61 protein-coding genes, 1 tRNA gene and 1 pseudogene are annotated in these 54,382 nt (G+C 68.1%); 20 read left to right on the forward strand and 43 right to left on the reverse strand.

The genetic code is table 11. The features are described from left to right. The 6 genes and pseudogenes from HUU99_RS07750 to HUU99_RS07775 form a co-directional block, all read right to left on the reverse strand. Positions 1-702 (reverse strand): annotated as a pseudogene (locus HUU99_RS07750) (heparinase); the annotation flags it as partial. Beyond that, the gene (gene rpe / locus HUU99_RS07755; RefSeq protein WP_174286008.1) at positions 699-1,358 is read right to left on the reverse strand and encodes a ribulose-phosphate 3-epimerase; all 660 of its coding nucleotides are present in this window, start codon (positions 1,356-1,358) and stop codon (positions 699-701) included. The pseudogene HUU99_RS07750 and the gene rpe, both read right to left, overlap by 4 nt. 280 nt (positions 1,359-1,638) lie before the next feature. Next, a complete protein-coding gene (gene holA, locus HUU99_RS07760; protein WP_174286009.1) occupies positions 1,639-2,658 on the reverse strand; it encodes a DNA polymerase III subunit delta in 1,020 nt (339 codons plus the stop codon). A gap of 10 nt (positions 2,659-2,668) precedes the next feature. Next, complete coding sequence (gene lptE, locus HUU99_RS07765) at positions 2,669-3,175, reverse strand: LPS assembly lipoprotein LptE (RefSeq protein WP_174286010.1); 507 nt, start codon at positions 3,173-3,175, stop codon at positions 2,669-2,671. After that, positions 3,172-5,667, reverse strand: coding sequence for a leucine--tRNA ligase (gene leuS / locus HUU99_RS07770; protein ID WP_174286011.1), 2,496 nt, complete (start codon positions 5,665-5,667; stop codon positions 3,172-3,174). The genes lptE and leuS overlap by 4 nt, the downstream gene beginning before the upstream one ends. A gap of 10 nt (positions 5,668-5,677) precedes the next feature. Further along, on the reverse strand, positions 5,678-6,136 hold the full coding sequence (locus HUU99_RS07775; RefSeq protein ID WP_174286012.1) for a DUF3576 domain-containing protein: 459 nt from the start codon (positions 6,134-6,136) through the stop codon (positions 5,678-5,680). Between the two features lie 213 nt (positions 6,137-6,349). Here HUU99_RS07775 and HUU99_RS07780 point away from each other — a divergent pair, with 213 nt between their 5' ends. Next, complete coding sequence (locus HUU99_RS07780; protein WP_254603028.1) at positions 6,350-7,072, forward strand: hypothetical protein; 723 nt, start codon at positions 6,350-6,352, stop codon at positions 7,070-7,072. Here HUU99_RS07780 and HUU99_RS07785 read toward each other — a convergent pair. Next, the gene (locus HUU99_RS07785) at positions 7,045-7,566 is read right to left on the reverse strand and encodes a thiamine phosphate synthase (protein WP_174286013.1); all 522 of its coding nucleotides are present in this window, start codon (positions 7,564-7,566) and stop codon (positions 7,045-7,047) included. The genes HUU99_RS07780 and HUU99_RS07785 overlap by 28 nt on opposite strands. A gap of 51 nt (positions 7,567-7,617) precedes the next feature. Here HUU99_RS07785 and HUU99_RS07790 point away from each other — a divergent pair, with 51 nt between their 5' ends. Genes HUU99_RS07790 through HUU99_RS07800 form a run of 3 tightly spaced genes read left to right on the forward strand, consistent with a single transcriptional unit; the run spans position 7,618 to position 9,433 of the window. Next, positions 7,618-8,277, forward strand: a complete 660-nt coding sequence (locus tag HUU99_RS07790; RefSeq protein ID WP_174286014.1) for a YggS family pyridoxal phosphate-dependent enzyme — start codon at positions 7,618-7,620, stop codon at positions 8,275-8,277. Further along, positions 8,277-8,996, forward strand: a complete 720-nt coding sequence (locus tag HUU99_RS07795; protein ID WP_174286015.1) for an HAD family hydrolase — start codon at positions 8,277-8,279, stop codon at positions 8,994-8,996. Before HUU99_RS07790 ends, HUU99_RS07795 begins: the two co-directional genes overlap by 1 nt. Further along, the gene (locus HUU99_RS07800; protein WP_174286016.1) at positions 8,993-9,433 is read left to right on the forward strand and encodes a hypothetical protein; all 441 of its coding nucleotides are present in this window, start codon (positions 8,993-8,995) and stop codon (positions 9,431-9,433) included. The genes HUU99_RS07795 and HUU99_RS07800 overlap by 4 nt, the downstream gene beginning before the upstream one ends. On the opposite strand, the gene ribA is transcribed toward HUU99_RS07800, so the two are convergent. From ribA to HUU99_RS07815, 3 genes are all read right to left on the reverse strand, one after another. Beyond that, positions 9,424-10,470 carry a GTP cyclohydrolase II gene (ribA, locus tag HUU99_RS07805; protein ID WP_254603030.1) on the reverse strand — a complete coding sequence of 349 codons (1,047 nt, stop codon included), beginning with the start codon at positions 10,468-10,470 and terminating at the stop codon, positions 9,424-9,426. The genes HUU99_RS07800 and ribA overlap by 10 nt on opposite strands. Beyond that, positions 10,467-11,249, reverse strand: coding sequence for an exodeoxyribonuclease III (locus tag HUU99_RS07810; protein WP_174286017.1), 783 nt, complete (start codon positions 11,247-11,249; stop codon positions 10,467-10,469). The genes ribA and HUU99_RS07810 overlap by 4 nt, the downstream gene beginning before the upstream one ends. A gap of 317 nt (positions 11,250-11,566) precedes the next feature. Next, positions 11,567-12,187: an outer membrane lipoprotein carrier protein LolA gene (locus tag HUU99_RS07815; protein ID WP_174286018.1), complete on the reverse strand. Its 621-nt coding sequence runs from the start codon at positions 12,185-12,187 to the stop codon at positions 11,567-11,569. 155 nt (positions 12,188-12,342) lie between these two features. Between HUU99_RS07815 and HUU99_RS07820 the strand changes: the two genes are divergently transcribed. Continuing rightward, positions 12,343-12,603: a hypothetical protein gene (locus HUU99_RS07820; protein WP_174286019.1), complete on the forward strand. Its 261-nt coding sequence runs from the start codon at positions 12,343-12,345 to the stop codon at positions 12,601-12,603. Next, complete coding sequence (locus HUU99_RS07825; protein WP_174286020.1) at positions 12,600-13,010, forward strand: aspartyl protease family protein; 411 nt, start codon at positions 12,600-12,602, stop codon at positions 13,008-13,010. The genes HUU99_RS07820 and HUU99_RS07825 overlap by 4 nt, the downstream gene beginning before the upstream one ends. Here HUU99_RS07825 and HUU99_RS07830 read toward each other — a convergent pair whose 3' ends face one another. After that, positions 13,011-15,305, reverse strand: a complete 2,295-nt coding sequence (locus tag HUU99_RS07830) for an FtsK/SpoIIIE family DNA translocase (RefSeq protein WP_174286021.1) — start codon at positions 15,303-15,305, stop codon at positions 13,011-13,013. 91 nt (positions 15,306-15,396) lie between these two features. Between HUU99_RS07830 and HUU99_RS07835 the strand changes: the two genes are divergently transcribed. Further along, the gene (locus HUU99_RS07835; protein ID WP_174286022.1) at positions 15,397-16,611 is read left to right on the forward strand and encodes a UbiH/UbiF/VisC/COQ6 family ubiquinone biosynthesis hydroxylase; all 1,215 of its coding nucleotides are present in this window, start codon (positions 15,397-15,399) and stop codon (positions 16,609-16,611) included. A 450-nt stretch (positions 16,612-17,061) separates the two neighbouring features. Here the strand turns inward: HUU99_RS07835 and HUU99_RS07840 are convergent, their stop codons facing one another. The 5 genes from HUU99_RS07840 to HUU99_RS07860 form a co-directional block, all read right to left on the reverse strand. Next, positions 17,062-17,259 (reverse strand): Trm112 family protein, encoded by a 198-nt coding sequence (locus tag HUU99_RS07840; protein WP_174286023.1) that lies wholly within the window; start codon positions 17,257-17,259, stop codon positions 17,062-17,064. A gap of 166 nt (positions 17,260-17,425) precedes the next feature. Next, positions 17,426-18,067: an LON peptidase substrate-binding domain-containing protein gene (locus HUU99_RS07845; RefSeq protein ID WP_174286024.1), complete on the reverse strand. Its 642-nt coding sequence runs from the start codon at positions 18,065-18,067 to the stop codon at positions 17,426-17,428. Continuing rightward, positions 18,067-18,960: a tetratricopeptide repeat protein gene (locus HUU99_RS07850; protein ID WP_174286093.1), complete on the reverse strand. Its 894-nt coding sequence runs from the start codon at positions 18,958-18,960 to the stop codon at positions 18,067-18,069. The genes HUU99_RS07845 and HUU99_RS07850 overlap by 1 nt, the downstream gene beginning before the upstream one ends. Positions 18,961-19,039: 79 nt before the next feature. Then, positions 19,040-19,711, reverse strand: a complete 672-nt coding sequence (locus HUU99_RS07855) for an RlmE family RNA methyltransferase (RefSeq protein ID WP_174286025.1) — start codon at positions 19,709-19,711, stop codon at positions 19,040-19,042. Beyond that, the gene (locus HUU99_RS07860) at positions 19,708-20,787 is read right to left on the reverse strand and encodes a Ppx/GppA phosphatase family protein (RefSeq protein ID WP_174286026.1); all 1,080 of its coding nucleotides are present in this window, start codon (positions 20,785-20,787) and stop codon (positions 19,708-19,710) included. Before HUU99_RS07860 ends, HUU99_RS07855 begins: the two co-directional genes overlap by 4 nt. Positions 20,788-20,945: 158 nt before the next feature. Here HUU99_RS07860 and HUU99_RS07865 point away from each other — a divergent pair. Beyond that, positions 20,946-21,019 (forward strand) — tRNA-Gln (locus tag HUU99_RS07865). 25 nt (positions 21,020-21,044) lie between these two features. Here the strand turns inward: HUU99_RS07865 and HUU99_RS07870 are convergent. After that, on the reverse strand, positions 21,045-21,608 hold the full coding sequence (locus HUU99_RS07870; protein WP_254603032.1) for a TlpA family protein disulfide reductase: 564 nt from the start codon (positions 21,606-21,608) through the stop codon (positions 21,045-21,047). Between the two features lie 76 nt (positions 21,609-21,684). Here HUU99_RS07870 and argH point away from each other — a divergent pair, with 76 nt between their 5' ends. From argH to HUU99_RS07895, 5 genes are all read left to right on the forward strand, one after another. After that, positions 21,685-23,046: an argininosuccinate lyase gene (gene argH, locus HUU99_RS07875; protein WP_174286095.1), complete on the forward strand. Its 1,362-nt coding sequence runs from the start codon at positions 21,685-21,687 to the stop codon at positions 23,044-23,046. Beyond that, positions 23,043-23,285 carry a hypothetical protein gene (locus tag HUU99_RS07880; RefSeq protein WP_174286027.1) on the forward strand — a complete coding sequence of 81 codons (243 nt, stop codon included), beginning with the start codon at positions 23,043-23,045 and terminating at the stop codon, positions 23,283-23,285. The genes argH and HUU99_RS07880 overlap by 4 nt, the downstream gene beginning before the upstream one ends. Positions 23,286-23,287: 2 nt before the next feature. Continuing rightward, positions 23,288-24,547, forward strand: coding sequence for a diaminopimelate decarboxylase (lysA, locus tag HUU99_RS07885; RefSeq protein ID WP_174286028.1), 1,260 nt, complete (start codon positions 23,288-23,290; stop codon positions 24,545-24,547). A gap of 97 nt (positions 24,548-24,644) precedes the next feature. After that, the gene (locus HUU99_RS07890; RefSeq protein ID WP_174286029.1) at positions 24,645-25,409 is read left to right on the forward strand and encodes a precorrin-2 dehydrogenase/sirohydrochlorin ferrochelatase family protein; all 765 of its coding nucleotides are present in this window, start codon (positions 24,645-24,647) and stop codon (positions 25,407-25,409) included. Further along, complete coding sequence (locus tag HUU99_RS07895; protein ID WP_174286030.1) at positions 25,406-26,356, forward strand: zinc transporter ZntB; 951 nt, start codon at positions 25,406-25,408, stop codon at positions 26,354-26,356. The genes HUU99_RS07890 and HUU99_RS07895 overlap by 4 nt, the downstream gene beginning before the upstream one ends. 152 nt (positions 26,357-26,508) lie before the next feature. On the opposite strand, the gene HUU99_RS07900 is transcribed toward HUU99_RS07895, so the two are convergent. The 11 genes from HUU99_RS07900 to HUU99_RS07950 form a co-directional block, all read right to left on the reverse strand. Beyond that, positions 26,509-26,907 (reverse strand): flagellar protein FliS, encoded by a 399-nt coding sequence (locus HUU99_RS07900; protein ID WP_174286031.1) that lies wholly within the window; start codon positions 26,905-26,907, stop codon positions 26,509-26,511. A 2-nt stretch (positions 26,908-26,909) separates the two neighbouring features. After that, positions 26,910-28,409: a flagellar filament capping protein FliD gene (gene fliD, locus HUU99_RS07905; protein ID WP_174286032.1), complete on the reverse strand. Its 1,500-nt coding sequence runs from the start codon at positions 28,407-28,409 to the stop codon at positions 26,910-26,912. Between the two features lie 50 nt (positions 28,410-28,459). Continuing rightward, entirely contained in the window at positions 28,460-29,587 is a 1,128-nt protein-coding gene (flhB, locus tag HUU99_RS07910) for a flagellar type III secretion system protein FlhB (RefSeq protein WP_174286033.1), read from the reverse strand. After that, complete coding sequence (fliR, locus tag HUU99_RS07915; RefSeq protein ID WP_174286034.1) at positions 29,587-30,360, reverse strand: flagellar biosynthetic protein FliR; 774 nt, start codon at positions 30,358-30,360, stop codon at positions 29,587-29,589. Before fliR ends, flhB begins: the two co-directional genes overlap by 1 nt. Before the next feature lie 4 nt (positions 30,361-30,364). Next, complete coding sequence (fliQ, locus tag HUU99_RS07920; protein ID WP_174286035.1) at positions 30,365-30,634, reverse strand: flagellar biosynthesis protein FliQ; 270 nt, start codon at positions 30,632-30,634, stop codon at positions 30,365-30,367. Between the two features lie 106 nt (positions 30,635-30,740). Beyond that, complete coding sequence (fliP, locus tag HUU99_RS07925) at positions 30,741-31,622, reverse strand: flagellar type III secretion system pore protein FliP (RefSeq protein ID WP_174286036.1); 882 nt, start codon at positions 31,620-31,622, stop codon at positions 30,741-30,743. Further along, positions 31,619-31,873 carry a flagellar biosynthetic protein FliO gene (locus tag HUU99_RS07930; RefSeq protein ID WP_174286037.1) on the reverse strand — a complete coding sequence of 85 codons (255 nt, stop codon included), beginning with the start codon at positions 31,871-31,873 and terminating at the stop codon, positions 31,619-31,621. The genes fliP and HUU99_RS07930 overlap by 4 nt, the downstream gene beginning before the upstream one ends. A 4-nt stretch (positions 31,874-31,877) precedes the next feature. Then, positions 31,878-32,168 (reverse strand): flagellar motor switch protein FliN, encoded by a 291-nt coding sequence (gene fliN, locus HUU99_RS07935; protein WP_174286038.1) that lies wholly within the window; start codon positions 32,166-32,168, stop codon positions 31,878-31,880. After that, positions 32,165-33,130 carry a flagellar motor switch protein FliM gene (locus HUU99_RS07940; RefSeq protein WP_174286039.1) on the reverse strand — a complete coding sequence of 322 codons (966 nt, stop codon included), beginning with the start codon at positions 33,128-33,130 and terminating at the stop codon, positions 32,165-32,167. Before HUU99_RS07940 ends, fliN begins: the two co-directional genes overlap by 4 nt. A 3-nt stretch (positions 33,131-33,133) precedes the next feature. Further along, positions 33,134-33,733: a flagellar basal body-associated FliL family protein gene (locus HUU99_RS07945; protein ID WP_174286040.1), complete on the reverse strand. Its 600-nt coding sequence runs from the start codon at positions 33,731-33,733 to the stop codon at positions 33,134-33,136. Between the two features lie 10 nt (positions 33,734-33,743). Further along, positions 33,744-34,625 (reverse strand): flagellar hook-length control protein FliK, encoded by an 882-nt coding sequence (locus tag HUU99_RS07950; protein WP_174286041.1) that lies wholly within the window; start codon positions 34,623-34,625, stop codon positions 33,744-33,746. Between HUU99_RS07950 and HUU99_RS07955 the strand changes: the two genes are divergently transcribed. Further along, positions 34,591-35,694 carry a hypothetical protein gene (locus HUU99_RS07955; protein ID WP_174286042.1) on the forward strand — a complete coding sequence of 368 codons (1,104 nt, stop codon included), beginning with the start codon at positions 34,591-34,593 and terminating at the stop codon, positions 35,692-35,694. The genes HUU99_RS07950 and HUU99_RS07955 overlap by 35 nt on opposite strands. Before the next feature lie 365 nt (positions 35,695-36,059). On the opposite strand, the gene HUU99_RS07960 is transcribed toward HUU99_RS07955, so the two are convergent. From HUU99_RS07960 to HUU99_RS07990, 7 genes are read right to left on the reverse strand one after another with little or no spacing between them, the layout of a single operon-like run. Beyond that, the gene (locus HUU99_RS07960) at positions 36,060-36,497 is read right to left on the reverse strand and encodes a hypothetical protein (RefSeq protein WP_174286043.1); all 438 of its coding nucleotides are present in this window, start codon (positions 36,495-36,497) and stop codon (positions 36,060-36,062) included. A gap of 1 nt (position 36,498) precedes the next feature. Continuing rightward, the gene (locus HUU99_RS07965; RefSeq protein ID WP_174286044.1) at positions 36,499-37,839 is read right to left on the reverse strand and encodes a FliI/YscN family ATPase; all 1,341 of its coding nucleotides are present in this window, start codon (positions 37,837-37,839) and stop codon (positions 36,499-36,501) included. After that, positions 37,833-38,552: a FliH/SctL family protein gene (locus HUU99_RS07970; RefSeq protein ID WP_174286045.1), complete on the reverse strand. Its 720-nt coding sequence runs from the start codon at positions 38,550-38,552 to the stop codon at positions 37,833-37,835. The genes HUU99_RS07965 and HUU99_RS07970 overlap by 7 nt, the downstream gene beginning before the upstream one ends. A gap of 8 nt (positions 38,553-38,560) precedes the next feature. Further along, positions 38,561-39,574, reverse strand: coding sequence for a flagellar motor switch protein FliG (fliG, locus tag HUU99_RS07975; RefSeq protein ID WP_174286046.1), 1,014 nt, complete (start codon positions 39,572-39,574; stop codon positions 38,561-38,563). Continuing rightward, complete coding sequence (gene fliF, locus HUU99_RS07980; RefSeq protein ID WP_174286047.1) at positions 39,571-41,232, reverse strand: flagellar basal-body MS-ring/collar protein FliF; 1,662 nt, start codon at positions 41,230-41,232, stop codon at positions 39,571-39,573. The genes fliG and fliF overlap by 4 nt, the downstream gene beginning before the upstream one ends. Before the next feature lie 6 nt (positions 41,233-41,238). Then, positions 41,239-41,628 (reverse strand): flagellar hook-basal body complex protein FliE, encoded by a 390-nt coding sequence (fliE, locus tag HUU99_RS07985; RefSeq protein WP_254603033.1) that lies wholly within the window; start codon positions 41,626-41,628, stop codon positions 41,239-41,241. After that, positions 41,625-42,890: a sigma-54 interaction domain-containing protein gene (locus HUU99_RS07990; protein ID WP_174286048.1), complete on the reverse strand. Its 1,266-nt coding sequence runs from the start codon at positions 42,888-42,890 to the stop codon at positions 41,625-41,627. The genes fliE and HUU99_RS07990 overlap by 4 nt, the downstream gene beginning before the upstream one ends. Positions 42,891-43,155: 265 nt before the next feature. Between HUU99_RS07990 and HUU99_RS07995 the strand changes: the two genes are divergently transcribed. Both HUU99_RS07995 and HUU99_RS08000 read left to right on the forward strand, forming a co-directional pair. Continuing rightward, positions 43,156-43,971 carry a flagellin gene (locus HUU99_RS07995; protein ID WP_174286049.1) on the forward strand — a complete coding sequence of 272 codons (816 nt, stop codon included), beginning with the start codon at positions 43,156-43,158 and terminating at the stop codon, positions 43,969-43,971. Positions 43,972-44,385: 414 nt separating this feature from the next. After that, positions 44,386-44,724, forward strand: a complete 339-nt coding sequence (locus HUU99_RS08000; protein WP_174286050.1) for a VOC family protein — start codon at positions 44,386-44,388, stop codon at positions 44,722-44,724. A 328-nt stretch (positions 44,725-45,052) separates the two neighbouring features. Here HUU99_RS08000 and HUU99_RS08005 read toward each other — a convergent pair whose 3' ends face one another. From HUU99_RS08005 to HUU99_RS08040, 8 genes are all read right to left on the reverse strand, one after another. After that, a complete protein-coding gene (locus HUU99_RS08005) occupies positions 45,053-45,814 on the reverse strand; it encodes a FliA/WhiG family RNA polymerase sigma factor (RefSeq protein ID WP_254603034.1) in 762 nt (253 codons plus the stop codon). A gap of 11 nt (positions 45,815-45,825) precedes the next feature. Next, positions 45,826-47,916, reverse strand: coding sequence for a flagellar biosynthesis protein FlhA (gene flhA, locus HUU99_RS08010; protein ID WP_174286097.1), 2,091 nt, complete (start codon positions 47,914-47,916; stop codon positions 45,826-45,828). 4 nt (positions 47,917-47,920) lie between these two features. Then, complete coding sequence (locus tag HUU99_RS08015; protein ID WP_174286052.1) at positions 47,921-48,796, reverse strand: lytic transglycosylase domain-containing protein; 876 nt, start codon at positions 48,794-48,796, stop codon at positions 47,921-47,923. A 197-nt stretch (positions 48,797-48,993) separates the two neighbouring features. Continuing rightward, on the reverse strand, positions 48,994-49,308 hold the full coding sequence (locus HUU99_RS08020; protein WP_174286053.1) for a flagellar protein FlgN: 315 nt from the start codon (positions 49,306-49,308) through the stop codon (positions 48,994-48,996). Then, positions 49,295-49,603, reverse strand: coding sequence for a flagellar biosynthesis anti-sigma factor FlgM (gene flgM, locus HUU99_RS08025; protein WP_254603036.1), 309 nt, complete (start codon positions 49,601-49,603; stop codon positions 49,295-49,297). Before flgM ends, HUU99_RS08020 begins: the two co-directional genes overlap by 14 nt. Positions 49,604-49,668: 65 nt before the next feature. After that, on the reverse strand, positions 49,669-50,190 hold the full coding sequence (locus tag HUU99_RS08030; protein WP_174286054.1) for a flagella basal body P-ring formation protein FlgA: 522 nt from the start codon (positions 50,188-50,190) through the stop codon (positions 49,669-49,671). Between the two features lie 23 nt (positions 50,191-50,213). Further along, positions 50,214-50,741 carry a flagellar motor protein MotB gene (locus HUU99_RS08035; protein ID WP_174286055.1) on the reverse strand — a complete coding sequence of 176 codons (528 nt, stop codon included), beginning with the start codon at positions 50,739-50,741 and terminating at the stop codon, positions 50,214-50,216. Then, the gene (locus HUU99_RS08040; RefSeq protein WP_174286056.1) at positions 50,738-51,385 is read right to left on the reverse strand and encodes a MotA/TolQ/ExbB proton channel family protein; all 648 of its coding nucleotides are present in this window, start codon (positions 51,383-51,385) and stop codon (positions 50,738-50,740) included. Before HUU99_RS08040 ends, HUU99_RS08035 begins: the two co-directional genes overlap by 4 nt. A gap of 239 nt (positions 51,386-51,624) precedes the next feature. Here HUU99_RS08040 and flgB point away from each other — a divergent pair, with 239 nt between their 5' ends. From flgB to HUU99_RS08060, 4 genes are read left to right on the forward strand one after another with little or no spacing between them, the layout of a single operon-like run. Further along, on the forward strand, positions 51,625-51,984 hold the full coding sequence (flgB, locus tag HUU99_RS08045) for a flagellar basal body rod protein FlgB (RefSeq protein ID WP_174286057.1): 360 nt from the start codon (positions 51,625-51,627) through the stop codon (positions 51,982-51,984). Positions 51,985-51,989: 5 nt separating this feature from the next. Next, a complete protein-coding gene (flgC, locus tag HUU99_RS08050) occupies positions 51,990-52,397 on the forward strand; it encodes a flagellar basal body rod protein FlgC (RefSeq protein ID WP_174286058.1) in 408 nt (135 codons plus the stop codon). A gap of 2 nt (positions 52,398-52,399) precedes the next feature. Then, positions 52,400-53,095: a flagellar hook assembly protein FlgD gene (locus tag HUU99_RS08055; protein ID WP_174286059.1), complete on the forward strand. Its 696-nt coding sequence runs from the start codon at positions 52,400-52,402 to the stop codon at positions 53,093-53,095. Positions 53,096-53,122: 27 nt separating this feature from the next. Beyond that, positions 53,123-54,382, forward strand: a complete 1,260-nt coding sequence (locus HUU99_RS08060) for a flagellar hook protein FlgE (RefSeq protein ID WP_174286060.1) — start codon at positions 53,123-53,125, stop codon at positions 54,380-54,382.

The following is a 54,382-nucleotide window of genomic DNA, read 5'->3' on the forward strand; positions in this document are numbered from 1 at the left end:
CCCCGCCTCGCCGAATGCGCGCCGCGGATCGCCGCCCGGGATCAGTAGCCCCGCCGCGACGATCCCCGACCAGGCGGCGACGCGCGGGACGCCCGCGGGGGCCTTGTCCGCGCCGCGATCGAGGTGCCGCGCGCCGCGGGCCAGCGCGTTCAAGACCTTCGATCGATAGACGAGGTCGGTCGACGACAGGATCAGCGGCGCGTGGCTGGTCCAGAACAGGAGGCGCCGGCCCCAGTGATCGGCACGCCACGCGACACCCTGGACCGTATCGGCATGCGCCTCCAGCCAGCGCGCCATCAGATATTCCGCGACCGGCGCGCCTTGTGCACGCGTCGCCACCGTCGACAGGTCGCGCAGCCAGGCGAAGCCGTGGAGATGGTCCGCAAACGCCCGTCCGAATTGCGGCTTGGCGAGGTCGATCGTCTCGATCGCGTGCCGTTCGCCGCGAAATGACAGCACGCCCTCCAGCAGTGCACGCCCCCGCCCGACGTCGCCGACGATCGGATCGTCGGGTACCGCGATCAGCTTCAAGGGATAGCGGCCCTTCAGCCGCATGCTGTGAATGGGCGTCCGCCAGGTCAGCCGGTGGAAGCGTTCGGACAGGCGCTCTGCCAGCGACAGGCCCTTGTCCCCGCCCAGCCGGATCAGCCGCTTGCCTTCCTCCACGCCGTCGGTCGGGGCGTCGGACACGCCGTCCGTCATCCGCCCCGGAGCGCCGCGATATTGGCGGCGTATCCGGCGGGGCCGCCGCGAAACACCGACGTACCCGCCACCAGCGCATCCGCGCCCGCTGCGATACAGCGCGCCGCCCAGTGCGCGTCGACACCGCCGTCCACTTCCAGGTCGATCGCCCGCCCGGTCTGATCGATCATCCGCCGGATCGCCTCGATCTTCTTCAACTGGTTTTCGATGAAGCTCTGTCCGCCGAACCCGGGATTGACGCTCATCACGAGCACCAGATCTGCGAGATCGAGCAGGTAGTCCAGTGCCTTGGCCGGCGTCCCCGGGCACAGCACGACACCCGCGCGCTTGCCGAGCGACTTCACATGCTGGAGCGATCGGTGGATGTGCGGCCCGGCCTCGACATGCACGGTCAGCGTGTCGGCACCCGCCTCGGCAAAGGCGTCGAGATAGGCGTCGACCGGTGCGATCATCAGGTGCACGTCGAACGGCTTCTTCGTATGCGGGCGGATCGCCTTCACGATCGCCGGCCCCATGCTGATATTGGGGACGAAATGCCCGTCCATCACGTCGATATGGATCCAGTCCGCCCCGGCCGCGTCGATCGCGCGCACTTCCTCGCCCAGCGTCGCGAAATCGGCGGAGAGGACGGAGGGAGCGATGCGGACGGGGTTCATGACACGATCTCTAGGGGGCACCCGGCGGCAGGTCCACTGCGCGCATTTGATCCTTCGTCATGCCGGGACGAGCCCGGCATGACGATGATCGAAGAAAGGACCCTGCGCCCCGCAATCCAATCGCCTGCGCTAGTTATGTAGGTGCAATTCCCCCTCCCCGGCAAAGGCCGGGGCCCAAATGCTAGCTTATTGCGACGGCGCGATACCCGCCATCACCGGATCCGCGGCAGGTGGGCCCCGGCCTTCGCCGGGGAGGGGATGTCTGCCCGAAAGAACGCAATCACCCCCGCCGCGCCGTCGCCCGCGCCAGATCGGTGACCGCGACCTCGGCCAGCACGTCGCCGGCATTGCCCGGTGCCATTACCGATCGCTCCGCGGCACGAACGCGGGCGAGACCGCGGGCCAGCGCGACCGGGGTCCAGCGGCGAAGCGCGCGCGCCGTCGCGGCCTCTTCCCTGAAGAACACGCGGTGGCGTTTCATCACGGTGTCCACGCCCTCGCCGCGATCGATCTCCGCGCGCATCTCGGCCAGCGCGATCAGCCGCCGTGCGATCGCGCGCAGCCAGGGGATAGGCGAGGTCCGCGCCTCCGCCAGCCGCGCGAGTTCGCGGCCCAGATCGGCGGGCCGTCCCTCGATCACCGCGTCGACCGCGCGTTGCATTTCCGCATCGCCCAGGTCCGCGCCGATCGCGTCGATCGCCGTATCGTCCAGATCCTGCGGCCGGTCGGGCGCGGCGTCGAGATAGAGCGCCATCTTCTCGATCTCGCGCGCCATGATCGCGCGGTCGCCGCCCGCGGCCTCCGCGATCCGCCGGCCTATGCCGCCGCTGGTTCTCAGACCATGGTCGTGCGCCAGGCGGACCGCGATCTGTTCGGCATCCGCGGCGGTCGGGGCGTAGCAGGCGAACGCCATCGCTTTCGGCGAGTCGATTGCGAGCTTCACGATTCCGGCGGTGGAGCGAACGCCGGGCGCGATCGCGACGACCGGGTTGCCCGCATGAGTCGCCGTCAGCAGCATCCGGAACGCCTCCAGCGATTCTTCCCCGGCCGGGGCGATACGGATATGCCGCGCGCCGCCGAACAGCGAAAGCGATGCCGCCTCGTCCGCCAGCCGCGCCGGATCGCTTTTCAGCGTCGCCGGATCGAGGTCGATCCGCTCCGCATCCGCGCCCATCGCGGTCTGCAGCCGGCGCGCCAGTTCGTCTGCGACCGCTTCGTCGGGGCCGTGGAGCAGGAACAGGCGGATCACGCCACCGGGCTTGTCGAGCGCGGTGCGAAGCTGGTTCGCGCTAGCCTTCAAAGGACGGCGCTCACTTGGCCGGCGGCGCGGCGATCCGGCGATGCGCGTAGAGCGCGATCCGCGCCACGACGCGGTCCGCGACGATCTCCGACAGCCGTTCCAGCGCGGTGTTCTCCGCTGCGATCGTCGCATATTCGGAACTGACGACGTCGATGCCGGCATCGTAGCTCGACGTCGCGTCGAGCAGTGTCGTCCCGCTCGCCAGGTCGACCAGTTGGTAGCGCGCGCGCAATGTCCGCCGCTCGCGCGTCACGCTGTTGTCGAGCTGGACGCCGAGCCCCGCGATCTGATCGTCGAGCCGCACGTCGAGCCGGTAGAGCGGTGCCGCGCCTTCGGTGGACAGCCGGTCCTTCAGCGCATTGGCGACCAGCCAGCCCGACTTGCCCTGGATCGGCGACACCTCGACCCGGTCCAGCGCCTGCGCGACCGCACCCGACGATCCGCCCGAATAGAGCGGGTGCAATCCACACCCCGCCAGCGGCAGCGCGAGCGCAATTAGAAGGGCAAGCCGCTTCATGCGACGAGGTTCACGAGGCGGTCGGGAACGACGATCACCTTTTTCGGCTCGGCCCCCGCCAGCACGCGCTGGACCGCGGCGTTGGCACGCGCGGCCGCCTCGATCGCCTCTCGCGGCATGCCCTTGGGCAGCACCAGCGTATCGCGCAGCTTGCCGTTGACCTGAAGCGCGATCGTCACTTCGTCGTCGACCAGCAGCGCGGGATCGACCGCAGGCCAGGCGGCATCGGCGATCAGGCCGTCGTTCTTCGCTTCCGCCCAGGCTTCCTCCGCCAGATGCGGCACCATCGGGCTGGCGAGCAGCAGCATCGTTCGTGCCGCATCCTGCCGGTCGCGCGACGGCGCGGCCTTCTCGATGGCGTTGGCCAACGTGTAGAGTAACGCCACCGCCTTGTTGAACTGCAGCCCCTCGATCGCGTCCGCGACACCCGCGGTCGTGCGGTGGGCGAGCTTGCGCAACGGCAGGTCTTCGCCCTGTGCGCTTTCGTCCGTTTGCGTCAGCCGCCATAGCCGCTGGACGAAGCGCCATGCGCCCTCGATCCCGTTCTCGCTCCATTCCAGATCGCGCTCGGGCGGACTGTCGGACAGCATGAACCACCGCACCGCGTCCGCGCCGTACCGGTCGACGATCGGTTCGGGATCGATCGTGTTCTTCTTGGATTTCGACATCTTCTCGATGCGACCGGTCGTGACCGCCCGACCCGTCGCGCGTTCGGTGCCGTTCTCGACCTCGTCGGGCGACAGCCATCGGCCATGGGCGGATTTGTACGTCTCGTGCGTCACCATGCCTTGCGTGAACAGCCCGGCGAAGGGCTCGGCGATGTCGAGCATGCCGATGTGGCGAAGCGCGCGCGTCCAGAAGCGCGCGTAGAGCAGATGCAGGATCGCATGCTCCACCCCGCCGATATACTGGTCGACCGGCAGCCATTTCTCCGCGCCCGCCCGGTCGAACGGCTTGGCATCGGGCTGGCTGGCGAAGCGGATGAAATACCAGCTCGAATCGACGAAGGTGTCGAGCGTATCGGTCTCGCGCACCGCGTCCGCGCTGCAAGACGGGCAGGCGACGTGCTTCCATGTCGGATGCCGGTCGAGCGGGTTGCCGGGGATCGCGAACGACACGTCCTCGGGCAGGATCACCGGCAATTGGTCCCCCGGAACCGGCACCACGCCGCACGCTTCGCAGTGGATCATCGGGATCGGCGTGCCCCAGTAACGCTGGCGCGACACCCCCCAGTCGCGCAGGCGATAGATGGTGGAGCCCGTGCCCCAGCCTTCGCCCTCGGCGCGTTCGATGACGGTCCGCTTCGCGTCCTCGATATCCATGCCGTCCAGGAAATGCGAATTCACGAGACTGCCGGGGCCGGTATAGGCGACATCGCCGACGAATATTGGGGCCTCGTCATCGCCTTCGGACACCACGCGCTTGACCGGCAGGCCGTATTTGCGCGCGAAATCCAGGTCGCGCTGGTCGTGCGCGGGCACGCCGAACACCGCCCCGGTGCCATATTCCATCAGGACGAAGTTCGCGATGTAGACCGGCAGATCCCAGTCCGGGTCGAGCGGATGCCGCGCCTTGAGCCCGGTGTCGAAGCCGAGCTTCTCCTGCGTTTCCATCTCCGCCGCGGTCGTGCCGCCCTGTTTGCAGCGTTCGACGAACGCGGCGGCATCGGGGTCGGTCGCGGCAAGCGCCTGCGCGATCGGATGATCCGCCGCCACCGCGACGAAGCTCGCGCCGAAGATCGTATCGGGGCGGGTTGTGAAGACCTCGACCGATCCACCGTCCGACAGGTCGAAGCGGAACTGCAACCCCCGGCTGCGCCCGATCCAGTTCTCCTGCATCAGCTTGACCTTGTCGGGCCAATGCTCGAGCGCGCCGAGTCCCTCCAGCAGTTCGTCCGCGAAATCGGTGATCTTCAGGAACCACTGGCTCAGCTTGCGCCGCTCGACCAGCGCGCCCGATCGCCAGCCGCGACCGTCGATGACCTGCTCGTTGGCCAGCACGGTCATGTCCACCGGGTCCCAGTTGACCGCCGATTCCTTGCGATAGACGAGGCCGGCGCGGAACAGGTCGAGAAACAGCGCCTGTTCGTGACCATAGTAATCCGGCTCGCAGGTGGCGAGTTCGCGGCTCCAGTCGATCGCCAACCCGAACCGACGGAGTTGCGCCTTCATCGTCGCGATATTCGCGCGGGTCCACGTCCCGGGATTGATGCCGCGTTCCATCGCGGCGTTCTCCGCCGGCATACCGAACGCATCCCACCCCATCGGGTGCAGGACTTCGCGCCCCTTCATCCGCCAGAAACGGGCGAGCACATCGCCCATCACGTAGTTGCGCCCGTGCCCGACATGGATCCGTCCCGAAGGATACGGAAACATCTCCAGCACATAAGCTCGCGGCTTGGCCGAGGCGTCGTCGGCCTTGAAGGTCTGGCGCTCGTCCCAGACTTTCTGCCACGTCGCGTCCGCCTTCAGCGCGTTGAACCGCGACGCCATGATCGAACCCTCAGCCGGCCACGGAGGCGCGGCGCATGTCGCGGGCCTTGGTCAGGATCAGGTCCTCCAGCTTCTGCACGGTCGCGGCGCGTACCGGTGCTGCGACCCAGTCGCCGCCGGTGCGGACCTGGCGGATCGCGGCGACCGACAGCGCGTCGGCGCGCAAGTCCTGATCGAGGATCGACACCGTCACCTTGATCCGCTCGCCCGGCGTCTGCGGATTGACGTACCAGTCGGTCACGATGACGCCGCCGTTCGAGTCGGTCTGCAGCAGCGGCATGAAGCTCAGCGTCTCCAGCGTCGCGCGCCACAGATAGCTGTTGACGCCGATCGTCGTGATCTTGGACGGTGCCATCGCCTCGACCTTGGGACGATGCGCCCGGTGATGCATGCACCCGGTCAGCGCGAGGGCGCTGATCGACAGCAACGCGAGCGGGGCCAGGGACGCGGTGCGCAACGGGCGGTACATGAGGCGATATCCTGACACGAAAGAGAGCGTGTATGGCCTGTAGCAGGCGCTGCGCCCCGCTCGCAAGTCGCGCCTGGGCAAGGCCGCTGTGGGCGGTTTGCAACACCCGCGGACAATCGCACCCACGAAGGTGGCGACGCTCGTCTAAATCGGTATAGCCGCGTTAAGGCCGAACCAGCACCAACGCCGGCGCAGGGACCTGAGGAAGCAATCGTGAACGCGAGGGGCGTCATCGTCGGGATCGTTGCGGGGGCGCTCGCCGCCGCCGGGACGATCGTCGCGCCCGCCTTCGGTGCTTATGAGCAACTGCCGCACCCCGCGAAGCGGACGCAGACGGCGGCGCGTGCGCTCGGGGGTTTCACGCCGGCCGCGGCCGACCCCCGGCTGGCGGCGCTGTTCGCGCGCGGCGGGATCGATCCGACCGATTTCCACTTCACCCCGGCAGAGTCGCGCCGCGGCAATCGCGGCGTGACGATCGCGGTGCGGGCGCGGTCGAACCAGGTATCGCTGGCGGATACGACACGGCTCGCCGCGGCGGCACCGGCGACGAGTATCGGCCTCGCACCGATCGCGTATAATCTGGGCGCGGCGATCGGGTGGAAGCGGCTCGCGATCTCGGGCGACATGGGTCATGTCGATCTCGCCGGCGCACCCGGCAGCCGCGATACCGCGGACGTCGCGGTCACCTATGCCGGTCGTCGCCTGAGCGGTCGGCTGAAGGCTTTTACAGAACATCCGCTGGTGTCCGGACCGCAGCTGGCGTCCGAGATGCCGAGCTATTCGGTCGATGTCAGCAGTTCCTACGCGCTGACGCACAATCTGAACGTGACCGCGGGTGTCCGCTACCGTGCGGATCGCGATCGGTTGGCACCGTCGACGCTGGATGCGACGCATGACAGCCAGGCCGTCTATCTGGGTACCGCCTTCCACTTCTGATCCCGCACCCTCGGGTGAAGCGCGTCGATCGCCGCCCAGCCGTCGAACCCTTGCCGCCTGATCCGCCGGAACCGGCGCGGGTCCATTCCACCCAGCGCCACGATACGGATGCTCAGCCCCCCGCCGATCTGCGCCGCGCGCATGACGCCGGCCGGTCGGATGCCGGGATGCGAGCGCGTGGCGAAGACCGGCGAGACGAAGAGCGTTGTCGCCCCCCGCACGACGCCGGCGATCGCCTCGCGCCGGGAATGCGCTGGCCAGGTCGTCGGGTGCGCGCCCGCCGGGCCGCGGCCGTGAGTCGCGTCAGGACCCAGCCGCTGCGTTCCCGCGACGACCAGCATCAGCCGCCGCGCCGTGGCGATCCGCCGTACGCGCGCGAACAGCGCCCGACGGTCGGCCGGCGGGGTGGCATAATGGCGAAAGACGACGCCGGATCCGGGCGGCAACCGGCGCAGCGCCGGCCACAGCGCGTCGCCCGTGCGTTCGTCGGTCATCAGCCAGACAAGAGGGTTCCGGGGCGGCATTCGCCCCCCTATAGCGCGCCGATGGATGCAGACATCACCCAACGCCGCGGCGATGTGCTGGCGCGGATCGCCCGCGCCGCGGCGCTGGCCGACCGACCGCCCCCGACGCTGATCGCGGTGTCGAAGACTCACCCGGCGACGGCGATCGCTCCGCTGCTGGCGATCGGCCAGCGCGATTTCGGCGAGAACCGCGTGCAGGAGGCGGCGGACAAATGGCCGGCGTTGCGCGAGGACCATCTCGAGGCGGTCCTCCATCTGATCGGCCAGCTCCAGTCGAACAAGGCCGACGAGGCGGTCGCGCTCTTCGATGTCATCCATTCGGTCGATCGCCTCTCGCTCGTCGCCGCGCTGGCGCGCGCGATGGACAAGGCCGGGCGGCGGCCGGATTGCTTCGTCCAGGTCAATATCGGCGAGGAGGCGCAGAAAGGGGGCTGTGCGATCGCCGATCTGCCGCATCTGCTGGCGCAGGCGCGGGTCGCGGACCTGCCGGTCGTCGGCCTGATGTGCATCCCGCCCGCGGATACCGAGGCTGCGCCCTATTTCGCGCTGCTGGCGACGCTGGCGCGCGACGAGGGGCTGACCGGTCTGTCGATGGGGATGTCCGACGATTTCGAGACCGCGGCGATGCTCGGCGCGACATATGTCCGGGTCGGCAGCGCCCTGTTCGGAGCACGCGGATGATGCGGGTGCGGTCCGGGGGATCGCCGCGAAGCAACCGATCCCCCAGACCGGTTGGCTGCAGGTTCGCGGCGATCCTATTCGATTTCGACGGCGTGCTGGTCGACAGCGAATATGCCGGCAATCGCCAGATCGCCGAATGGCTGACCGCCGCCGGATACCCGACGACGACCGAGGAATCGATGGCGCGGTTCATGGGACTGGCGGGCGGCGATTTCCTGGCGGCGATCGAACGCTGGATCGGCCGGCCGGTCCCGCCCGAATTCCACGTCGCGCGCGGCACGGAGAATGCGCGAGTGATGGCCGAGGGCATCGCGGCGGTGACCGGCGCGGTGGCGTTCGTCCGCGCGCTCCCCGCCGACCTGCCGCGCGCGGTCGTATCGTCCAGTTCGACCGAGTGGATACGCTGCCACCTCGACCATATCGGCCTGGCCGACGCGTTCGGCGACCATATCTATTCGGGCCGCGAGCATGTCGCGAACGGCAAGCCCGCGCCCGACCTCTATCTGTACGGTGCCGCCGCGCTGGGCGTCGCGATCGAGGACTGCGCGATTATCGAGGATTCGCCCGTCGGCGCGACCGGCGCGGTCGCATCGGGGGGCTATGTGATCGGCCTGACCGCGGGGCAGCATTGCGGCGACGGGCATGACGAGCGGCTGAAGGCGATCGGCGTAGACGCGGTGGCGGACGACTTCGTCGAGGTCGCGCGGCTGCTGGGATGATCGAGGCGGCGGTGCAGGCGACGCTGGACGCGGTCGCCGCCGCGATGGCGGACGAACCCGACGACTGGTGGATCATCGGCAGCGCCGCGGTCGCTCTGCATGGTGCCGATACCGAAATCGCCGACATCGACGTGCTGACCAGCGCCGCCGCCGCGCGCCGCATTGGTGCACGCCTTGGCATCGAACCCATCGCCCGCCCGAGCGATCGGTTCCAATCGACGGTCTTTCTCTCGCTGGTCGGGTGGCCCCTTTCCGTCGAGGTGATGGGCGATCTGGCGCTAGCGATTGGGGGATCATGGCTTCCCATCCGCCCGGTTACGCGTATGCGGATCGGCACGATCTACGTACCTTCGCGCATCGAACTCGTCGAAATCCTGCACCGATTCGGCCGCGAGAAGGACCATATGCGCGCCGTCGCACTTGGCGCTCACAGCTGATGCCCGGTCCGGTCCCGCTTCGTCGCCAGATAGCGTTCGTTGTGCGGGTTGGGCGGCAGACTGTGCGCGATGCGTTCGACGACGTCGATCCCCGCGGCGGCCAGCGCCGCGACCTTGGCGGGGTTGTTGGTCAGCAGCCGCACCCGGTCCTGCCCCAGCAGCGCCAGCATCCGCGCCGCCACGCCGAAATCGCGCGAATCGACCGCGAAGCCCAGCCGGGTATTCGCATCCACCGTATCGTATCCCTGATCCTGCAACGCATAGGCGCGCAGCTTGTTGACCAGCCCGATCCCGCGTCCTTCCTGGCGCAGGTACAGCAGGATGCCCCATCCGCTCGCCCGGATCGCGGCGATCGCGGCGTGCAGTTGCGGTCCGCAATCGCATTTCAGACTGCCGAGCACGTCGCCGGTCAGGCATTCGCTGTGGAGGCGTACGAGCGGGGGGCGGCCATCGGGCTGCCCGATCAGCAGCGCGACATGTTCGTCCGCGCTTTCGGGAGAGCGGAACGCAACGATCTCCGAATCCTCCGCACCGCCGACGGGCAAATGCGCACGCGCCGCGATCGTCAGGCGCTCGGCATACTCGTGCGTATCGATGTCCGCAACGCCGAGCGTCACTGCCGGATCGACACCGCCGACGAAGAACGCCGGCAGCAGGCCGGCGATCCGTGCGATCCGCAGCGCCGCCGTCGCCGCCGCGCGATCGGTCAGCGGCAGCGTGCGGAACGGTCCCTTCATCGGATAGGCGAGATCGAATTGCGGATCGGCGAGCGCGGTCGCGGCTGCGAAATCGATCCAGGGCGCACGGTCGATCAGCACCGGCGCGTCGGGGGCCGCAGCGGCGATCTGGTTCGCCAGCGTCAGCGTCGCCGCGCGCCCCGTCGAGATCAGGATCGGTGCCTGCCCCGCCGGATCGAACGCGGCGAGCCGGCCGGCATCCGCGGTCTCGATCGCCAGCAGCGCCATCCCGTCGATCGCGATCGGCCATCCGCGTCGAAGCGCGTCCACCCCGCGCGCCGCGCTGCGCGGATCGGTCAAAACGCGAACTCGGTCATGATCGGGACATGGTCGGAGGGTTTCAGCCAGCTGCGACAATCCTCGAACACCCGGTGCGCGGTCGCCGCCCTGGCGGCATCACCCGTGGCCCACATATGATCGAGCCGTCGCCCGCGATCGGATACCGCCCAATCCTTCGCGCGGTAGCTCCACCAGGTATGGAGGCGGGCGGGGGCCGGGTAGAAATGCCGGCCCAGGTCGGTCCAGTCGTTCGATGCCTTCAGCGCGTCCAGCGCGGCGACCTCGACGGGGGTGTGGCTGACGACATCCAGGAGCTGCTTGTGGCTCCAGACATCCGATTCAAGCGGCGCGACGTTGAAATCGCCGGTCAGGATCGTCGGGGCGTCGAGCGTTTCGGACCAGCGCGTCATCCGCTCGATGAAATCGAGCTTCTGGCCGAATTTGGGGTTCGCCTCGCGGTCGGGAATGTCGCCGCCGGCGGGGACGTAGACATTCTCCAGCCGCACGCCGTTCGCCAGCCGCACGCCGATATGCCGCGCCTCGCGGTTCGCCTGCCAGTCGAGCCGGTCGTCCGCCGCTATCGGCACACGCGATACGATCGCTACGCCGTGATGCATCCGCTGACCGTGGAGCATGATATGCCGGTAACCGATCGCGCGGAACGCGTCCGCCGGGAAGTCGCCGTCGATGACCTTGGTCTCCTGCAGGCACAGGATGTCGGGTTCGACCTCGCGCAGGAACTGCTCGACGATGGCGATCCGGAAGCGGACGGAGTTGATGTTCCAGGAGACGATCTTCACCGGTGCGCAGATAGGGGGTTTCCGGGGGGACGTCACCCCTGGTGCCGGGGGGCACGCCGTGGCGAAGCCGCGTCGTCAGCCGAAGCTTTGCTCCGCTGGCCGTGCTCGGGCGAGTCTTGCGCCTCCGGCATGCGCCCTTCGCAGAAAGGCCCCCGCTCCGGGGGCATGGAGCGAGGGCCGACCTAGCGTTCGTCACGCAGGCGGGAAACGTGCCGACCAGGCAACAGGGGGGAAAACCTGGAACCGACCCGCATCCGCAAGACGGGCTCTAGCCGCGTCAACCTGTCGCGCGCATGAATGGATACGGGCAAACCGGTTCAGTTGCGCCCCGTCACCGGTCGCGGGTCGTTCCAGCGGAACGCATTGTCGCTGACCGGCCCGCCATAGAGCTGTTTCGACAGGCGGATCGTCGTCCGGTTGTTCTGGCTGTCGAGCGCGACCCAACCCTGCAGCAGCAATCCCGCGGGGGCGGACCCGTCATGCGCGAACACCAGCGTGATCCGGCCATATTCGGGATGCTTCGGGTCGTTCGCCTCGACGCTGACCACCCGCGGATCGGCGGTCGGAACGACGCGTGCATAGCGGCCGATGTCGCGGCTCGGGTCGAGCAGCACGCCCAGCGGCGAATTCTTGATCGGCCAGCGTTGCACCTGCTTCACCGAATAATCGATGAAGGTCAGCGCGCCGCCTTCCGCCACGATCAGCAGCGGTACGCCCTTCTGATATTGGAAGCGGATCCGCCCCGGCTGCTTGAGCGTCAAAGTGCCCTTCAGCACGCGCCCGTCGCGATCGGTCTGTGCGAAATCCGCGGTCAGCGTGGTCATCGCCTGCAAATGCCGCTGCACGAGCGCCAGATCGTCGGCGGGCTGTTGCGCGGCGACGGGGGCAGTCATGACGATCGCGATCGACGCCACTGCGGGGAACGGGTTGCGGAACATGTCTCTCTCCTGTGGCGCGAGCGTTTGCGCAGGGGCCGTTGAATGCGGCATGAATCGCGGGTGCCTCCCGCCTCGACTCATTCTTGCCACGGTTGATCGTGATAACCGTTTGTACCGCGCACGATGCGTGTACCTTCGCGAACAGGAGGCAGGTGATGCAAAGCGCGCTGGACGACGAAGTAGACGGGAATTTTGATGCATTCCATGCCATCCTGCCGCAATTGCTCCAAAAACATATCGGTCAGTTTGCGTTGCTTAGGCACCAGGTCTTGGAGGAATGTTTTGTCGATCTTCGTTCAGCCTTCGAGGCGGGGTCGTCGCGCTTCGCCGATCAACTTTTTTCTGTTCAAGAAGTGACGGATCGTCCCGCCGATCTGGGTTTCTTCAGCCATGCCGTCGATACGCGGATCGCTTGAAAACGGGCAGCCGCTCGTTCAGATTCTGGTTTTCACCGCTCGGTGGACGGCCATTCCCCGTTTCGCATGAATTCATCGCTCTGATCGACACCGGATCGACCAAGACCTGCATTACTCGAACCGTAATCGAAGCGCTGGGATTGGAAGCGCACTCGCATTCGCGGATGCTGGTGGCGACACCTAGTGGGCTCGAAAGACGGCGAGCCTATGGGTTTTCGGTGGGGTTTCTTGACGAAGGTGACGGAACGCTCGGCGCGGCACGAAGTCCGCACTATTTCCCGGATGCGATCACCGGCGCGGACTTCGTCAAAAACAGCAATTTCGACGTACTTTTGGGAATGGATATTTTGCGTCAAGGAAAGCTGATCTTCGAAAACGGGCAATTCGAATTCACATTCCGCGCCTGATCAGATCGCATGCCCCTCCGCATCGCGCAGCACCTCGCGGCGGCCGACATGGTCCGGCCGCCCGACGATGCCGTCCTTTTCCATCCGCTCGATCAGGCGGGCGGCGGAATTGTAGCCGATGCGCAATTGCCGCTGGAGCCAGCTGGTCGACGCCTTTTGCGATTCGCACACCAGCTGGATCGCGTTTCGATATTGCTGGTCCTCCGCCGTATCCTCGCCGGTCGGCGATCCTTCCAGCGTGAAGCCGTCCTCGGGTTCCTCGGTGACCGACGAGATATAGTCGGGCTGCCCTTGCGCGCGCCAATGGTCTGCGACGAGGCGCACCTCGTCGTCGCTGACGAAGGGGCCATGGACGCGGACGATGCCCTTGCCGCCGGGCATGTAGAGCATGTCGCCCTTGCCCAGCAGCTGTTCTGCGCCCTGTTCGCCCAGGATGGTGCGCGAATCGATCTTCGACGTGACGTGAAAGCTGATCCGCGTCGGCAGGTTGGCCTTGATGACGCCGGTGATGACGTCGACCGAGGGGCGCTGCGTCGCCATGATGAGATGGATGCCCGCCGCGCGTGCCTTCTGCGCCAGTCGCTGGATGAGGAATTCGACCTCCTTGCCCGCGGTCATCATGAGGTCCGCAAGCTCGTCGACGATCACGACGATCTTGGGTAGCGGCTGATAGTCGAGCTGTTCCTCCTCGTAGACGGGGCGGCCGGTGTCCGCATCATAGCCCGTCTGGACGCGACGGCCGAGCGGGGTGCCCTTTGCGCGCGCGGCGAGGACCTTTTCGTTGAAGCTCGCGAGCGAGCGGACACCGAGCGAGGACATCTGCCGGTAACGATCCTCCATCTGCTCGACGGTCCATTTGAGCGCGCGGACGGCCTTGGCCGGATCGGTGACGACGGGCGCGTAAAGGTGCGGGATATCCTCGTACATGCTCAGTTCGAGCATCTTGGGGTCGATCATGATCATCCGGCACTGGTCGGGCCGCAGCCGGTACAGCAGCGACAGGATCATGCAGTTGAGCCCCACCGACTTGCCCGACCCGGTGGTGCCCGCGACGAGCAAATGGGGCATCGGCGCGAGATCGGTGATGACCGGATCGCCTGCGATGTTCTTGCCGAGGATGATCGGCAAGCTCGCCGCCATGTCTTCGAAGCTGTCGCTGGCGACCAGTTCGCGGAGCGCGACACTCTCGCGCTTCGCGTTGGGAAGTTCGATGCCGATGACGTTACGTCCCGGGATCACCGCGACCCTTGCCGATATCGCGCTCATGTTGCGGGCGATATCGTCGGCCAGCGCGATGACGCGGCTCGCCTTGATGCCGGGTGCGGGTTCCAGTTCGTACATGGTGACGACCGGGCCGGGGCACACTTTCGTGATCGACCCTTCGACCTTGAAGTCGTCGAGTACGTTTTCCAGCAGCCGCGCATTGCGGTCCAGCGCCGCCTTGTCGACGGTGTTCTTCGGCATAGGCGGCGGCTCGGCCAGCAGGTCGACCGAGGGCAGCGCATAGCTTTGGCCGAGATCGAGCTGCTGCTGTTTCAGCTTGGGTTTGGCGGCGGACGGAGCGAGCGTCCGGTCGGCGATCACGGGGGCCGGACGCGGATCGGGCTCGGCGACCGCGCGCGGCGCGACGGGCTTTCGGGTCAGCGTCAGCGGTTCGTCGAAATCGTCGATCGCAGCGACGCTTTCACGGCCACGGGTGCGGCGCAGACGACGGCCCTGCTCGACGAAATCGATTTCCAGGCTCCTCGCCCAGACGATCACGCCGCCGATGCCGAGCGCCAATCCGACCCCGCGCGCCGCCCATATCTCGGCGATGGGACGGCCAAGCGAAGCGAGCCCCGAATGCACGCCGCGCGCCACCGCCAGCCCGACGACCCCGCCCCAGCCGGCGGGCAACGCCAACACCGACGCATCGGATACGAAGGCCAGCGCCGCGGCCATCAGCGCCACGCCGATCGCCTCGCCGCGCAGCATCCGCCCCCAATGCCCCGCCGGCTGTTCGCGCCACAGCCGGAGCGCGACGATCGCGGGAACGGGCAGCAGCAACGCCGCGATGGGGCCGAAGGCGGTCAGCGCCAGATCGGCGAACCATGCGCCCGGTTCGCCCAGGAAATTGGCCGGCGCGCCGCCCGCCGCGGTGTTGAAGGCGGCATCGGCGGCATGATAGCTGGCGATCGCCGCCGCCATCATGGCGGTGGCCGCCAGCAGCGCGATCGCGGTCAGCAGCGCGCCGCTCCTGACCGCACCCGCCCGCCACGTCTCGCGCCACAAGGCTGGCTGCGCCCGGCTCGCCATCGTTCCCGTCCCCGTAAAATGTCGAAATGCCCGGGGAATCATCGGCTTCCCGGGCTTTGCAGTCAAGGCGGACGGGCGTAGGAGCCATGCCATGGATAGCGACGTCATCATCCTCGGCGGCGGTCTGGTCGGCGCGACGCTGGCCGTGGCGCTGGACACGCACGGCCTGTCGTCGATCGTGATCGATCCCGCGGACCCGGCGGTGACGCTGGCGGCGGGGTTCGACGGGCGGGCGTCGGCGGTGGCGAGCGCGAGCGGGCGGTTGCTCGACGCGATCGGGGTGGGCGCGCGACTGGCCGGGCAGGGCTGCGCGATCTGCGGCATCCGGGTCAGCGACGGGCTGGAACCCGGTGCGCTCGATTTCGAACCGGACGCGGACGATGGCGCGCTGGGTACCATGTACGAGAACAAGCTGCTGCGGCGTACGCTGTTCGAGGCGGCGCAGGCAGCGCCCGGGGTGGACCTGCGGATGCAGACGCGCGCGACTTCGGTCGACCGTGCGGCGGCCGGGGTCACCGCGACCCTCGATACGGGCGCGGTCGTCCGCGCGCCGTTGCTGATCGCGGCGGAGGGGCGCAACTCACCGACGCGCGAAGCGGCCGGGATCGCCGTCGCGCGGTGGAGCTACGACCACACCGCGATCATCGGCGCGTTCCATCACGAACGCCCGCACGACAATACCGCGTTCGAGATCTTCTACCCCAGCGGCCCCTTCGCGCTGCTGCCATTGCCCGACGACGCGATCGGCCACCGGTCGGCGATCGTCTGGACGGTCGACGCGAAGGATGCGGCAGGCATGCTGAAGCTCGGCGATCGCGGCTTCCTCGCGGAGGCGGAGAAGCGGATGGGCGGGTTCCTGGGCACGCTGTCCCACGCCACCCCCCGCGCGAGCTATCCGCTCGGCTTCCACCATGCCGCGCGGATCGTGGGCGAACGGCTCGCGCTGGTCGGCGATGCGGCGCACGGCATCCATCCGATCGCGGGGCAGGGGCTGAACCTGGGTTTCCGCGACGTCGCGACGCTGGCGGAGGTGCTGGTCGAGGGCAAGCGGATCGGGCTCGACCTGGGCGACGCCGCGCTGCTGGCGCGCTATCAGCATTGGCGCGGGCTCGACACGTTCATGGTCGCGCTGGCGACCGACAGCCTGACGCGGCTGTTCGGCATTCCCGGTAGGACGGCAAGCGCGGTCCGGCGGTTCGGCATCTCGGCGGTCAACGCCATCCCGCCGCTGAAGGAGCGTTTCATGGCGGAGGCCCGCGGCGAAAGCGGGGATCTGCCGAAGCTGCTGCAGGGGTTAGTTGTGTAAGTCCGCCACCCCTTCGTGAAGCGACGTCCCCGGTAGCAACAAGAAAGCACCGACAGTGGCAATCATAGCGCAAACCCAAAGCCAATATCCTAGCTCATAGCCAGTGATAGGAACGACAGTCCCCGCCTCGTTCGTCACGATCCGCGGAAACAGAACGGGAAGTAATGCGCAAGTGATGGCGATGAAAAGTCAGTATCGCAGCAGCGACGCGGACTCGAAACCAGACCGCCATCCATGCAACCACGATAGCAGGGTTCGCTAGCCACGCCAGATGAGCTACCGCGTCAGGAACGGCAACCAAGCCGATCCAGCCGAAGAGCAACGATCCCCAGCCGGGCCACTGATGACATTGGCCATCGACGCACAGCGTATCAAACGCTAGCGATACGGCGAACAACCCCATACCGACCAAAGCCATCACGCGGCTAGCTTGACCGCGGTCCATCAATTTTATTTCATCCCAGCGATTGAGGTCGTCTTCGCCAGCCGACGCGCCTCTTCGGCCAGCATCACAGGTACACCGTCGCGGATAGGGTAAGCGAGTCCCGCCGCGTCCGACAGCAGTTCGCCCGCCGCTTCATCATACCGCAGCGGCGTTCGCGTGACCGGGCAGACGAGGCGTTCGAGCAGCCAAGGGTCGATAGTCACTTCCCCTCTCCCCTTGTGGGAGAGGGGGGGAGCGGCACCGCCGCGGAGGGGTGAGGGGGACTGCTCCGTGTCGCGTTGCGACCCGTTTGCCCCCGGTCCCCCTCACCCTTTCGGCGCTCCGCGCTTCCCTCCCTCTCGCACATGGGAAGAGGGGCCATGAGTCCCCTCACTGCAACGTCACCCGGTCCTCGCCGTCGTGGCGGCCGAAGAATTGCATCAGCTGGATGATCAGTTCCGCGCGCGTCTCGATATCGCCCGCCTCCAGCAGCGCCTGCTTGGCGGCGGAATCGAACGGTGCGATCTGCGCGATGCCGTTGACCAGTGCCTCGTCGTCCAGCCGCCCCACCGCGTCCCAGTCGACCGAATAGCCCTGCGTATCGGCGAAGCGCCGCGATTCAAGCTCCAGCGACGATCGCCGCCCGAGCGACAGCGTATCGTCCGCCACGACCGGCAGCAATTCCGCCTCGACCTGACGGAACGCGGTCGCGACATCGAGTTCGCGGACGATCCGGAACAACGACACCCCCTCCAGGATCACGTTGTAGCGACCGTCGTCCATCGCTTCGACCTCGGCGATCCGGCCGACGCAGCCGAGGTCGAACAAGGCCGGCGGGACATCCTCGCTGCCGGACACCGGGCGCGGCTGGACCATGCCGATCCGCCGGTCGCGCGCCACCGCGTCGGAAATCATCGCGCGGTAGCGGGGTTCGAAGATGTGCAGCGGCAAATGCATGCCGGGAAACAGCAACGCCCCGGGCAGCGGGAAGATCGACAGCCGCGTGGTGGTGCGCTCGCGTGCCACGCCCATCACCCGAACAGGATCGCGGAGAGCCGGCGGCGCTGTGCCGACACCCACGGATCCTCAAGCCCGACGACCTCGAACAGCTTCAGCAACTGCGTCCGCGCCGCGCCCTCGTTCCAGTTACGATCCGCGGCGACGATGGACAGCAGGTCGTCCGCCGCCGCGTCGCGGTCCCCCGCCGCCATTTCCGCGCCGGCGAGCGCGAAGCGTAATTCATGGTCGTCGGGGTCGGCGGCAACCGCCGCTTTCAGCGCGGCGAAGTCCTCGACGGGTTGCGCGGTCTTCGCCAGTTCGATCGCGGCGCGGGCGCGGTCGATGGCGGCGTCCTTCGTGCCCGCGGGCAGCGCCGCGATCGCGGCTTCGGCGTCTTCCATCCGCCCGGCGGCGACCAGCGCACGGATATGACCGGACAAGACTCCCGGATGATCGGGGGCCATTTCCGTCAACTGGTCGAAGATGCCGACCGCGCGCTCGCCGTCGCCCGACGCCAGCACGTCCTCGCCCATCGCGATCAGCGGCTCCAGTTCGGCGGCGGCGCTGGCGGCGTCCGACTGGATCGGCAGCTGCTTGAGGAGCTGGTCCAGCATCGTGCGCAACTGCGATTCGGTGCGCGCAGGCGTCAGGTCCGCGACCAACTGACCTTGGAACATCGCATAGACGGTCGGGATCGACTTGATCTGGAATTGCGCGGCGATGAACTGGTTCTTGTCGGTATCGACCTTGGCCAGCACCACGCCCTTGTCGGCATAGTCCGCCGCGACCTTCTCTAGCAGCGGGGTCAGGGCCTTGCACGGCCCGCACCATTCCGCCCAGAAATCGATGACGACGAGGCTGGTCATCGACGGCTCGACGACATCGCGGCGGAACGTCTCGACGGCGGTCTTTTCGGCGGGGGACATGCCTAACGTGGCCAAGGGATACTCCTGTAGGTGCGCCCCTATGTGGGGCAAGCGCGGCCCCGCGCCAAGACGTGACGGTTCAGCTTTCCGCGCGGCCCTTGAAACCTTGCGCAATCACATACCATTCGGACGACCCCTTGCGGCTCGCCGGCGGTTTGGCGTGCTTCACCGCGGTGAAATTGCGTTTCAGGACCGCGACCAGATCATTGTCCGCGCCCCCCGCGAGCACTTTCGCGACGAAGCCACCGCCCGGGCGCAGGATGCCGCACGCGAAATCCACCGCCGCCTCGACCAGCCCCATCGTGCGCAGGTGATCGGTCTGCGGATGGCCGACGGTGTTCGCCGCCATGTCGGACAGGACGAGATCGGCCGCCCCGCCCAAGGCCTCCGTCAACCGCGCGGGGGCCTCGTCCGCCATGAAATCCATCTGCAGGATGATGACGCCGTCGATCGGATCGACCGGCAGCAGGTCGATGCCGACGACGATGCCGGCGGGCACCTGTTTGCGTACCACCTGGCTCCAGCCGCCGGGCGCGATCCCCAGATCGACGATCCGTTTCGCCCCCTTCAGCAGCGCGAACCGTTCGTCCAGCTCGATCAGTTTATACGCCGCGCGGCTGCGATACCCCTCCGCGCGGGCGCGGCGGACATAGGGATCGTTCAATTGCCGCTCCAGCCAGCGCGTCGATTGCGCGGTACGCCCGCGCGACGTCTTCACGCGGACATGGCCGCCGCCGCCACCCCGGCTCACCGTATATTGGCCGGACGCGGGGCACCCATCAGCCGGCGGAGGATGCCCTCACGGATGCCGCGATCGGCGATCCCTACGCGTTCGGCGGGCCACAGGTCCATGATCGTCTCCAGGATCGCGCAGCCTGCGACCACCAGGTCCGCGCGCTCGGTGCCGATACAGGGTAGCCGCGCCCGCTCCTCGATCGACATCCGCGACAGGTCCGCGCTGATCCGCCGCATCGCAGGCGCGGGGACGATCAGCCCGTCGACCACCGCGCGGTCATAATGGTCGAGCCCCAGATGCACGCTGCCGAGCGTCGTGACCGTACCGCTCGTGCCGAGCAGCCGCGGCGCGTGGACACCGCGCGGCAGTCGGGATGCGAACCCCGCCATGCTGTCCGCGACCAGTGCGCGCATCCGCGCATAGGCGGCGGCGCGGCCCTCCGGCCCCTCGCCACCACCGGCCTGTTCGGTCAGCGAGACGACCCCCCAGGGTGCCGAATGCCAGTCGAGCACCACCGGCGTCGGTCGCGCGGTATCGACGAGGACGAGTTCGGTCGATCCGCCGCCGATATCGAACACCAGGGCCGGATCCTCGCCGGGCTCGATCAGCGAATGGCAGCCGAGGACCGCAAGCCGCGCCTCTTCCTCCGCGGAAATGATGTCGAGGTGAAGTCCCGTTTCCGCCAGCGCGCGTGCGATGAAGGCGGGACCGTTGACCGCGCGGCGGCACGCCTCGGTTGCGACCGACCGCGACAAGGTGACGTTGCGCCGCCGGAGCTTGTCCGAACAGACGCGGAGCGCCGCGATCGTGCGTTCGATGGCGGCGTCGCTCAGCCGACCGCTCGCGGCCAGCCCCTCGCCAAGCCGTACGATCCGCGAAAAGGCATCGATCACCGCGAATCCCGACCCTTGCGGGCGTGCGATCAGAAGCCGGCAGTTATTGGTACCGAGGTCGAGCGCGGCATAGGCATGCGCACCCGGATAGGCTGTATCGGCGCGCCTTGCGCCATTGCCCCCCTTGTCGGGGCCGGCCGGTGCCGGGTGGGGAGGGGCCCCCGGCCGGTACGGCATCTTGGCGGGCGCGTCCCCCATGCCGTCGAACTCGCAATCTGATCGTCCGGCGCGGGCGAGCTTGCCCGTTCGGTGCTTGCCCTATGAGGTAGCGCGTCCTCACCCCCGCGACAAGCGCCCCGTCCCCCGTGGCGACATTGACAGTTCCGGCCACCTTGCCTAGGGCCGCGCTGCTGCGTTGCCCCGTCGTCTAATGGTAAGACTGCGGTTTCTGATACTGCCTATTGAGGTTCGAATCCTCACGGGGCATCCAGCCTTTCCCCACGATCTCCGGCGACTTACGACGCTTCCCCGATCGCTTTCGTCGCGTCCGCGCTCGTCCAGTCGGTGCCGCCGCTGCGACGCCAGACCTCGTGGCCCGTCGAATCCAGCAGGATCGTCATCGGCAGGTTCGCCTGATAGGCCAGGCTCAGCCCGAGCTTCGGATCAAGATACGGTTTCAACGTCGCGAACCGGTGCTGCGCGAAGAAGGGCGCGACCTTTGCGTGGCCGTCGAGATCCTGCGAGACGGCGATCACCGCGACCTTGCCGGCCAGCGCCTTCGCCGCGGTGTCGAGCGTGGGCATCTCGGCGACGCAGGGCGCGCACCAGGTCGCCCACAGGTTCAGCAGCAGGGGCTTGCCGCGGAAGGCGGCCAGCGTGACGGGTGCGCCGTCGGGACCGGTGAAGCCGAGCGTCGGTGCCGCTTCGCCCTTGTGCGACCGGTCGAACGTCATGGTCTTCGTCCCCGGGGTCGGCTCGGGCTGGACCTCGTCCGGCGAGATCGCGGCCGCGGCGTTCGCATCGGCCGCAGCGTCGGCTTGCCCGGGGGCCTGCGATTTCCTATCGCAACCAGCGGTCATGAGACCGGCACCCAGGAGACAGGCGATAGCGGCGCGCGAGGACAATGTGGGTTTCACGGGCGGCGGCTCCAATGCGATGTGGGGCGGGCGCTTCGCGGAAGGGCCGGCGGCGGTGATGCGCGCGATAAACGCGTCGATCCCCTTCGACAAGCGGCTGTGGCGGCAGGATATCGCCGGGTCCAGGGCGCATGTCGCGATGCTGGGCGCGGCCGGCATCGTGTCCGCGGCAGATGCGGCGGCGATCGCGGACGGGCTGGACCGGGTCGCGGCGGACTATGAGGCGAACGGGGTCGCGGAGGATCTGGCGCTCGAAGACATCCATATGCAGACCGAGGCGAAGCTTGCCGCGGCGATCGGCCCGGTCGCGGGGCGACTGCACACCGCACGGTCGCGCAACGATCAGGTCGCGACCGATTTCCGGCTTTGGGTGCGGGACGCGGCGGACGAGGTGCTCGCCGCACTCGAAGCGTTTCGCCAGGCGCTGCTCGCGCGCGCGGCGGAGCATGCCGACAGCGTGATGCCCGGCTTCACCCACCTGCAATCCGCGCAACCGGTGACGCTCGGCCATCATCTGATGGCGTATCACGAGATGATCCGGCGCGACGCAGGCCGTTTCCGCGATGCGCGGGCGCGGATGAACCGGTCGCCGCTGGGATCGGCGGCGCTCGCGGGGACGGGGTTTCCGATCGACCGGCATGCCACGGCGGCGGCGCTCGGGTTCGACGGGCCGATGGCCAACTCGCTCGACGGGGTCAGCGACCGCGACTTCGCGATCGAATATCTGACCTGCGCGGTCCAGTGTTCGCTGCATCTGTCGCGGCTGGCGGAGGAATTCGTGCTGTGGGCGTCGCAGCCCTTCGGCTTCGTGGCGCTGAGCGATCAATGGTCGACGGGCAGTTCGATCATGCCGCAGAAGCGCAATCCCGACGCCGCCGAGCTGGTGCGCGGGCATGCCGGGCGGATCATCGGGTGCATGACCGCGTTGATGGTCACGATGAAGGGCCTGCCGCTCGCCTATTCGAAGGACATGCAGGATGACAAGCCGCCGGTGTTCGAGGCGCACGACCTGCTTGCGCTGTCGATCGCGGCGATGACCGGGATGATCGAAAGCGCGACGTTCCGTACCGGGCGGATGCGTGCGGTGGCGCAGGCCGGGTTCGCAACCGCGACCGATCTTGCCGACTGGCTGGTGCGCGAGGCCGGGTTGCCGTTTCGCGAAGCGCATCACGTCACCGGCCGGACGGTGGCGCGCGCGGAGACGCTCGGGATCGCGCTCGACGCGCTGTCGATCGCGGACCTGAAGGCGATCGATGACCGGATCGACGAACGCGTGTACGGCGTATTGTCGGTCGATGCGTCGGTCGCCAGCCGGACGAGCTTCGGGGGCACCGCGCCGGTCAACGTACGCGCCGCGATCGCCGCCGCGCGGGGAGAATGACGATGCGTCTCTTGCCCCTGCTGATCGCCGCCGCGACGCTCGCCGGATGCGGATCGGCGTCGCAGCTGAAGCCGGCGGCGGGCAAGAACCTGCCCGTCGCGCCCTATGGCGTATCGACCCGGCCGACGTCGCTGCAATTGCTGACCCCGACGAGTCAGGAGCGTCCGCAGCGCAGCGACGAATTGCTGACCAATTCGCAGGCGCGCCGCAGCGACGAATTCGACCTGCCGCCGCAATAACGATGGACCATTTCGGCTATAGGGACAGCGTCCTGCACTGCGAGCATGTGCCGCTGCCCGAAATCGCGGCGGCGGTCGGCACGCCGGTCTATGTCTATTCGACCGCCACCTTCCGCCGGCATGCGCAGGTGTTCCGCGACGCGCTGTCCGCGGTGCCGCGCGTCCATCTCGCCTATGCGGTCAAGGCCAATCCCAATCTGGCGGTGCTGCGCGTCCTGGCGGGCGAAGGATATGGCGCGGACGTCGTGTCCGCGGGCGAGATGGCGCGGGCGCTGGCCGCCGGGATGGACGCGAAGGACATCGTGTTCTCCGGCGTCGGCAAGACCGTGGACGAACTGGCGCGCGCGCTCGATGCCGGGATCGGCCAGTTCAATCTGGAACTGGAGGAGGAGGGCGAGGTGCTCGGTATGCTCGCGGTCCAGCGCGGCACGGCCGCGCCCGCGGTGCTGCGCGTGAACCCGGACGTCGACGCCGGCACGCATGCCAAGATCTCGACGGGCCGCCGCGAGAACAAGTTCGGCGTCGCGATCGATCATGCGACCGAGATGTACGCGCGCCTCGCCGAGGTCGACGGGCTGAGCATGCGCGGCATCGCGATCCATATCGGCAGCCAGTTGCTCGACCTCGCGCCCCTGGAGGCGGCGTATGAACGGATCGGGCGGCTGGTCGCGGACCTGCGCCGTTTCGGCCATTTCATCAGCCGCGTCGATCTGGGCGGCGGGCTGGGTGTGCCCTATAAGCCCGGCGACGCCCCGCCGAGTCCCGCCGACTATGGCGCGATGGTGGCGCGGGTGACGCGGGACTGGGACGTCGAACTGATGTTCGAACCCGGCCGCGTCATCGCGGGCAACGCGGGGGTATTGCTGACCGAAGTGGTCTGGGTCAAACCCGGTGCGGTCAACCCCTATGTCATCGTCGACGCGGCGATGAACGACCTCGCGCGGCCGGCGATGTACGACGCCTGGCACGACTTCGCCGCGGTCCGGCCGACGGGCGCGCGGATGACCGCGAACATCGCCGGGCCGGTGTGCGAAAGCGGCGATACCTTCGCGATGGGTCGCGACATCGACCACGTCGCGCGCGGCGATCTGGCGGTGTTCCGAACCGCGGGCGCGTACGGCGCGGCGATGGCCTCGACGTACAACAGCCGCGCGCTGGTGCCCCAGGTGCTGGTCGACGGCGACCGGTTCGCGGTGGTCGCGGACCGGGTCGGCGCGGAGACGCTGATCGCCGCCGAACGCGTGCCGGACTGGCTGCGGTGATATCGCCTTTCTCGTTCTCCCGCGAAAGCGGGAGTCCAGGGTTACGGGATGTATCGCCCGCGGCCACTCGGCCCCGGCTTTCGCAGGGGAACGGGAGGTGAGCCTTCACAGCCTGCCGCTGTTCATCCGCATGGCGGGCCGTCCGGTGATCCTGCTTGGCGCGGGCGAGGCGGCGGATGCGAAGCGGCGACTGCTGGAGCGCGCGGGTGCGGCGATCGTCGGCGAGGATGCGGCAGCCGCACTGGCGATCGTCGCGATCGACGACGAGGGCGAGGCACTGGCCGCGGTGGCGCGGCTGAAGGCGCGCGGGGTGCTGGTCAACGCGGTCGATCGGCCCGATCACTGCGATTTCACGGTGCCCGCGATCGTCGATCGATCGCCGGTGCTGGTCGCCGTCGGGACCGGCGGGGTCTCCGCCGGGCTCGCGGCCGCGCTTCGCCAGCGGATCGAGGGGATGTTGCCGGCCGCGCTGGGCGCGCTGGCGACCGCATTGTCCGATGCGCGCGGCGCGATGCGGACGCGCTATCCGGACGGCGCGGCGCGGCGGCGTGCGATCGGGGCCGCACTGTCGGCGGGCGGCGTGCTCGATCCGCTCGGACCGGCACCCGACGTGGCGGCGTGGCTGGCCGATGGCGGGACCGTCACCGGATCGGTCCGCCGGATCATGCTCCGGTCAGGCGATCCCGACGACCTGACGCTCGGCGAGGCACGCGCGCTCGCGCAGGCGGACCGGGTGGTCCACGCCGCCGACGTCCCCGCCGCGATCCTCGACCGCGCGCGCGCCGATGCGGTGCGGATCGCCGCGGGGACGCCCCTCGCGGCTATGGAAGGACTGACGGTGGCACTGGAGATGGCGGCATGAGCGGGTTCGGCTACCGGATCACGGGCGACAAGGCGACCCGGGTCGCGGTCAAGGAGGCGCTCGACGGTACTGCCGACCTGATATGGGTCCATCTGACGAGCAACGAAGAAGAGGCGCAAGCCTGGCTGCGCGACGAGGCGAAGCTCAGCAGCTACATCGTCGATGCGCTGACCGCGATGGAGACGCGGCCGCGGTGCGAGGCGTTCGACGACGGCGCGCTGCTGAACCTGCGCGGCCGGTCGCACGAGGCGCTCGACGTGTCCGACCTGCTCGCCTCGGTCCGCATCTGGGCGGTGAAGGGCCGCGTCTATTCTGTGACGCGCAAACCGCTCTGCGCGGTCGGCACGGTGGAGAAGGACGTGAAGGCCGGGCAGATCGTCGATCCCGGCGACCTGATCGCCGCCTTCGCGACCGCGATCACGGCGGACCTCGACCCGCAGGTCGCGGACCTGGGCGACATGCTCGACGATTGCGAGGAAAGCCTGGACGCGAACAAGGTGTTCGAACTGCGCCGCCATGTCACCCGCGTCCGCGTCGAGGCGATCGCCTATCGCCGTTTCCTGAACCCGCAGCGCACCGCGCTGGAAAACCTGGCGGGGTTGCCCGGCGAATGGCTGGCCGCCGACGACCGGCAGCACCTCGCATCCGCCGCGGACCGTGCCGCGCGCATGGCGGAGGAGGTGGAATCGATCCGCGAACGCGCGTCGCTGATCCATGAGGCGCTGACCGACCTGCGCGCCGAACAGATCGACCGGCGCAGTCTGGTCATCGCGATCGTCGCGATGATCTTCCTGCCGCTGACCTTCATCACCGGCGTCTACGGCATGAACGTCGCGAACCTGCCCTATGCGCAGAGCCCCTGGGCGTTCGATGCGATCATGGGGTTCTGCCTGGCGATCACCGTCGGCGTGCTCGGCTATTTCATGCGCAAGCATTGGTTCCGGTAAGGGGCGCGCTTTCTCGCCGGCCGGTTACGACCCCGGATGTTCTCCCGCGAAAGCGGGAGCCCAGGGTTGCGGAGCACATCGCTCGTGGCGCCCGGACCCCCGCTTTCGCGAGGGAACCGTCGGTTGCGCGTTTCCGATGGACGAGGATGGTTCTACGCGGCGCGCGCCATCGTCCAGGCGGAGGCAACCTCGCCGATCGAGTCCGCCGCCGCGCGGAACGGGGAGGAATCATGGCCGACCGCGGCGTTGACGATCGTCCGCCGCGCCCCGGCGTAGAATTTCGCCAGCGTGCTCGACAGCGGCCCCCCGCGCTCATGGTCGAGACCGGCTTCCAGCGCGAACAGGATCGCGGTCGCGCGGGTGATCCGCTCGCCCTTCTTCGCGAAATTGCGCGCGTCGGTCGCCCAGGCGGCGGCGCGCAGCGCGGCGATCAGCTCCTCGTACAACAGCTGCACGAGCGCGGGCGCGTCGGCGCCGGAGGTGCGACCGGCGACGTCCACCTGGCGGTAGGTCGATGCGGGATCGCGGGCGAGGGCGGTGGCATAGGCCATCATCAGCTCGTCTTGTTCCAGGCGGCGATCTGCGCGGTCAGGAAGGTCTGGGTCGACTTGTAGGCGGAGATCTTGCTGTCCATCGCGGCATATTGCTGCGTCAGCTGCGTCTTGGTCGCGGCGGCCGCGGTCGTCTGATCGGTCTGCTCGTCGGTCACCGTGCTCTGCTGCTTGGTGTAGTTGGCGGTGTCGACGTCGAGGCCGTAGGTCGGGTCGGTCGCCGCGGTGGCGATCGCGGACAGCGCCGCCGACAGGCCGTTGCCGGTCGACGCGGTACCGCTGCCGATGGCCAGCATCGCCTCGACATCGTCGGGAAAATTGTTGAGCGCGTTGGACAGCGCGGTCTGGTCGAGCGTCAGCGTCCCGTCCTTGTTCGTGCCGACGCCCAGCTCGGCGAGCGTGGTCGGCGCCCCCGCGGCGGACGCGGTCGACAAGGGCGTCGTGGTCAGCTTTGCCAGGCTGCGCTGCAGCGCGGTGACGGCGGGATCGGCCTTCAGCACGCCCGTCACCGGATCGGTCTGCGTCTGAAGCGTCGCGAGCACCTGATTGTAGGTATCGACGATATTGCTGATCGCCTGGCTCAGCGCCGATCCGGGCGGCGTCGTGCCCAGCGTCACCGGCGTCGTCGAGGCCGCGACCAGCTTCAGCTGCACGCCGGAGATCAGGTTACTGATCGTGTTGCTGGCGCGGTGGAAGGTGGCGCCGTCCAGCGTCACGATCGCGTCCTGCGCGCTGGTGCCGATCGTCGTGCCCGTGGCGTCGCGCCCGACGTTGAGCGTCGACAGGCTGGTCCCCGTCGCGGTCGGGTCGGTGTCGGTACCGGTCAGCGAGAACGCCTGCGACGCGCCGGTCGCGCCCTTGATCGACAGGCGCTGCCCATTGCCGTCGGCGATGACGGTCGCAGTGACACCGGCATTCGCCGCGTTGATCTTGGCCGCGATGCCCGACAGCGTCGCGTCGCTGCCGTCGATCGTGATCGACACCGGGCTGGAACTGCCCGCGGTGAAGGTGGTCGTGCCGCTGCTGTCGGTCGAATCGCTGCCGAATTGGAGGGAGAAGGTGCCGGGGCGGAACGCGGTGGCCGGATCGACGGTGGTGTTGGTGGTCGCCGCCTGTGCGCTGGCAAGCTGGTTGACGACCAACGTCGCCGACAGGCCGGCGAGCTTGGATCCGGCAAGGCCCGTCGCGGTCAGCACAGAGGTGTTCGAACTGGCCGGCTGCGTCGACAGAGAGCCGCCGGTCGCCAGCGACCGGAACGCGCTTTCGAACCCGGTGATGCCGCTCTTCACCGCGGCGACGCCGGAAATCTGCGCGGTCAGCGTCGTCTGCTGGTCGGCGAGCTGGCTGTTCTTCGCGGCATATTGCGCGGTGACGAGCGAGCTGACGAGCGAGGTGATGTCGATGCCCGACCCCGCGCCCAGCGTCTGGACGATCGATGCCGGGGAAACCGTGGTCGTGGCCGCGGTCGAGCTGGTGCTGGTCGTGCTCGTGGTCGTCGTCATCGTCGTATCTCCGGCACCTGTCTCAAGGAACGGCCGCGGCCCGGGATACTTTAGGTCGTTTTGACGCCGTATTCGTCGAACCGCGCGGACGGCGGGACGTCTACGGGCGGCGGCATGCCGCCCATCTTCGCGTTCAGCCCGAGCACGAAGGCGAGCACGGTCGCCAGCGCCATGTACAAGTCGTCGCGGACCTCCTGCCCCTCGCGGCTGGTATAATAGACCGCGCGCGCCAGCATCGGATATTCCAGCATCGGCACCCGGTTCTCGCCCGCCAGTTCGCGGATCGCCGCCGCGGTCGCGCCGCGCCCGCGCGCGACGACGACGGGGACCTGGTCGCGGCCCCGATCGTAGCGGAGCGCCACGGCGAAGTGGGTGGGGTTGGTCAGCACGACATGCGCCTCCGCCACCGCCTTGCGGATGCTGCGGTTCGCCATCGCGCGCTGCTTGGCACGCTGGTTCTGCTTGGCTTCGGGCGAGCCTTCGGTTTCCTTGTGCTCGTCCTTGATCTCCTGTTTCGACATGCGCAATTTCGCCAGCAGGCGGACGATCTGGATCGGCACGTCGAGCCCGGCGATCGCCGCCAGCCCCGCCGCCATCGCGATCAGGACGCCGATGAACGTGCCGCCGAGCGCGCCGACCGCCGGGCCGAGATCGGCGGAGGACAGCCCGATCGTGACGTGCGACGCGCGCCACAGCATGTAGCCGCCGATCGTCCCGAGCAGCCCGACCTTGGCGAGCGACTTGCCGAGTTCGATCCAGCCGTTGGTGCCGAAGATCCGCTTCACCCCCGGCCCCGGGTTGATCCGCGATGCCTTCGGCGCGAGCAGCGATCCGTTGAAGTGCAGCGCGCCCAGGCTGCCGCCGCCAAGGATCGTCGCCGCCAGCGTCATTGCGAACAGGGCGGCGAGCGACGGCGCAAGCTTCCATCCCGCCTCGGCAAGCGGCCGCCAGGGGGAGAAATCGGCGATGTCCGCATGCGTGAACGACAGGCTCGCCGCCATCACCGCCTTGCATGCGCCGACGAGCGACCGGCCGAAGACCGACAGCCAGACGACCCCGGCCAGGACGACGAGCGCGGTGCCGAAATCCTTGGAACGAAGGACGTTGCCGTCCTTGACCGCGTCGCGCCGGCGCTTGGCGGTCGGCGCTTCGGTCTTTTCGCCGAACTCGTCCGCCATCAGCCGAGCACCAGGTTCTGCGTCGCGGCGAGCGCTTCGCGGATGATGACGACCATGTAATCGCCCATCGCCGGGAACGAGAGCGCGAGCGCGACGACCCCGACCGCCAGGCTGGCGGGCAGCCCCACCGCGAAGAGGTTCAGCGCCGGCGCGGCCCGGCTGAGCATCCCGACCACCAGGTTGAGGCACAGCAGCAGGAAGCCGACCGGCAGCGCGAGCAACAGCCCGGCGAGGAAGACGTAGCTGCCGAAGAACGCGATGTCCTTCAACCGGTCGACGCCGAGCCACGCGGCACCCGGCGGCAGCGCGTCATAGCTCTTCACGATCATCTCGACGAGCACCAGGTGGCCGTTCATCGACAGGAACAGAAGCGTCAGCATGACGGTGAAGAAGGTGCCGAGCGCGGGGGTCGAGCGGCCGTTCTGCGGATCGATCGAATTGGCGAAACCGATCCCCATCGACGTGCCGATGACCTCCGACGCCAGCAGCGGCGCGGCGAACGCGACTTGCAGCACGAAGCCGAGCGCGATGCCGACCAGCGCCTCGGCAAGGACGGCAAGGATCGTCGCGACCGCGAAGATCTGCGGCGGCGGCACGATCGGATGCGATGCGAGCACGAGCACCCCGATCGCGCCGGACAGCGACACGCGCACGACGAGCGGCAACGAGACCGCGGCGAACACCGGTGCGGTCATGAAAGTCGCACCGACGCGGACCATCACGAATACGAGCGCCCAGAGTTGCGGTTCGATCGAGAGGCCTAGACCGAGCACCCGCCTATTTCACCAGATCCGGAATGCGCTCGAAGATCCCGATCGTGAAATCGCTCAGCAACCCCAGGATCAGCCCGCCGAAGATCACGATCGAAACCGCGACCACCACCAGCTTCGGTACGAACGACAAGGTCTGTTCGTTGATCGACGTCGCGGCCTGCACCATGCCGAGGATCAGCCCGGCCAGCAGCGCTGGGATCAGGATCGGCGCGCACGCCAGCGCGAGCACCCACATCGTCTGGTTGGCGATCGTCAGGAAATAATCGGCGTCCATCAACGCGCTCCGTCACCCCGGCCTTGTGCCGGGGTCCAGGGCAACGAGCGCCCCGTTTGTGACTCTGGATGCCGGGACGAGCCCGGCATGACGAAAACCAGTGCGCTCATGTCGCGAACGAATTGGCGAGGCTGCCCATCGTCAGCGCCCAGCCGTCGACGAGCACGAACAGCAGGATCTTGAACGGCATCGATATGATCGTCGGCGACATCATCATCATGCCGAGCGACATCAGGACCGTCGCGACCACGAGATCGATGACGATGAAGGGCAGGAAGATCAGGAATCCGATCTGGAACGCGGTCTTCAGTTCGGACGTGATGAACGCGGGCAGCAGGACCGAGAAGGGAATGTCGTTGGTCGATGCATAGGGCCCCGACTTGGCGAGCCCGGCGAACAAGGTCACGTCGGCTTTGCGCGTCTGCTTCGCCATGAAGGCGTGCAAGGGCGCGCCCGCGGTCGTGATCATCTGCGTGCCCGCCAGCTTGCCCGCCGCATAGGGCTGGATCGCGGTCGTGTTGATCTGGGCGATCGTCGGCGCCATCACGAACAGCGACAGGAACAAGGCTAGGCCGATCAGGACCTGGTTGGGCGGCGTCTGCTGCAACCCCATCGCCTGGCGCAGCATCGACAGGACGATGATGATCCGCGTGAAGCTGGTCATCATCAGCAGGATGCCGGGCAGGATCGTCAGCAGCCCCATGATGATGAGGACCTGGAGCGACATCGACAGCGGCGCGGACTGGCCGGTCGCGGCCGCCGCACCGCCACCGATCTGGCCGAGCGCGCGGTCCACCGCATCGCCGACGCCGGGGGCGGCGGGGGCCGCGGGTGGAACTTGCGCGAAGGCGGGGACCGCGACGATCAAGGCGATCAGGACCGCGAGCGCGATCCACCACCACCGGCGGCTGCGGGATGCGCCGGTGCCGGTGCCGGTCGTACGGAACAGCGCGGGGCCGGAGCCCTTGCGCGTGACGGTGACGGTCATAGACCCGCCTTGTCGATCAGCGTGACGCCGTTACGCGCGACCGACACGAGCAGCCGGCGGCCCTCGAAATCGATGACCGCCAGCTTGACGCCGGTCGACACCATCATCGTCTCGCGCACCGTCACCATGCGGTTGGCCGGCTTGCCCGGCATCCGCGTCTCGAACTTGCGCCACAGGACGAGGCAACCGACCATCAGGCCGCACACGAGCGGCAGCAGGACGACGAGCTTCAGGACATAGGACCACAGCACCGGGTCAGCCGCGCTTTTCGGGGCTGACGAGTTCGGTCATGCGGACGCCGAAACGCTCGCCGACGGTCATGACCTCGCCGCGACCGATCAGCGTGCCGTTGACGAACACGTCGAGCAGCTCGTTGGCCTGCCGGTCCAGCTCGATCACGCTCGATTCGTCGAGCGCGAGCAGTTCGCGCAGCGTCAGCGAGGTCGACCCGATCTCAACGGTCAGCTTGACATCGACGTCCTGCAGCAGCCGGAAATTGGCCGCAAGCGAAGCGTCGACCGGAAACCCGCCGGTCATGTCGTTCATGAATGCATTCCTTCGTCGATGCGGGAAATGGAGGTGAGCTGGATCGCGGCGCGCCCGTTCGACGTGCCGACGGTGCCGCAGCCGAGCCGGTCCTTGCCGACCATGACGGGGACTTCGTTGGCGATATCGATCGGGATGACGTCGCCGGCCTTCAGCGCCATCAGCGTCGACAGCGAGACGACGGGTTCGGCGAGGACGGAGCGGATCGGGAAGCGCACCGTCATCGCCGCGCGCGTCAGCCCGCTGCGCCACTGCGGATCGGGCGCGGACGTCTTGCCGAGCACCTTGGCGGTCAGCGACGCACCGTGCGGCTTCAGCGCGGCGACCGGATAGACCAGATCGACGAACACCGGCTTCGCATCGCCGATCGCCAGGCCGAAACGCGTGACGATGACGGGATCTTCGCCGTCGATATCGGCCAGGATGGCGGCGTTCGCCTCGACCCGGCCGGGGGTGAAACTGATCCGTGCGAGCGGTTCCCAGCTGGCGGCGAGCGGCACCGCGATCGATGCGCCCAGCCGCGCGATCAGCGCCTCGGCCGCCGGTGAGAATTCGGTCGGAAGCATCGGTGCCACCGCACCGGTGCCGCCGAAGAACAGGTCGAGCAGGCCCAGTATGAAGCGCCCGTCGAACATGCAGAATGCCTGGCCCGTCGGGCCGAAGCCTGCCGTCGGCGTCATCGCGAGCGGCAACCAGGCGGTCAGGAGGTCGCCGCGCTCCTGCCGGTAATCGACGAAGCGTTCGACCGACAGCGGCTCCGCCCAGCAGCGCACCTCTCGTCGCACCACGGGTTCGAACACGCCGCGCATCGACCGCGCGAGCCGGGCCGACAGATGCTGGAGCGTGTGGAGATCGCCGAACGGGTTCAGCTTTACCGCGCCCAGCACGCCGTCATGCGCCGCGCGCCCGCGGGTGCGTTTGCGGCGTTCGGGCGTATCCTTGGTTGTCGCGGCGTTAACCATGCCTCACTGAACAACGAAATTGGTAAAGTAGACGTTACTGACCCCGCCGAATCCTTCCTTTTGCTTCAAAACATCGTTAATCGCATGGACCAGCCGGACCTGGAGCCGGTGCTTCCCCTCGGTCGTGTAGACCTGCTCCTCGGACGTATCGCCGAGCGTCATCAGGATGGCGGAGCGCACCGCGATGTCGTTGGTCTTCAGGTTCTGGATGACGGTGTCGTCGTACGGCGTGGACACCGCGACGCCGACCTGAACGAAACGCGGCGAGTTCTGCAGGTTCGCGGTGAAATCCTTTTCCATCGCGAAATAATTGGACGCATATCGATCGCCGCCCTCGCCCGACGGGGGTGCGTTGCCCTTGGCGGGTGCCGATTCGCCTCCGCCGGCGCTGCGTTTCTGTTCGTTCTTGGGGACGAGCTTCGGCCCCTCGACCACGGGCTTGGCCTTTTCGCCACCGCCGCCGACCATGCCGCTCCTCGCCGCATACAGCCCTGCCCCGACCCCGCTGCCGATCAGGGCCAGCAGGGCGACGCCCATCACCAGCATTTTGCCGAGCTTGCCCTTCTTCTTGGCAGGGACTTCGGTATCGGATTTGTCGCTCATCGGTTCGTCCTCACGCTATGCGGGTGTCGTCGTCGGCGATCGTGGTCGCGACATTGGGGGAAGAGGGTCGCGGCGCGGTCGGTTGACGCGCCATGGCCTGTTGCTGTTGCTGGCCCGCGCCACTGCCGCCGCCATCGACCGTGCTGCCGCCAAGCCGAAGCCCGCGCTGTTCGGCGATCGCGGCGAGCCGCGGCTGCGCTTCGGTCAGGATCGCACGAGTTGCGGCCTGGTCCGCGGTGAAGCGGACGTGCAGCGTGTCGCCGTCCTTGCGCACCGACATCTCGATCGGTCCGAGCGCATCCGGGACCACGCGGATCCTGCTGCTGGTCGCGTCCGCGGCGTCGCGCAGCGTCTCGATCCGGTCGACCATCGCCTGCGGCCACTGGCCGCGGCGCAGATCGAGCGGGGCCTGCTGCGCGTCGCTCGTCGCGGCGAGCGCCAGCGTTGGCTCCGTACGCGCGGCGGCAGCCGTCGACGGCGCGGCCGTCGCGCCGGTGGCGGGATCGAGCCGCGGATCCTTGGCCAGCCCGGCGCGCATCGCGGCACCGAACGCCTGGATCGCGGATGTCGTCGTCGCGACGGTCCCGGCGGCGGGCGGCAGGGGCCTCGCGGGCGGCGACAGTGCGATGACGGGCGCGCTGCGGGTGTCGATCTGGATCGTACCGGCGACCGGCGCGGTGACGGGCGCGGACTGCGGCGCGTCGATAGCGGTTCCGGCGATCGACACGGGTGCGGCGAAGGCGACGACCGGCGCGGCGACGGGCGGCACGGCCGGAACCGAAACCGGCTGGATCGGGACCGGTGCGGCGGCGGCGACGATCGCGGCTGCGTCCGGTGCCGCGACGGGGGCGGGCACCGTGCCCGCGACCATCGGCGACGTGGTGGCCGGCACGATCGACGGATCGACCGGCGTGGCGATCGTTGCGGGATCGAGCGCGTCCGCAGCACCGCGCGGCTGTGCGACGATCGGCGGGGATATCATTGTCGGCGATACGACGGGCATCGCCGACAATGCGGCCGGTGCCGCTGCGGGGGCGGGCCCGATGCCGGTCGATATCGGCGGCGCGTTGGTCGGCACGGTCGAGGGACCGGCGGGCGCGGCGATCGTCGCAGGCGCAGGCGTGTCCGCCGTTTCGACGCGCGGCTGCGCGTCGATCGGCGGGGGCGATACTGCCGACGGCGATACGATGGGCGTATCCGGCGCTGTGACGGGCACCGCTACGAATGCGGGTGCGGTTCTGGCGAATATCGGCGGCGTGGTAGCGGGTACGATCGACGGACCGACCGGCGAGGCGATCGTTGCAGCATCCGCTGTGCTTGCCGCCGCGCCGACCCGCGGTTGCGTGGTGATCTGCGTGGGCGATACCGCGGCCGATGACGCGATCCTCGTCGCGGCGGCCGGTGTCGCGACGGAGGCGGGTACGACACCGGCGAATATCGGCGACGTGGTGGCCGGGACGATCGACGGACCGACCGACGACGCGACCGTTACGGTGCCAAGCCAGCTTGCCGCTTCGACCCGGGGTCGCGTGGTGACCTGCGATACCGTCGTCGGCGATACGGCGGCCAGCGCTACCGCCCCGACCGGTGCCGGTGCGGGCGCGGGCGCTGGGGTCGGGGGTATCGGCGGTGCGGTCGCCGCTACGATCGACGGATCGACCGGCGCTGCGATCGTCGCCGGATCGGGTGCGTTCGCGGCTTTGGCTGGCGACGGGGCGGCGGTCTGTGGACGCGATACCGCGGCCGTTGCCGTCGCCGGCCCGATGTCACCGGTCGGCGGGACGGGTATCGCCTGGCCCGACGAGGAAGCGAACATCGCCGGCACCTCCTTGCGCGACACGGCTACAGGCATCGGGGCGACCGGGCCGGAACCGGGCGTTTGCGATTCGGCCGCGGGTGCGTCCGCGACAGCGGGCAATGCCGCGATCGGCGCGGACATCAGCGGCAGCGGCACGCCCTGATCGAGCGCGACCGCGGTCGCACCGGTATCGCTCGAGACAGGTGCAGGCCCCGGGGCCGTAACCGGTGACGGCATCGCCGCGAACAGTCCCGGATCGGACGCGACGGGTGATCCCACCGGCAAGCCGCTGCCGCCCGCGGCGGCATCCTGCCGATCGTCGGCATCGTCCTTCGTCTTCTCACCGGCGGGCGGCGGCGGATCGGTATCGTCGCCCGCGACGGATGCCCCCGCGATCTGCGCAAGCGACGATGCGAAGATACCCGTCGATGCCGTCGTACGCGCGGCAGGGGACGCGGTCGGGCCGGCAATGGCGGTGATCGAGAGATTCATGCGCGGCGTCTCGGGGCGATAGTCATCGCAGGGCGATCAGCAAGGATCGTGCCGTTTTCCCGCGCTTGCCGGTGCGCCCGGTGGTGTCTCTTCCAGCGCGCGCATCTCCGCGCGGATCGTCGCGGCATCGGCGCGCACGATCAGCTTTTCGATCGCGCTCTGGTCGCGGCGTGCGGTGCGGGTCGCCTCGGCGGCGCGCGCGCGGAAATCCTCGGCGTTGCGCATGCGCGCAGCGGCGGTCAGCGCGGATTGATGGAGCTTGTCGCGGTAATGCGCCGCCGCGCCGAGCGACACGCCGACCGCACTCGCCGCGATCGGCGCGACGGCGGCGGCCAGTTCGGCGATCCGGGCGTGAAGCTGCGCTTCGCTCGCCGCATGATCGCGTGCGCGCGCTTCGTCCGCATGCGCCAGGTGAAGCTGGATCGTGCGGACCCGGTGAAGGCGGGCGAGCGTCTTGCCGCGGGTACCGCTCATCTCAGCCGCCGAACACGCCGACCAGCTCGACGATCGCTTCGCCAAGCGGCACGACCGCGTCCGCATCTTGGCGGATATAATCCATCACGGTGGAATGGCAGGCGATCGCGGCGTCGATCGCCGGGTCCGCGCCGTGGCGATACGCACCCATCAGGACGAGATCGCGGTTCTCCTCGTACGTCGCCAGATGCCGGCGAAGCGCGCGTGCCGCCTTGACGTGCGCGGCGTCCGCGATGTCGGTCATCACCCGGCTGACCGACGGACCGATGTCGATCGCCGGATAGATGCCGCGTTCCGCCAGCGCCCGCGCGAGGACGATGTGCCCGTCGAGGATCGACCGCGCCGCGTCGACCACCGGGTCGTTTCCGTCGTCGCCGTCCGCCAGCACGGTATAGATCGCGGTGATCGACCCGCCCGAATGGACGTCTACCCCCGCACGCTCGATCAGATTGGGCAGCATCGCGATCGCGGACGGCGGATAGCCGCGCGCGGACGCGGGTTCGCCGAGCGCCAGCCCGATCTCGCGTCCCGCATGTGCGACCCGGGTCAGCGAATCCATGATGAGGAGGACCTGCTTGCCCTCCGCGCGAAAGGCTTCGGCGATGGCGGTCGCGCGCAGCGCGCCGCGGATGCGGAGTACCGGCGAATGGTTGGCCGGCACCGCGACGACGACGCTTCGCGCGCGCGCTTCGCCCGCGACCTTGGTCTCCAGGAAATCGGCGACTTCGCGGCTACGCTCGCCGATCAGGCCGATGACGACGACATCGGCCTGGGCGGCGCGGACGATCATCCCGAGCAATACCGATTTGCCGACGCCGGATCCCGCCATGATCCCGACGCGCTGGCCCTGGCCGATCGTGAGCAGCCCGTTGATCGCGCGCACGCCGACGTCCATCGGCTTCAGGACCCGCCCGCGGTCGAGCGGGGATTGCAGCTTGCCGGCGATCGGCCAGCGGCCGGCACCGCGGATCGGCCCGAGCCCGTCGATCGGTTTTCCAGCACCGTCGACGACGCGGCCGAGCAGGGCTGCACCGACTTCGGCCTCGCCGGGGGGGCCGATCGGACGCACCGGCGCGCGTGGCAACAGCGCGGCTGGGCCGCCGAGGTTCATCAGCAGCGTACGGCCGCTGCGGAAGCCGATGACCTCCGCCTCGACCTGGCCCCCGATTCCATCGGCGCCGTCCGCGCCGACGCGGCAGATCGTGCCGACGGGCAAGGTCAGGCCGACCGCCTCCATCAGCAATCCGTCGAACGAGGCGAGCAGCCCCGACACCATCGGCGCGGGGACGAGCGGGGCCTGGCCGAGCGTTTCCAGATATTGCGTCGCGAACCGGTTCAGCATGGCGTCCCGGGGATCGGGACGCGGTCGATCGCGCGCGTCAGCTGGTCGAGCCAGTGCGCCGGGCCGTCCTCGACGATGGTGGATGCGGTTTCGAGAACGAACCCGCCGCGCGCGACGCTCGCATCGCCCACCGCGAAGACGGTTTTCGGCAAATGTCCGGCAAGCATGGCGACGTCGTCGGGATGGACCCGGAGCATCGCCGCCTCCGCGGCATCGGCGAGCAGGTCGACCGCGCCCTCGATCCGCGCGGCCAGCTTTTCGGATGAGATGCCGACCTCGCCGACCAGTTTCTCGACCAGGATGAGCACGGTGCGACGCAATTGTTCGGCGATCCGTTCGCGATCGACATGATCGCCCGTGCCGAGCGCCACGGACAGCCCGGCGATCAGGTCGGCATCGCGGCTGTCGTCGGTGCGCGCGGCGGCGAGCCCCGCGGCATAACCGGCGGCGCGTGCGGTCTCGATCGGATCGATATCGCTCTTGGTATCGAGCGGATTCCACCCGGCGGTCGGGTTGCTGCCTGGATCAGCGGGGCTGAAATGTTTCGGGCCGGGCGTGCCGGGCGCTTGCGGTGAAAAGGACACCGGCCCGCTCGGCGCAGCGCGTGTGCGCGGATCGAACGCGGCGAAGCCCTCGGGCGGCGCGAACGCACGTGCGAGCATCTGCGCCGCGTTGTCGTGGCGTGCGGCGAACCCAGCTACGAAGTCAGACATGGGGGACATCAGACATAATCGTCGTCGCCGGCACCCATCATGATCGTACCGTCCTTGGCGAGCGTGCGTGCGATCTGGATCATCGCCTTCTGTGCCTCCAGCACCTCGGCGAGCTTCATCGGTCCGCGCGCTTCCATCTCGTCGCGGATGCCGTCCGCGGCGCGCGCGGACATGCAGCCGAGGAAGCGTTCGCGGATCGCCGCATCGACGCCCTTCAGCGCGCGGGTCAGGATATCGCCGTCGACGTTGCGGATCATCGTGCCCAGGTTCTTGTCGTCCATCTCCAGCAGATTGTCGAAGACGAACATCGCCTCCTCGATCTGCTTGGCGATTTCGCGGTCGATCTTGAACAGTTTCGGCATCACGCGCTGCTCGGTTGCCTTGCGCGCGCCGGACAATAGCCGCGCGGCCTCGCGCGTACCGCCGAGCGTGACGCCGGCAGCACCGGACGACGAACCGCTGCGGTTCGCGAGCATCGTCTTCAGCGTATCGACCGCCTCGGGCGTGATCGGTCCAAGCCGTGCGACGCGGTGCAGGATGTCGGGCTGCACCGCATCGGGCAGCAGTTCGAGCACCTGGCTGCCGACCACGGGATCGAGGTTCGCGATCAGCACGGCGGCGATCTGCGGATGTTCCTTCTCGATCATCGCCGCGATCTCGCTCGCGTCGAGCCAGTCGAGCAACTCGATCTCGCACGCCGCCTCGGGCGGGGTGATCCGCGCCAGCACGCTTTCCGCCTTTTCGGGGCCGAGCGCGCGGTTCATCACCGCCTCGATCTTGAGGCGTGGGTCGAAGCCGATGGCGGTGCGTTCGCGGGCATGGCCGACGAAATCGTCGAGGACGTTCTCGACCTCCTGTTCGCTGACGTCCGCCACCGCGAACATCGCCTTGCCGAGCTGACGCACCTCTTCGGGATCCAGTTTCTGCAGGATGGCGGCGGCTTCCTCCTCGCCGACGAGCATCATCAGCACCGCGGCGCGCTCGACGCCGGTATAGGTGCGCAAGGGCAGGGGAACGCTCACGACTTGATCATGTCCCGGACGGCCAGCGCGGCGCGTGTCGGATTGTCGCGCGTGAAGCCGCGCACCGCGCCGATCCGCTCGTCATAGCCGCGGCTGCCCTCGAGCTGGTCGAGGCTGACCGGCCCGCTGGCGATGCCGCCCTCCATGCCGGCAGCCGGCGAACCCATCGGCGCGCCGAGCGCGATCCGGGGCGTATCCTCGCGCTTCTTCATCAGCGCCTTCGACAGCGGGCGGACACCGAGGATGAGGACCAGCAGCGCGATGAGGATCGCGGTTCCGTCGCGCGCGACGATCGGCAGCCAGGCATTGTCGTACCAGGCGGGCTTGCTCGTGGTGCCGGCGTCGGCATCGGCGAATTTCTTGCTGATGACGGTCACTTGGTCCTGGCGCTGCGCATCGAAGCCGACCGCGCTCTTCACCAGATCGGTGATCTGTCCGATCTCCATCGTCGTTCGCCTGCCCTTTTCGGGATCGCGCAGCAGGACCGCGACCGACAGCCGCTTGACGCTGCCGGGGGCGGCGCGGGTGACGGACACTTCCTTGCCCAGATCATAGGCGCGCTGGAAGGCGTCGGTCTGTTTCTGCGCGTCGGGGGCGGGGCCGCCGGCGGTCGGGGCGGGCGTCGGCGTGCCGGGATTGCCGGTCGCGGCCTGCGGCGTCGTCAGCTGGCTCGCGGGCGGCGGCGTGTTCGACAGCGCGCCGGGAATGCCGCCGGGCGCGGTCGCGGCACCGTCCTTCTGGTTGCCGACCCAATTGCCGGTCTCGGCACGGAGAACGCCGGCCTTGTCGTAGCTTTCGCGCGTCGCCTGCGTCTCGTCGAGATTGACGTCCGCCTGCACTTCGGTGGTGAAATTGCCCGCGCCGAGCAGCGGGGTCAGCAGCTGGATCAGCTGGGTGCGATATTTGTCCTCGACCCGGCGCTGGAAATCGATCCGCTGGCCGTTGCCGCCGTCCCCGGCACCGCCCGATTTGGTCAGCAGCGCGCCGAGCTGATCGACGATCGTGACGTCGTCGGGCTTCATTCCCGGCACCGACGAGGCGACGAGATTGACGATCGACGACACCTGCGAATCGCTGAGCGATCGTCCCCCCTGAAGTTTCAGCACGACCGACGCGGAAGGATTGGCATTGTCGCGAACGAACACGCTGGCTTCCGGCATCGCGAGGTGGACGCGCGCCTGCGCGACCGCGTCGATATCCTCGATCGATTTCGCCAATTCGGTCTCACGCGCCTGGCGAAGGCGTTCGCCCTCGACCGCACGGGACACGCCCATCGGCAACTGGTCGAGGATCGCATAGCCGCCGGGCGCGGCCTTGGGCAGGCCCTGGCCGGCCAGCAGCATCCGCGCCCTGGAGAAATCCTCTTCGCCGACGGTCAGCGCACCGGTGCCGTCGTCGACATGGCTCTTGATCCCCCCTTGCGTCAGCGCGGCGGTCACCGCGGCCTTGTCGCTGTCGGGAAGCCCCGTGAACAACGTCTTTTGCGTCGGCGTCGACAGCGTCATCCACGCGAGCGCGGCGGCGGCGATCAGCCCGATCATGAGCGCCATCGGCAGCGACCGACGGACGGCCGGCTGCGCCAGGACGCCCTTCATCTGGAGGAGCGGGTTCGCGAACCGTTCGGGGCTCGGATTGATGGGGGTGAGGGCATTGGACATCTGTCGTTACACCGGCATGCTCATGATGTCCTTGTAGGCGGACAGCAATTTGTTGCGGACTTGCAGCGTGGCCTCGAAACCGACCGATGCCTGCTGGCGGGCGAGCATCACCTTGGCGATGTCGACGGTATCACCGCGCTCGTAGCTATCGGACAGCTGCGACGCCTGGTTCTGGCCGTCGTTGACGCTCGTCAGCGCCCGATCCATCGTCGCGGCGAAGCTGGCGGGCGTGGTCGACGACGTCGCCGGGGCGGCGACGCCGGTCGCGGCACCGGCACCGGCATTGGCGCGGGACAGCGCGTCGTTCTTGTCGAGGATCTGCTGGCGGAGCTGCAGGATGCGGTCGATCCCCATCGACGCGCCGCCGCCGATGCCCCCTATGCTGCCGATCGTCATGCGGTCGCCGCCCAGCCGGCGGCCGCGCCGATATCCTCGCCCTGCTCGCGCGCCTTGGCCAGGCGGTAGCGAAGCGTGCGTTCGGAAATGCCCAGCCGCCGCGCGGTCTCGATCCGGCTGCCGCCGCATGCACGAAGCGTGTCGCGGATCGCGGCGAATTCGCTCAACTGCACGATGTTGCCGAGCGTCGCCGACTGATCGTCCGCGCGGTCGAACACCGCCGCCGCCGGACGGTCGAACACGATATGGCTCGCATGGATGGTATCGCCCGCAGCGAACAGCAGCGCGCGCTGGATGACGTTTTCCAGTTCGCGGACATTGCCCGGCCAGTCATGGCCGACCAGCATCTCGACCGCTTCGGCGTCGGGCCAGGGGACGACCTGGCGGTTGCCTGCATGGCGCAGGATCATCGTCGCGGCGAGCGCGGGAATGTCCTGGCGACGCTGCGACAGGGGCTTGGTCATCAGCGGGAACACGGACAGCCGGTAATAGAGATCGGCGCGGAACCGGCCCGCGGCGACCTCGCCCTGCAAGTCGCGGTTGGCGCAGGCGATGACGCGGACGTCGATCGATTGCGGCACCGACGCGCCGATCGGCACGACCTCGCGTTCCTGGAGCGCGCGCAGCAGCTTGGCCTGGAGCTGGATCGGCATCTCCGCGATCTCGTCGAGCAGCAGCGTGCCGCCGTTCGCGGCGCGGAAGAACCCCTCGCCGCCCGACGACGCGCCGGTGAACGCGCCCTTCTGATGGCCGAACAGCAGCGCCTCGAGCATCGATTCGGGCAGCGCCGCGCAATTGATCGCGACGAACGGCCCCTCCTTGCGCGGGGAATTGTTGTGAATGGCGCGCGCCAGCACCTCCTTGCCGGTGCCGGTCGGACCGTTGATCAGCACGGTGATCTCGGCTTGCGCGACTCGTTCGGCCAGCGCGAACAGCGCCAGGCTTTCGGGGTCGGCGGCGGTCGGCGTCTCGGGTCCGGCGAGCAGCGCGCGGGCGAAACCGTTGCCGATCGCCGCGTCGGCGGGGCCGAATGCGATCCGCGCGGGGCTGCCGTCGCGCGACGGCAGGACGGTGCGGTGATCCTCCGCGATCACGACGGTGCGCGCCGGTGCGGTGATCGCCTCGCCTTCCGCGACCAGGAAGATGTCGCCCGCCATCGGCACCGCATCGGCGGTACCGATCCCGAACCCCTGCGCGCGGAGCGACGACACCAGCGCGTATTTGCGGGCGGTGACCGCAGCAGACGGAAAGATCGAGCGCATGAAAACCCCCTTGGACGAACGGGGAATGCGGCCTTGCTGGTAAATGGCGAGTTAAAGCCGTCGCCGGCCGGCAGAATATTTCCGTGCACACACTCGCATGCACACACGGGGCGCGTTCGCGCGCGCGCGAGGTCGGTGCGGGGGCATGGCAAAGGGCGCGGATTTTTTGGCTTAAGCCTGCCGACGGCCTGCCGTTCTCACTCTTGGCGGCTCGGCCTTCCGCTCTCGGGGGGCGGCGGGGAACGCCGAAGACGGAGAAGAATCCATGACTGTTATCGCAACCAATGTTAATGCACTGCGGGCATCGACCGCCTCGACCAACGCCAACATGATGCTCTCGACGTCGATCGAGCGCCTGTCGACCGGCAAGCGGATCAACTCGGCCAAGGACGACGCCGCCGGCCTCGCGATCTCGACTTCGATGCAGTCGCAGATCACCGGCATGAACCAGGGCATCCGCAACGCCAATGACGGCATCTCGCTGGCGCAGACCGCGGAAGGCGCACTCGACGAAGTCACGAACAACCTGCAGCGGATGCGCGAACTGGCGGTTCAGGCCGGCAACGGCACCTATTCGTCGAGCGACCTTGCGAACATCAAGACCGAACAGGATGCGCTTGCTCAGCAGATCACCAACATTGCAACGAACACGCAGTTCAACGGCCTTGCTCTGTTCGACGGTTCGCATGCCACGGTGAAAATTCAGGCGGGCGCCAACGCGGCCGATGCCGTCACCATGTCCATGGGAGCCAGCTTGACCGCCGACGCCACGATCACTCCGGTGGTCGCAAGCGGTGCATCGGTCACCGGCGCGACCCTGGCGCAATATGATACGGCGATCTCGACGATCTCGACCCGCCGCGCCGGCCTGGGTGCCGCCCAGAACCAGCTGCAGTCGGCGGTCAACAACCTGACGTCGGATTCGACCAACCTGTCGGCCGCGCAGAGCACGATCCAGGACACCGACTTCTCGGCGGAATCGACCGCGCTGGCGAAGGCGCAGATCCTGACCCAGGCGTCGACGGCGATGCTCGCCCAGGCGAACCAGAGCCAGCAGAGCGTCCTGAAGCTGCTTCAGTAATCGCTTAGCAGCGCTGGCACCGCCCCCCCAAGGGTGTCGGCGCCGAGCGATCCCGGTCCGTCCGCGGGCAGGGCAGGAACCCCGGCGACCTCGGTCGCCGGGGTTCCTGGTGTTTGGGGTTCGGGCACGCGGACGTCGAGGCGCGAGAACCGAAGGACGGCCTTCGCGAGCAATCGCCGAGCGCTGCCGTTTCCTACCGAAAAGCGTCCACCGATCGAAACGGCGTTCGGGAATGGCCGGGTTTGGTGGTTCGCGCTCGGGCGGCTTTTTGCGAAGGATGTGCGATTGCTGCCATACGGCGGCACCCATCCTCTGCGGCGATTTCGTCTTTTTATCAGCTAAACGCGCACATTTGGGCTTGCCTGAAAAAATGCGAAGCGCTCCTTTTGGTCCAGGCAACGGAAGGCAGATGAGATGAAACTCGATCTAAGCCGCGTGATCATTTTCACCGACAACATGACGGAGATGGAAGACTTCTATGGCAGGGCTATTGGGCTCAAGGTCGTCGGAAGAGAGGACGGCTGGGTCGAACTCAGCGGTGGGACTTGTAATATCGCCTTGCATTCGGGGCGTGCAAAACCTGGCAATCGATCGCCGAAGCTCGTTTTTTACGCCGACGACGTGGCTGCTGCGCGGGCGTATCTGATTAAACGGGCCTCGGATTTCGGGCCTGTTAAATCTACGGGAACATTCGATATGTGCGATGGCAAAGACCCGGATGGCAATCCGGTCCAGATATCCGGACGCAAGTGACGTCTGCTTTCTTCAAACCCGGATGCAGGGTGGAACGTCGGGTCTTGGGCGTTAGAGGACGGCGTTGTCCGGCATGGTTGCGTGTGCGGCCAAATGGCGAACGGAAGCGGTCCGGCTCCATGGCCCGCTTTATCATTGCGCCTCGCAATGTTGGATTTTTCGTGCCAATCGTCCCGCCATGCGGAAGACCTCGGCCCCGGTGCGCGCGCTTGCAGTACATGCAATCGGTCGCCCAGGGGCGATTTCGGCGCGGACGTGGCGTCCACTTCGTCCACTTCCGAATGCGTTTTCTGCAATCGCCGGCGGATCGCAGGCACCGCCGCGGGCGTCAGATCTTCCGGGCGAGCGCTTTCTTCAACCGGCCGTGTGCCGATGCCTTGATCTGGCAGACGCGCGCGGCACCGACGCCGAGCACCTGGCCGATCTCCTCGAGGTTCAGTTCCTCGACATAATAAAGCTGCACCACCTGCGCCTCGCGCTCGGGCAATGCGCCGATCGCGGCGATCAGCGCGTCGCGCAGGTCGCTCTCCGCCAATTGCTCGAACGCGTCGGGGGTATCGTCGGCGAACCAGGGCAGGTCGTCGGCGTACAGATCGTCGATCGGTTCGAAGCGCAGCGCTTCGGCGGTCGCATAATCGGCGCGCAGCTTGTCGAGGCTGACGCCCAGATGCTCGGCGATCATGGCTTCTCCGGGAGCTTGGCCGTCGCGCGCCGACAGAGTGGCGATGGCGTCGTTATAGGCGCGGCGGCGACGCATCGCGCCGCGCGTGGTGGTGGCCTGGCGGCGCAATTCGTCGATCATCGATCCGCGAAGCCGCGTGGTCAGATATTGGCGAAACGTCACCTGGCCGCGATCCTCGAACGCGGCGACCGCCTCGACCAGCGCGACGAGCCCGACCTGGACCAGATCCTCGACCTCGACGATCGACGACATCGATCCGTGGACATGCCATGCGATCCGGCGGACCAGCGGCAGATGGTCGCGGACCATGCGGTTCGCATCGCGCGTCGATGGCCGCGGGCCATAGGTCAGCGGTGCGGGTATGAGCCCGGCTTGCGCCGGTTGGCCGCCCTGGAAAGCGGTTGCCATCGGTTCCGCACTCATGCCGCCAGCGCCTGCAGGCCGCCGACCTGTGCCGGCTGCCCGGGCGCGCCGATCACCGCGACGACCTCGACCGCCTTTTCCTCGGGCACCTCGAAGAAGCTGAGGACGGGGGTGTCGGGCAGGCAGGTGCGCACCAGCTTGCGGATCGCGATCCGGATCGCTGGCTGGACGACCAGCGCGAACGGCTTCGCCTCGTCGATCAGCGGTTGCGCGGCGCGTTGCAGCGCCTCGACGATGCGTCGGCCGAGATCGGGTTCGATGACGTTGCGCCGCGACGCGTCCGAGCGGATCGCCTGGCCGAGCAGCCCCTCGAGCTGCCCCTCCAGCGTCATGACGCGCAGCGGTTCGCGCACGCCGCACAGTTTCTGGATGATGAGCGGCCCGAGTTCGGGGCGGATCGCCTCGATGATCTCGTCCGCGTCCTGCGTCCTCTGCGCGACGACGGCGACGGCCCCTGCGATCCGGCGGAATTCCTTCAGCGGGACATTCTCCGCCAGCAGCCCGCGCAGCACCTGTGTCAGCGTGGTCAGCGGCAGCGGGGAGGGGCATAGCGAGGCGACCAGCTGGCCTGCGCGCTCCTTCAGCCCGTCGAGCAGGCTCTGCACCTCGTCGGGGCCGAGCAGGTCGGCGGAATGCGTACCGAGCACATGGTTCAGATGCGTAGCGACGACGGTGCCCGGATCGACGACGAGATAGCCCGCGCCGGTCGCGGCGTCCGCGTCGCCTGGCGCGATCCACGTCGCCTCCAGCCCGAAGGTCGGATCCTTGGCCTTCTTGCCTGTGAGCGGGCCGAACGCCTGGCCGGTATCGAGCGCCAGCATCTCGTCGGGGGTCACCTGATCCTCGCCGACGCACACGCCGTTCACGAGGATCCGGTAGGTATAGGGGGCCAGGTTGATGTCGTCGCGCACCCGGCATTGCGGTACGACGAAGCCGAGTTCCTTGCTCAGCTGCCGCCGCACGCCGGTGATCCGCCCCATCAGCGGCGCACCGCGGCGTTCGTCGACCAGGGGCACGAGGCCGTAACCGATGTCGAGATTGACCTGCATCGCGTCGGTCACCTCGTCCCAGCCGATCTTGGACTGGTCGACGGGTTCGACCGCCGCGATCGGCACGACGACGGGGCGGCGCGCGATCTGGTGCAGTTTCCACGCCGAGAAGCCGGCGATGGCGGCGGCGGTCAGGATGACGAGGTGCGGCATGCCCGGCATCAGCCCGAGCAGCCCGAGGATCACCGCGACCGGCGTCCAGGTCCGCGCCGATCCGAACTGGCTGCCGATCTGGCCCGCCAGATCATGCTTGGAGGTGACGCGGGTGACGATCGCTGCGGCGGCGATCGACAGCATCAGCGACGGCAGCTGCGCGACGAGCGCGTCGCCGATCGCGAGCAGCACGTAATTATGCGCGGCCGCCCCGATCGTCATGCCGTGGCTGACGGGGCCGAGGATCAGCCCGCCGACGATGTTGGCGCCGAGGATCAGCAGGCCGGCGACCGCGTCGCCCTTCACGAACTTGGACGAACCGTCCATCGATCCGTAGAATTCCGCCTCGGTCGCGGTGTCGATGCGGCGCTGCTTGGCTTCGTCCGGCGTGATGAGGCCCGCGTTCAAATCGGCGTCGATCGCCATCTGCTTGCCGGGCAAGGCGTCGAGGGTGAAGCGCGCCGACACTTCGGACACGCGCCCAGCGCCCTTGGTGACCACGATCAGATTGATGATGACGAGGATCGAGAAGACGAACAGCCCGACGACATAGTCGCCGCCGATCAGGAAGCTGCCGAACGCCTCGATGACATGTCCCGCCGCGCCTTCGCCCTCGTGCCCGTGCACCAGCACGACGCGGGTCGAGGCGACGTTGAGGCCGAGGCGGAACAGGGTCGCGAACAGCAATACGGTCGGGAAGGCGGAGAAATCGAGCGGCTTCTGCGCGTTCAGCGCGACCATCAGCACCGCAAGGCTGATCGCGATGTTGGTGACGAAGAACACGTCGAGCATCGCCGCCGGGATCGGCACGACCATCAGCACGACGAGCAGCAGGATCGCGAGCGGCAGCGCGGCGCTTCGCAGATTGGGCAGGATGCGGTCCATGCGGTCAGCCACCCATCTGCGCGAGCATCATATAGGCCAGCCGGGCGGTGTCGGGGGTCGGGCGGAAGAGGCTTGCCGCCGCACGACCGGTATTGCCGGCATTGCCGCCGAGATGGCCCATCGTCGACTGCGCCCAGGCGATGGCGTCGGACGCGCTTTCGCCGTTGCCGGTCACGACGGTGGATGTGCCCATCGACAGCGCCTGCGCCATCAATGCCGTTGCGGACGGGGATGCGCCTGCACCGGTCGCACCGGCCAGCATATTGCCGGCACCCGACCCCAGCTTGTCGCCGAAATGCTGATAGATGTCGGACAGCGAACGCGCCCCGCCGTTCGCGCTGTAGAAGATGCCGGAATTCGCCGCGGCCGCCCCGGGAAACAGCGAAGCCGCATTCGTAGCCGGATTGGCCTGCATCGCGCTGAGGAATTTGGTCGCGCCGCCGAGCCCGAGGAAATGCGCCATGTACAGATCGGTGCCCGTCGCCGCACGGCCGAGCGTGCTCTCCAGCGCGGTCTTGTTGTCCGCGGCATGCTCTGCCGCCATCAGCGACGCGACCTGCGGATCGTTGCGCAGCGCCAGGATCGCGGACCGGGTCGCGCCGTCCGCGACGGTCAGCTTGCCGTTGGCACCCGGCTGGATCGCGTTCGCCGCCCAGCCGAGGCCTGCGTCGCTCCCGTGTTTCTTGACGATTGACAGCCAGCTGGAGTCGATGAACTGGTACAGCCCCGACGCGCTGGAGGTGCCGGCCTTGGCACTGGCGTTCAGCCCGCTTTCCAGCTTCGCCTGGCCGAGCAGATAATCGAAATCGATCCCCGTACGACTGCTCGCCTGCGCGATGGCCGACTGGATTCGATTGGTGCTGATCGGATTGACGGTCATCGGTGCTGCGGATTTTCCCTGTTCGGGGAAATATCAGCAAGGACCGTGCCAAAGTGCTCCGGATTATCGGAAGCATCGCCGTCATGCCGGGCTTGTCCCGGCATCCAGAGCAATGGCGGTACGCTTGCCGCCCTGGATCCCGGGACAAGCCCGGGATGACGAGCAGGAGGAACGAACGGCAGTCTCGACCGCGCGTGTTACGCGTAGGCCGCGGCGATCCCCGGCCGGTAGTTGCCGGCATGGTCGCCGGTCAGCATTTGCAGGCGGCGGCGGACATTTGCCGCCATCAGGTTGACGTAGATGCGGCAGGTCTCGTTCAACCGGTTGGCCTCTTCGGCGAGCTCGCGCAGTTCGGGGCCGGCGGGGCCCTGACCGAGCGCGGCGACGGTTGCGATCGCGGCCAGTTTCATCGTCGTCGCGCGTTCCAACGACGCGACGTCGTTGGTCTTCAAGGCAGTGATCTCGGCATGCAGCGCATCGATCACGTCGATCAGGGCGTCACGCCTTGTCATTCGAATTCCATTCCATCCGGAGCGCCAGCAGCCGGTCGGCGATGGTCGCCGGCAGGATGGGAAAGGTGCCGTTGGCGATAGCGTGACGGATCTCGGCGATTCGGTTCGGATCGACCGGCGCTGCAGCGGCCATCGACCGGGCCAACGCGTTCGCCTCGGTCTGCGCGGTGCCGGATGTGCTTGCCGACATGGCCGCCGGCGTGGACGGCGCGACCGGATTGGGGGCCGCCGTCGCAGCGCGCGGCGCGGCGGCATCCACCATCGTCACTGTTTTCACGCCAATTGGATCGACCATGTCCGCACCATCCGGTTGTCGCTGACAGGGGATCAAACGGCCGTTGCGTACCGCGCTTTAGCATTTTATTGAATCCAGCCCGGCAGGGTCGCGCGTCCGCTGGCGACCGCGACCGCCTGGACCGGGTTTCGCGTGTCGTCGACCTTGACCATGAAGCGACCGCCCGGGGGGGCATCGCCCATCGCGACGCCTTCGCGGCTGATCGAAAAACCGTTGGACTCCGCTTCGATCATCACGGGATCGCCGCGCCTGATGACGGGTTCCGCGCGCACCGCCGGGCTCGCCGCGCCGATGGCGACGGGTGGCGGCGTGGCGGGCATCGCGACGGGGACGAAGATCCGCCAGTTGGGCGACGAACACGACACGACGACCGCATCGTGATTGTTCGTCCGCCACGACATCGCGACCATCGAACAATTCGCCAGCCGCAGCCGTGGATCGACCGGGGTGCGTGCGCCGCCCTCCGTCCCCGTCGCCTGACCGGTAAAGCCGGCGACGGCGCGGTCGAGCGCGATCGTGTCCTGGAACGGCACCGCCGTCGCGGCGGCGGGAGCAAGCAGTGCGATCATGACGATGTGGCGGATCATGGCGTTTCTCATCGGGTTCGGCCTCATCGGGTTTCGCCGGCAAAGGCGAGGGTGGCGACGGCGTCGCGTCGGCCGGTATGCATGGCGGTCGCGATGGCGAGGCGACCGGGCGCGACGACATGCGCCGCGATCAGCGCCGCAGCGACCGTCCGTGCGCGGTCGGCCGCCAGGATGGTGCCGCTGCCGGTCGCGGCATCGATATCGCGGGCGCTGCCGTCGACCGATCCGGTGATGGTCAGCAGGACGCGCGGGTCGCGGGTCGCGCCGCGTGCCCAGTCGATCAACACGGTCGGCGCGGCGGACAGCGTCGCGGTGCCGGGTGCGAAATCGGGACTGGCGGCGGCGGCGACGGGCATTGGCGGCGGCGCGGGAGGCGGTGGTGCCTCAACGGTGCCGAACCCCTGGCGAAACCCGCGGGCGAGCGCATGGCGGTCGATCCGCTGGCTGGCGTTAACCAGCACCAGGAACCCGACGAGCAGCAGTGCCAGGTCCGCCAGCGTGACGAGCCATAACGGCCGGGCGGCGGGGGGCAGGGGGAATTCATCGGTCATGCGACGCTCGCCAGCGCCACGCCGGTCTGCTCGCGCGCAGCAAGCGCGGCCAGCGGTGCCTCGATCCGGGCGCGTTCGAACGCCTCGGCACGACCGGCGATCCGCAGGCGATTGGCGATCGGCATCGCGACCAGATTGGCGAGCAGCGCGCCGTACAGCGTCGCGAGCAACGCCACCGCCATCGCGCCGCCGATCGCGGCGGGGTCGGTCATCGTCGCGAACATCCGCGCCAGCCCGGCCAGCGTGCCGACCATGCCCATCGCCGGTGCCGCCTCGGCCGCTCCGGCCCATATATCGGCGGCGGCGGCATGGCGTTCGATCCGCGCGCGGCGCAGATGAACGACAAGCGCGGTTGTCGTCCCCGCATCGGCACCGTCGACGATGCCGGCGATCGCCGCGGCGAGATCGGGATCGGCGATCACCGTCCGATCGAGCGAGAAAATGCCATGGCGGCGCGCGATCCGGCCAAGCGCGGCGACTTGGGCGATCATCGGCGTCGCATCGAACCGCTTGCGCCCCAGCGTCGCGAGCGCGGCGACCGCGCGCCCCGTATCGTGCAGCGGGCTACGCAGCAGCACCGCCAATATCGTGCCGCCGAGCACGATCGCCAGCGCGATAGGATCGAAGAAGGATGCGAGCGTCATACCCGGACTGCTTTGCAAGTGGCGGGCCAGTTCGGGCCGGGACGCTAACTCCACCTTCCCCCCGGAACGAGTCCGGGTGACGACAAGGGCGGACGAAGCCGAAACCGGCAAGGCTTGCCGCCGACCGGCAAACCCTTGCCGTCCCACCCCTCGATCCGCGGCTATCCGCACCGCCGGCGAAACTGGCACGGCCATTGCTTAGCCATTCGCGTGCACAGTAACGTGCAGGAGATCGGCCCATGTCGGGGGATACGCTTTTCGGGATCGACGGCGCAGCGCTCGAGGTGCGGGCGCAGCGCATGGGGTTGCTCGCGTCGAACATCGCGAACGCGTCCACGCCTGGGTTCAAGGCGAAGGACATCGATTTCCAGACCGCGCTGGCCGCGGTACAAAGCCAGCGGGATTCGGGGTCGGGCGACGATGCGTTCCAGCAATCGGTGAAATACCGCACGCCCACGCAGACGTCGATGGACGGGAACACCGTCGAACTGGGCCAGGAACAGACCGCCTTCGCCGAAAACGCGGTGCAATATCAGACCACGCTGTCCTTCCTGAACAGCCGCATCAGCGAGATCACTCGCGCGTTGAAGGGGGAATAGACCAGATGTCCGCACCCCTGACCATTTTCCAGGTGGCCGGCCGCGCGATGTCCGCGCAGCTGGTGCGGATGAACACGACCGCGTCGAACCTCGCCAATGCGGGCGGCGTCGCCGGCTCCGCGGAAGCGGCCTACAAGACGATGAAGCCGGTGTTCCGCACCAGCTTCGACCAGGCGTCCAGCCTTGCGACGGTGGATGTTGAGAAGGTCGTGACCGCGGGCGATGCACCGACCAAGCGCTACGACCCGAGCAACCCGCTGGCGGACAAGGACGGCAACGTCTTCGAGGCCGCGGTCGACGAGACGCGCGAGCTCGTCGACATGATGGAGACCGCGCGTTCGTACCAGAACAACGTCGAAGTGATGAACACGGCGAAGTCGCTCATCCTCGACACCCTCAAGATGGGCCGCTGACCATGACGACGAGCACTTTCGACACCACGCTGAACAGCCTTGGCATCACCAATCCAAGCACCGCGTCGGCGACCGCTGCGGCGGCCAATGCCTCGACGTCGTCGACGCTGAACCAGTCCGACTTCCTGACGCTGATGACCGCGCAGCTGCAGAACCAGGATCCGTTCAACCCCGTCGACAACACGCAGATGGTCGCGCAGATGGCGCAATTCTCCAGTGTCGCCGGCATCAGCCAGATGAACACCACGCTGTCGTCGATCGCGACGAAGCTTGGTGCGACATCGGCGACCGATGCGATGTCCTATGTCGGCAAGACCGTGCTGACCGCCGGCAATACCGCCTATGCGCGGTCGTCGGGCGGCATCGCGGGGCAGGTGTCGCTCGCCGGCGACGCGACCGACGTGAAGGTCACGATCACCGACCAGACCGGCAGCGTGCTCAAGACGCTGTCGCTCGGCGCGCAGAAGGCAGGCAATGCCAGTTACGATTGGGACGGCACCACCGATGTGGGTGCCGCCGCGGGTAACGGACCGTTCACCGTCAACGTCGCCGCCAGCAACAACGGGACCACGGTCGGCAGCACGTCGCTGGTCTGGGCACCCGTCGAATCCGTTTCGCTTCCCGCCAATGGCAATCCGCTGCTGACCGTGACCGGTGTCGGTCAGGTCAAGCTGTCCGACGTCGTTTCGGTCGGCTGATCCACCCTTTTTCCAGGAGTATCCCCAATGACCTTCTACACCTCGCTTTCCGGTCTTCAGGCCGCCCAGACCGATATGTCGACGATCAGCCACAATCTGGCCAACGTCTCGACCACGGGCTTCAAGAAAAGCCGGACCGAATTCGCCGACATCGTCGCGACCAGTCTCGCCGCCAATCCGCGCACCGTCGTCGGCTCGGGCGTCGCGGTGAAGGAGAACAAGCAGCAATTCGCCGAAGGCAGCATCACCACGACCGCGTCCTCACTGGATCTCGCGATCTCGGGCGACGGTTTCTTCGCAGTGAAGACCAGCGGCGCGGCCGGATCGATCGACTATACCCGCAACGGCAGCTTCCAGGTCGATACCAACCATTATGTGACCGATGCGCAGGGGTCCAACCTGCAGGTCTACCCGGTCGATACCGAAGGCAACGTGACCGCGACCGGTGCCGACGGGCTGACCAGCCTGCAGCTGCCGGAGAATAGCGGCGCGTCCGTGCCCACCGCCGCCGTTGCGCTGAAGATGAATTTGTCGTCGAACACGACACCCGTCGCTTCGACCTTCGACCGGACCGACCCCGCCACGTACAACAATTCGACCGCCACGACGATCTACGACGCAGGCGGCAATGCCGAGACGATGACCAACTATTATGCCCGTGGCGCGGATTCAGCGGACGGGTCGAGCAACTGGTCCGTCTACAGCTATGTCGGCGACCAGCAGCTTAGCGTCGGCGGCAGCACCGCGCCGATCCAGCTTAGCTTCAACGCGTCGGGTGGCCTGGTCAGCCCGACCGCGCCGACGCAGTTCGATGCGTTCGTGCCGCAGGGCAGTGCGACGACGCAGAAGCTGTCGTTCGACCTGACCGGCTCGACGTCGCTGTCCTCCGCCTTCGCGGTCGCATCGCGCACGCAGGACGGCAAGGCCGCGGGACAGCTGTCGGGCGTGACGATCGACAATAACGGACTGGTCACCGCCAGCTTCTCGAACGGCGATACCAAGAAGCTGGGTGTCGTGGCGCTCGCGAATTTCGTCGACCCGACGGGTCTTCGCCAAATCGGCGACAGCTACTGGACGTCGACCGGCGTCTCGGGCGCGGCGGAGCTCGGTCAGTCGAACGCGCCCGGCTTCGGCAATCTGATGTCGGGCTCGCTCGAAGGATCGAACGTCGACATCACCGAGGAACTGGTCGACCTGATCTCCGCGCAGCGTAATTTCCAGGCGAACGCCAAGGCGCTCGATACGCAGAGCAAGATCTCCGAGACGATCTTCAACATCCAGAGCTGA

The organism is Sphingomonas bacterium (genome assembly GCF_903642285.1).
Classification (GTDB): Bacteria; Pseudomonadota; Alphaproteobacteria; order Sphingomonadales; family Sphingomonadaceae; genus Sphingomonas.

What these genes read in the sequence shown, in the direction of transcription:
- HUU99_RS07795 (WP_174286015.1), top strand. Translation starts at nt 8,277, where the DNA reads ATGCGGGTGCGGTCCGGGGGATCGCCGCGAAGCAACCGATCCCCCAGA.
- HUU99_RS07880 (WP_174286027.1), top strand. Translation starts at nt 23,043, where the DNA reads ATGACGATGCGTCTCTTGCCCCTGCTGATCGCCGCCGCGACGCTCGCC.
- flgM (WP_254603036.1), bottom strand. Translation starts at nt 49,603, where the DNA reads ATGGTCGATCCAATTGGCGTGAAAACAGTGACGATGGTGGATGCCGCC.
- fliQ (WP_174286035.1), bottom strand. Translation starts at nt 30,634, where the DNA reads ATGGACGCCGATTATTTCCTGACGATCGCCAACCAGACGATGTGGGTG.
- lptE (WP_174286010.1), bottom strand. Translation starts at nt 3,175, where the DNA reads ATGAAGCGGCTTGCCCTTCTAATTGCGCTCGCGCTGCCGCTGGCGGGG.
- HUU99_RS08015 (WP_174286052.1), bottom strand. Translation starts at nt 48,796, where the DNA reads ATGACCGTCAATCCGATCAGCACCAATCGAATCCAGTCGGCCATCGCG.
- HUU99_RS07970 (WP_174286045.1), bottom strand. Translation starts at nt 38,552, where the DNA reads ATGTCTGACTTCGTAGCTGGGTTCGCCGCACGCCACGACAACGCGGCG.
- fliD (WP_174286032.1), bottom strand. Translation starts at nt 28,409, where the DNA reads ATGACGACGACCACGAGCACGACCAGCACCAGCTCGACCGCGGCCACG.
- HUU99_RS08060 (WP_174286060.1), top strand. Translation starts at nt 53,123, where the DNA reads ATGACCTTCTACACCTCGCTTTCCGGTCTTCAGGCCGCCCAGACCGAT.
- HUU99_RS08000 (WP_174286050.1), top strand. Translation starts at nt 44,386, where the DNA reads ATGAAACTCGATCTAAGCCGCGTGATCATTTTCACCGACAACATGACG.
- HUU99_RS07870 (WP_254603032.1), bottom strand. Translation starts at nt 21,608, where the DNA reads ATGACCGCTGGTTGCGATAGGAAATCGCAGGCCCCCGGGCAAGCCGAC.
- flgC (WP_174286058.1), top strand. Translation starts at nt 51,990, where the DNA reads ATGTCCGCACCCCTGACCATTTTCCAGGTGGCCGGCCGCGCGATGTCC.
- HUU99_RS07830 (WP_174286021.1), bottom strand. Translation starts at nt 15,305, where the DNA reads ATGGCGAGCCGGGCGCAGCCAGCCTTGTGGCGCGAGACGTGGCGGGCG.
- fliE (WP_254603033.1), bottom strand. Translation starts at nt 41,628, where the DNA reads ATGACGATCGGCAGCATAGGGGGCATCGGCGGCGGCGCGTCGATGGGG.
- HUU99_RS08035 (WP_174286055.1), bottom strand. Translation starts at nt 50,741, where the DNA reads ATGACCGATGAATTCCCCCTGCCCCCCGCCGCCCGGCCGTTATGGCTC.
- leuS (WP_174286011.1), bottom strand. Translation starts at nt 5,667, where the DNA reads ATGGCGTCGCGGTTCAACGCGCTGAAGGCGGACGCGACGTGGCAGAAA.
- HUU99_RS07945 (WP_174286040.1), bottom strand. Translation starts at nt 33,733, where the DNA reads ATGAGCGACAAATCCGATACCGAAGTCCCTGCCAAGAAGAAGGGCAAG.
- lysA (WP_174286028.1), top strand. Translation starts at nt 23,288, where the DNA reads ATGGACCATTTCGGCTATAGGGACAGCGTCCTGCACTGCGAGCATGTG.
- HUU99_RS07860 (WP_174286026.1), bottom strand. Translation starts at nt 20,787, where the DNA reads ATGGGGGACGCGCCCGCCAAGATGCCGTACCGGCCGGGGGCCCCTCCC.
- flhB (WP_174286033.1), bottom strand. Translation starts at nt 29,587, where the DNA reads ATGGCGGACGAGTTCGGCGAAAAGACCGAAGCGCCGACCGCCAAGCGC.
- HUU99_RS07800 (WP_174286016.1), top strand. Translation starts at nt 8,993, where the DNA reads ATGATCGAGGCGGCGGTGCAGGCGACGCTGGACGCGGTCGCCGCCGCG.
- HUU99_RS07965 (WP_174286044.1), bottom strand. Translation starts at nt 37,839, where the DNA reads ATGCTGAACCGGTTCGCGACGCAATATCTGGAAACGCTCGGCCAGGCC.
- HUU99_RS07895 (WP_174286030.1), top strand. Translation starts at nt 25,406, where the DNA reads ATGAGCGGGTTCGGCTACCGGATCACGGGCGACAAGGCGACCCGGGTC.
- HUU99_RS07835 (WP_174286022.1), top strand. Translation starts at nt 15,397, where the DNA reads ATGGATAGCGACGTCATCATCCTCGGCGGCGGTCTGGTCGGCGCGACG.
- HUU99_RS08020 (WP_174286053.1), bottom strand. Translation starts at nt 49,308, where the DNA reads ATGACAAGGCGTGACGCCCTGATCGACGTGATCGATGCGCTGCATGCC.
- HUU99_RS08040 (WP_174286056.1), bottom strand. Translation starts at nt 51,385, where the DNA reads ATGACGCTCGCATCCTTCTTCGATCCTATCGCGCTGGCGATCGTGCTC.
- HUU99_RS07820 (WP_174286019.1), top strand. Translation starts at nt 12,343, where the DNA reads ATGCAAAGCGCGCTGGACGACGAAGTAGACGGGAATTTTGATGCATTC.
- rpe (WP_174286008.1), bottom strand. Translation starts at nt 1,358, where the DNA reads ATGAACCCCGTCCGCATCGCTCCCTCCGTCCTCTCCGCCGATTTCGCG.
- HUU99_RS07815 (WP_174286018.1), bottom strand. Translation starts at nt 12,187, where the DNA reads ATGTTCCGCAACCCGTTCCCCGCAGTGGCGTCGATCGCGATCGTCATG.
- HUU99_RS07940 (WP_174286039.1), bottom strand. Translation starts at nt 33,130, where the DNA reads ATGGTTAACGCCGCGACAACCAAGGATACGCCCGAACGCCGCAAACGC.
- flgB (WP_174286057.1), top strand. Translation starts at nt 51,625, where the DNA reads ATGTCGGGGGATACGCTTTTCGGGATCGACGGCGCAGCGCTCGAGGTG.
- HUU99_RS07990 (WP_174286048.1), bottom strand. Translation starts at nt 42,890, where the DNA reads ATGCGCTCGATCTTTCCGTCTGCTGCGGTCACCGCCCGCAAATACGCG.
- HUU99_RS07845 (WP_174286024.1), bottom strand. Translation starts at nt 18,067, where the DNA reads ATGGGCGTGGCACGCGAGCGCACCACCACGCGGCTGTCGATCTTCCCG.
- HUU99_RS08030 (WP_174286054.1), bottom strand. Translation starts at nt 50,190, where the DNA reads ATGATCCGCCACATCGTCATGATCGCACTGCTTGCTCCCGCCGCCGCG.
- fliN (WP_174286038.1), bottom strand. Translation starts at nt 32,168, where the DNA reads ATGAACGACATGACCGGCGGGTTTCCGGTCGACGCTTCGCTTGCGGCC.
- HUU99_RS07850 (WP_174286093.1), bottom strand. Translation starts at nt 18,960, where the DNA reads ATGTCCCCCGCCGAAAAGACCGCCGTCGAGACGTTCCGCCGCGATGTC.
- HUU99_RS07775 (WP_174286012.1), bottom strand. Translation starts at nt 6,136, where the DNA reads ATGTACCGCCCGTTGCGCACCGCGTCCCTGGCCCCGCTCGCGTTGCTG.
- fliF (WP_174286047.1), bottom strand. Translation starts at nt 41,232, where the DNA reads ATGTCCAATGCCCTCACCCCCATCAATCCGAGCCCCGAACGGTTCGCG.
- HUU99_RS07790 (WP_174286014.1), top strand. Translation starts at nt 7,618, where the DNA reads ATGGATGCAGACATCACCCAACGCCGCGGCGATGTGCTGGCGCGGATC.
- HUU99_RS08055 (WP_174286059.1), top strand. Translation starts at nt 52,400, where the DNA reads ATGACGACGAGCACTTTCGACACCACGCTGAACAGCCTTGGCATCACC.
- HUU99_RS07995 (WP_174286049.1), top strand. Translation starts at nt 43,156, where the DNA reads ATGACTGTTATCGCAACCAATGTTAATGCACTGCGGGCATCGACCGCC.
- HUU99_RS08005 (WP_254603034.1), bottom strand. Translation starts at nt 45,814, where the DNA reads ATGGCAACCGCTTTCCAGGGCGGCCAACCGGCGCAAGCCGGGCTCATA.
- flhA (WP_174286097.1), bottom strand. Translation starts at nt 47,916, where the DNA reads ATGGACCGCATCCTGCCCAATCTGCGAAGCGCCGCGCTGCCGCTCGCG.
- HUU99_RS07960 (WP_174286043.1), bottom strand. Translation starts at nt 36,497, where the DNA reads ATGAGCGGTACCCGCGGCAAGACGCTCGCCCGCCTTCACCGGGTCCGC.
- argH (WP_174286095.1), top strand. Translation starts at nt 21,685, where the DNA reads ATGTGGGGCGGGCGCTTCGCGGAAGGGCCGGCGGCGGTGATGCGCGCG.
- HUU99_RS07900 (WP_174286031.1), bottom strand. Translation starts at nt 26,907, where the DNA reads ATGGCCTATGCCACCGCCCTCGCCCGCGATCCCGCATCGACCTACCGC.
- fliP (WP_174286036.1), bottom strand. Translation starts at nt 31,622, where the DNA reads ATGACCGTCACCGTCACGCGCAAGGGCTCCGGCCCCGCGCTGTTCCGT.
- HUU99_RS07785 (WP_174286013.1), bottom strand. Translation starts at nt 7,566, where the DNA reads ATGACCGACGAACGCACGGGCGACGCGCTGTGGCCGGCGCTGCGCCGG.